Here is a 57,671-nt window from a genome sequence, read left to right as displayed (position 1 = left end):
CCGGGAAATCGTTGAGCTTGGTGAACTCGCGAAAGAACACGCCGGCGGCGACGCCGAGTCCGGCGTAGACGAACGCAGAGACGAGGAGATGCTGCAGAGGTTTCTTCATACCTCCAGCCTCGCCTGCCTTGCGGCGCGGGGCATCAGCCGAATTGATGACATTCGCGCGCAGTAGGCTGGAGGGGTGACTTCTGCTTCCGTTTTGTTGCCCGCGCACGGCGGGATTCTGCTGCTCGACAAGTCCGAGGGGTGGACGAGCCACGACGCGGTGGCGAAGTCGCGCCGCGCGCTCGGCACGCGCAAGGTGGGCCACGCGGGCACGCTTGACCCCATGGCCACCGGGCTTCTGGTGCTCGGCGCGGGCCCCGCGACCCGGCTGCTCACGCACCTCGTGGGGCTCGATAAGACGTACCGCACCACGATCCGCCTGGGCGTCACAACGGTGACCGACGACCGCGAGGGCGACACGACCGCGGTCGCGGACGCCGCTGACGTGGCAGCCGTACTTGCGGATCCCGATCGAATTGCGGCAGCCGTGCGCGAGCTCACGGGCGACATTTTGCAGTCGCCGAGTGCGGTGAGCGCGATCAAGGTGGACGGACAGCGCGCGTATGACCGTGTGCGCGCGGGCGAGACGGTCGAGCTGAAGCAGCGCCCCGTGACGATCCACGCCTTTGACATTGGCGAGCCACGCGCGGCGGAGACCGCCGAGGGCGCTCCGGTGATCGATATCGATGCGACCGTGCGCTGCTCGACGGGGACGTACATTCGTGCGCTCGCTCGGGATCTGGGCGCAGCGCTTGGGCTCGGCGGGCACCTGACCGCCCTGCGCCGTGACGCGGTTGGCCCCTTCGACGTCGCCGACGCCGGCACAATCGAGCAGCTGGTTGCCGGGGAGAACGTGCGGATCCTCGATCCCGCGACGGTTGCCACGACACTCTTCCCGACGCTGCAGCTCGACGCGCAGCAGGCTGTCGATCTGGGGCACGGAAAGCGCGTGACGGTGGGTGAGGAGCACGACGCGAAGCTCGCTGCTGCGCTCGCCCCGGACGGGCGGCTCATCGGGCTCGTCGTGGTGAAGGGTGGCCGCACGTTCGTGGCCACGAACTTCCCCACCCCGGACGGGGTGAAGGGCGGGAGCGGCGAATGATTCTCGGGTACGCGATCGCGCTGATCGCTGTTGCGCTGGTGGGCGCAGGGCTGTGCCTCGTTGAGGCGCTCCGCAAACGGGGTCCCAACGACTTCACGATGGGAGCCACCCTCGTCGTGGCGCTCATGCTCCTCGTGCAGATCATCATCTCGATCGCGGCGCCGTTCTCGGGGAACACCGCGGCGGGGGACCCGCTTGAGTTTTGGATGTACCTGATTGTCGCATTCCTTTTGCCGCTCGGGGCGGGGTTCTGGGCGCTCGTGGATCGGACTCGCTGGGCCAACCTCGTGCTTGCGGTGGTGCACCTCTCGGCGGCGGTTATGACGTACCGCATGCTCGTGATTTGGGGCTGAGGCAGCGCGCATCGTGCAGGCTCCGGCGCCCTGGACACGCCCGGTGAGATCGCGACTGAGACACGCTCGCGTGTCAATGAACTTCAAGTTGGACTTGAGGGTTTACACTTTCCGGCTTGACTTGCGCGAATCACAACGGTGTAATTAATGCATTGTCCCGGCGTTCCCGCCGCGACACGCGGTACTGGCAGGAAAGGGGCGACAAGTGAACGAAACACCGCAGACTCCGGTCCCCGGTAATTGGTTCGTCGATCCCGTATTCCTCGGAGTGCCGGGTGTGCGCGAGGAAGACGAGGCCCTCGCCTGGCAGAGCGACGCGCTCTGCGCGCAGACGGACCCTGAGGCCTTCTTCCCCGAGAAGGGCGGCTCGACGCGCGAGGCGAAGCGTATCTGTGAGAGCTGCGAGGTGCGCTCTGAGTGCCTCGACTACGCGCTGCAGAACGACGAACGTTTCGGTATCTGGGGTGGCCTCTCTGAGCGCGAGCGCCGTCGCCTCCGCCGCGAGGCGATCTAACACTCGGATGCCGGGCCACGCGGTGCGGCTCCATCTTTCACGCCGCGGAGCAGCCTAGACTGGGCGCGATATGCGCACGAGAGTAACGGCCATTCTCGTCGCCCAGCAGGGTGGCGAATGGCTCGACCAGACCATCGCCGGCATCGCGGCTCAATCGGTCGCGCCCGCGGCCATCATCGCCGTGAACAACGGCGGCTCGGATGGGGTGGGGTCACAGCTCATGGCGAGCGGCGCGGAACGCGTCATCGGCATTGGCAACCGCGTCTCCTTCGGACAGGCCGTCGCGCACGGCGCGCAGGCCGTGGAGTCCGTGGACGACCCCGAAGTGAGCGAGTGGCTCTGGTTGCTCAGCGAGGACTCGTGCCCTGAGCCTGAGGCGCTCGCACTCATTCTCCGCGCCGTGCAGCGCGCACCCTCGGTCGCCGTTGCTGGCCCCAAGCTTGTGGACTGGGATCGACCCGAGCGCATCATCGAGCTGGGGCAGAGTCTCACTCGCTACGGCTCCCGCTGGACGCTCCGGCGGCAGGAGCTCGATCAGCAGCAGTACGACCACCTGCAGGACGTGCTGGGCGTGGGCCCGGTCGGGATGCTCGTGCGTCGCGACGTGTGGGAGCAGCTCGGCGGGTTCGATCCCGCGCTGCCGGTGTATGACGACGGTCTCGATTTCTGTGTACGTGCCCGCCTCGCGGGTCACCGTGTCGAGGTGGCGCCCGAGTCTCGCGTGCGCTTCGCGCAGAGCGGCGTCGCGGGCCCCCGCATCGATCGGAAGCGATCGGTGCTGCGCCAGGCGCACCGCCAGGCCCGCACCGCACACCTGCACCGCCGGATCGCCTACGCCCGCGCGCCGCTCGCGTTCCTCGCCTGGCTCGGCCTGCCCGTGCTCGCGGTGCTGCGCGTCGTGTGGTCCCTCATTCGGGAGCAGCCCGGCAACATGCTGGGCGAGTTCGTTGCCGCCTTCAGTGTGTTCTTCAGGCCGCACGCGATCATTGCGTCGCGACGGCGCATCAAGCGGAACAACACCGCGGGGTGGGCTGCGATCCGGCCCCTGCGCATCGACCCGAAGAGTGTGCGCACCGCGCGCATGATCGACCGCGAGGCGATTCTCGCGAGTACGGGGATGCAGCGCCGCGAACTGCATTTCATTTCCTCCGGTGGACTCGCGGTGCTCGTCGCTGCGTTGGTTGCGACGGCTGCGCTTGCCTGGTGGGCGTTCCCGCAGACGAGCCTCGCCGGTGGGGGACTCGCGCCACTCAGCTCACTCGATCAGCTGTGGTGGAACACTCGTTCGCTCGACGGCGTGCCCGCCGATCCGTTCACGTGGGTGCTCGCGCTGCTCGGCACGCTGACGTTCTGGAACCCCTCGCACGCGATCGTGCTGCTGGTCATTGCGGCGGTTCCGCTCACCGCGCTTGGCGCCTGGATCTGGGCGGCGCAGCTCACCGAGTCGAAGGCCGGCCGCGCGCTCACCGCGCTCGGCTTCGCGCTCAGCCCGGTGCTGCTCGGATCGCTCGATTCGGGCCGACTGCCCACGCTCGTGCTCACGATCACGCTGCCGTGGCTGCTGCTCGCCGCCACGCGCTGCCGCGAGTCCTGGAGCTGGGCTGGAACCGCGTCGCTGCTCGCCGGCGTCGCACTTGCCGCGGCTCCCGTGCTGATCCCGGCCGCGGTGCTGCTGCTCATCATTGGGCTCTTCACGACGTTGCGCGGTGCCGCGCGAGTCCTCACGACCGCGCTTGTGCCGCTCGTGCTCTTTGCGCCAAAGATCGTCGTGGGCATCACGAGTGGGCGACCGCTCGACATTCTGCTCGATCCCGGCATCGTGCTGCCGTTTGAGCCGGGTACGCCGTGGCACATGCTGCTCGGCTTCCCGGAGTTCGGGCTTGCGGGTTGGGCGGGCATCCTCGACGCGATCGGCCTCGGCGGCCCGCCGGCGACGCTGCTCGTTGGTGTGCTCATGCTGCCGATCGCGCTGCTCGCGGTACTCGGCCTCTTCACCGGTCGCGTCGCGGTGACGCTCTTCAGCTCGCTGCTCGGCGGGCTGGGCATGCTCACCGCCATTGGCGCGGCGCAGCTGCAGCTCACCGTTGTAGGCGACACCAGCGTTGCGCTCTGGACCGGGTCCGGTCTCGCCGTGTACTGGCTCGCCGTGCTGAGCCTCGCATCGGTGGGGGCGTCGACACTCCGCAAGGGCGCGGCCCCCGTGGTTGCGGTCGCACTCGTCACCGCGATCCTTGCGGTGGTGCCGGTGAGCGCGCAGCTCTTCCTCGGACGCGTGCCGTTCGGCCCCGCAACCACGCAGATGCCCGCGCTTGTGCAGGCCGCCGGGGAGACGCAGCCGGGCGTGCGCACCCTCGTGATCACCGCCGAGGCCTCGCACGCCGTGCGTGCGCAGGTGGTAACTGGAGCGGGAGAGCGGCTTGACCGCGTGCGCAGCGTCGAGCGCATTCCCGAGGTGAACAACACTGACCGGCAGATCGCGGAGCTCGTGGGGGGACTCGCGAGCGTGGGTGGCCCCGACCTCACCGGGTCGCTGCGCGACGCCGGTGTGGGTTTCGTGCTGCTGCCCAGCTCAGGAAGCGATGTTGAGCGCGCCGAGCTGCAGCGGCTGTTCGATCAGCACCCCGCGCTCGTGAACGCAGGACAGACGGAGCAGGGTCTGCTGTGGCGCGTGGCGGAGCCGGAGACCGAGGATGCGGATCCTGGCGATGCCGCAAAGCGCGTGGACGGCACGACGCTGACGGGCAGCACCATCTGGGTGGTGCAGCTGGTCGTCTTGCTGGGTGTCTTGCTGCTCGCTCTGCCCACCGGTGAGGTGACGTACCGCCCCGAGCGTCGGAAGCGGCCGAAGCGTCGGAAGCGCGGGAGTCAGGTGACGGTGACCCCGGTCGCTCCCGCGGAGCCGGTGGCTGAGTCGGCCGAGCCGGTTGCCGAGCCCGAAGCGTCAGCGGAATCGGAAGTGGAACCAGTAGCGGAGAGCTCCGCGGCGGCGCCGGAAGAGCCGGAGGCTGCGCCGGAAGCGCCTGAAGAGCCTGAAGAGCCTGAAGAGCCTGAGACTGCGCAGGAAGCGCCAGAAGCGGAGGACGTCGAGAACGTCGAGATCGTCGACACGGACGTCGACACGAGTTCCGACGCCGGCGCGGTTTCTGGCACCGACACGGATGCGGCGACTCCAAGCGAGGCCGCGACCGATACCGACACAGACGCCGCGACGAACGGAGACGCACGATGAGTGACCGCACCCGCATGCTGCGTGGCGGCGCACGCGCGCTCACCGGTCTGCTCGTGGCCGCTGCCGCGGGCGCCGCGGTGGTCGCCCTCGGGAGCGTGACGCTTCCCGAAGTGACGCGCGCCCCGCAGCCCCTCGTTGTCGACACGACCCAGAACACGAACCGCACGCTCGTGTGCGCCGGCGCGTTCTCCGTGCTGGGCGCCGACGAGGCGCGTCCTGGGGCCGCGATCCCCATCGGCTCGCCCTCGGTGACGGTCTCCGGCGAGGCTGCTGGCACCGCGAGCCTGCAGCGCAGCGAGGGCGGCCAGGGCCTCCCCTCGGTGATCACGGCCCCCATCGCGCAGCCGCTCGCGGCAGCGCAGGTGCAGGCCGTGAACGGTGAGCAGCTTCGTGGCGCCACAGCGAGCGCGTGCGCCGAACCGCTGAACGAGCAGTGGCTGCTTGGCGGCGGCAGCAGCCTGGGCGTCTCTACGACGCTCAGCCTGGGCAACCCGGGCGGCGTGCCCGCGACCGTCGAGATTTCCGTGCACGACGAGAACGGCGCCGTCGATGCGGTGCAGACCGCGGGCGTGCTCATCGCTCCGGGAACCGAGCAGACCATCTCGCTGAACGGCTACGCTCCAGATCGGGATCGCTTCGCGGTGCGCGTGGTGAGCACCGGTGCACCGGTGACAGCGAGCCTCGGCATTGCACACCGGCTGGGCCTTGACGCGTACGGGGTGTCCTCCGTGGGCCGCCAGGTGGAGCCCGCCAAGCGGCTGGTGATCCCCGGTGTGGCGAACGAGAGCGATCATGAGCGCGGGCCGAGCGACTCCGGCGAGGGCGACGACTACCCCGTGCTCATTCGTGCGCTCGCACCCGGGGGCACGGAGACGACGCTCCGCGCACGCGCCATCGACGCGAAGGGTGGCAGCACCGACCTGGGTGAGCTGAAGCTCCTGCCGAGCGCAGTGGGCGAGCTGAGCATCACGACGTGGCCAACGAACGCGAACGCCGTGGTCATCGAGGCAGACGCGCCGGTGCTCGCGAGCGTGCTCGGTTCTGCGACGAAGGGCCGCGAACACGACTACGAGTGGTTCGTCCCCGCCACAGAAATGGCAGCGGGCGAGCCGGTGGCCGCGCCCGTCGTGTCCGGGGGCAAACTGGTGCTCGTCAACTCCGGCACGGAGGCTGCGACGGTGCAGATCACGGCAGCGAGTGGGAAGGGGAAGCCGAGCACCGAGACGGTTCCCGCGGGCGCCGCGGTTGCTGTTTCGGCTCCGTCTGACGCGATGCTCGAATCCTCGGCGCCCATCGCCGCTGGCGTGCGCTACCTGAAGGACGCCGACATCGCGGGATACCCGGTGCTTGCGCCAGACCCGCGCGAAGGTGAGCTGACCGTCTACACCCGGTAGCGGGGGCCTAGACTGGGGGCATGTTCGGTCGTCAGCGTGCCCAGCGCAGCAGGGTTTCTCGTCGGCACGGGCGACGACCGATCCGGTCGGCGCTCGTGGGGCCGCACCTGCCGGATGTCTCGGGCAGGGTTCCGCGATTTGAAGCCGATGCCCGCGGTGCGGTGCAGCTCCTGCAGCAGCACTTCCCCGCAGAGCTCGACGGGGTGCGTATTGGGTTTCAGACCGCTCCGAGCGGCCGCGGCGAGAGCCGCCATCCGCTGCTCTATGCCATCGACCGGAAGGCCCGCACCATCATGCTCTTCCGGATGCCGATCCAGCGCGCACGTGGTCTCCACGTGAACGACGACGAGCACCGCCGGTACTTTGTTGAGCACTGCGTGCATCTTGCGGTGTCTGAGTATCTGGGCCGCGAGCCGTGGGAAGTACTGCCCGGCCGCTTCGACCACTACTGAGTTGCGCGGCGTTTGAGGGCGCTGGCAGCAGGGCCGGCCTCCCGGAGAGTGTCCAAGCTTTGCCTGATCCGACGCGGAATGGCCCGCGTCACACGTATTCCTCGCCCGAGCCAGTCATAATGGGACCATGAGTGCGCGCATCTTGGTGGTAGACGACGACCGGGCGCTTGCCGAAATGCTGGGCATGGTGCTGCAGGGCGAGGGCTTCGAGACGGAGTTCTCGGTGGACGGGGCTGAAGCGGTCGAGAAGTTCCGTGAGATGCGCCCCGATCTGGTGCTGCTCGACGTCATGCTCCCGGGCCTCGACGGCATCGAGGTGGCAGAGAAGATCCGCACGGAGTCGGGCACCCCGATCATCATGCTGACCGCGCGCACGGACACCCGCGACGTGGTGCGCGGCCTCGAAGCCGGCGCCGACGACTACGTGGTGAAACCGTTCAACCCCGTCGAGCTCATCGCGCGGATTCGCGCACGCCTGCGCGAGCCGCAGCAGGAGGCAACGGAGACGCTGCGCATCGGCGACCTGACGATTGACGTTGCCGCCCACGAGGTGCGCCGCGGCAGCCAGGTGATTCCGCTCACCCCGCTCGAGTTTGACCTGCTCGCCATCCTCGCGCGGAAGCCGCAGCAGGTGTTCACGCGTGAGGTGCTGCTCGAGAAAGTGTGGGGGTACCAGTACAAGGCTGACACCCGCCTCGTGAACGTGCATGTGCAGCGGCTGCGGGCAAAGATTGAGCAGGATCCCGATCACCCGACCATCGTGACCACGGTGCGTGGCGTCGGGTATCGCGCCGGCTCCTCCCCGGAGTAGCCGCGTGGCAGCCCGCCGCTCTCGGCTTGGGATCGCGCTGCGGCGCCTCCACCTGCGCTGGGTGCGATTCACGCAGCCGGTGTTCGGGCCGTTCCGTGCGCGCTGGCGGCGGTCGCTCATGGTGCGCACCATGACGATCACGGGCCTCGTGACGGGCTTCATGGTGCTCGTAGCCGGAGTTTTTCTCCTCACGAGCATCAGCGGCGACCTCTACTCCTCGCGTCGAGATCAGGCGCTGCAGGACTCTGCGCGCGCCACGCTTGCGGCGCAGCGGCTCATCGACGCCTCCGACGCCTCCGACGGCGGATCGCTGTCGCTGCTTGCCGGCTCAGTGCGCCGCACGGTGCAGGACGCCTCGTCGAGCCAGCTCGTCTACCTGCGGCGAGAACCGGGCCAAGCGCCGAACCCGGACGCGCCGCCCGCGATCACCTCGAAGAACCTGCTCATCGAATCCGTGAGCGCCGAGCTGTCGGAAGCCGTCGCTTCGGGCACCGAGCCGCAGTACTACCAGCCGGTTACGTTTGTGGAGGAGGACGGCTCGAGTGCGCCGGGCATTCTCGTCGCCTCGCGACTGGTCTTTCCCGCGGGGGCCGGCACCTACGACCTGTTCATCGGCTACAACCTCGGCGATACGCAGAACACGCTGAGTTTTGTGCTGCGCACGCTGCTCATCACCGCTGCGGCGATGATGGCGTTCATCGGCATCCTGGTGTGGATCATGTCGCGCATCGTGTTCCGTCCGCTGCGGGCGGCGGCCGACACGAGCAGGCGGCTGGCCGCGGGTGAGAGCGATGCGCGCATGCCGCTCCAGAATGATGAGCACTTCGATGTGCTCTCCGAAGGCTTCAACGACATGGCCGACACGCTGCAGGCCCGCATCCGCGAGCTTGATCATCTCTCGGAGATGCAGCAGCGCTTCGTCTCGGATGTGTCGCACGAGCTGCGCACCCCGCTCACCACGATTCGGCTCGCGAGCCAGGTGATCCAGGGGAACGCCGAAGGCCTCGAGCCCGGGCAGCAGCGCGCGGTCGAGGTGCTCGGCACGCAGGTGGAGCGCTTCGAACTGTTGCTCGGCGATCTCCTTGAAATCTCGCGCTACGACGCCGGCAGAGTGACGCTCGAGACCGAGCCCACCAACCTCGTTGCGCTGGTCGGTGAGGTGGTCGATGGGCTGCAGACGCTGTCCGACAGCCAGATCGAGGTGCGCGCGCTCGGTGGATACGCTCCGGTCGAGGTTGACCCGCGCCGGATCCGACGCATCGTCTCGAACCTGGTGGGCAACGCCATTGAGCATGGTGAGGGCCAGCCGATCCTCGTGACGATTGACTCGAACGCATCGGCGATCTCCGTGGCGGTGCGTGACTGGGGCATCGGCATGACGGCGGACGCGACCGAGCACGTGTTCGATCGGTTCTGGCGCGCCGACCCCTCACGCAAGCGGACGCTCGGCGGCACTGGCCTGGGGCTCGCGATCGCCCAGGAAGACGCCGCTGTGCACGGCGGCTTGCTCGACGCATGGTCGCAGCCGGGGGAGGGATCGAACTTCCGCCTGACGCTCCCGCGCGGCGAGCACGTGACCAGTTTCGTCTCGCCGCTGCCGCTCGTGCCGGAGGGTGCCACTGCGGCGGAGGGCGATATCGGGACGACAGGTGGCTGGCTACGGAGGCCCGGCCGCCGAATCAGGAAGGACAAGCGCCGATGAGCGGGAATCGGAAACTGCGCGGCGCGGCGCGGCGCACACGCGCGGGCCGCGGGGCGCGCGGTGTGCTCGTCACCGCGGCGGCGCTCGCGCTCGCCGGGTGCGTGGCGATTCCCACAGCCGGCCCCGTTGAGGTCGGGCTCACCGACCTCAAGCAGGCGGACCAGGTGTACCAGTACAAGCCGCCGGGGCCCGTGACCGGGGCGAGTCAGGAGGACCTGGTGCGCGGCTTTGTGCTCGCGGCGACCTCTTCCGCGGATGAGTACGCGACAGCGCGTGAGTTCCTCACCACGAAGTACGCGGGCCAGTGGGATCCCAATTCGGGCGTACTGATCGACGGGGGGAGCCGCCCCTACCGCGCAGATGGCGACACCGCGGGCGTGCTGTCGCTTGCCGTGTCCGCGAAGGTCGACGCCGCTGGCGAGATGCTGCCCGTCGGCCCGGGGCCGAGCCTCGAGATGCGGTTCGAGTTCGAGCGAGTCGGCGCCGAGTGGCGCATCTCTTCGGCCCCGAACGGGATCATTCTCGACTCCACGATGTTCTCGACTATTTGGTCGCCGCACCAGCTCTACTACATCGGCGCCGGTAACCTGTTGGTGCCCGAGACGCGCTGGTTCCTCACCCGCAGCTCGCTCACCACCGAGATCGTTGGGGCGCTGCTCGAGGGGCCGAGTGAGGGAATGCGCGAGGTGCTGCGCAGCGGCTTCCCATCCGGGACCGCGCTGGCGAAGAGCTCGGTGCCGGTGGTCGACGGATCCGCGCGCATTGATCTCACGAACCAGCTCATGGAGGCGCAGCCGGCCGCACTTGCTGAGCTGCGCCAGCAGCTCAAGTCGAGTCTGCAGACGGTGCCGGGCGTCACCGGGTTTGAGCTGCTCGTCGACGGCACCCCGCTCCGCTCGAATGTCGGTGACGAAGCGAACGCGCCACGCATGGTGAGCGTGCCGAGCACTCCCGCCGTGATGATCGACGACCAGTTCGGTGCACTAGTTGCCGGCGAACTGACGGAGACGCCACAGTTCGGCCCGTTGATTCACGAACTCGACCCGAGCGCAGTGACCCTTGCGCTCGACGAGCGGGCTGCCGCGGTGCGACATCCGGGTGGGGTGAGTCGTGTCGACGAGAACGGGGCGACGCTGATCGACACCCGACCGAAGCTCCTCGAACCCAGCTTCGATCCGCTCGGGTACATCTGGACGGCGTCTGCGGCGCACCCGGAGCAGTTGCTCGCGACGAACGCCGAGGGTGTCGCGGTGGGCATCGCGGCTCCCTGGCTCGCTGGGCGCACCGTTGTTGCGGTCCGTGTGTCCCCCGACGGCAGCAGGATCGCGGCGCTCGTTGAGGACGGCGACGAGAGCGCCGTGTTGATGGGCGGGATCGTGCGTGACGCGGCTGGTGTGCCGGTGCGCACCACTGCGGAGGCCGAGACGACGCTGTGGGTGTCTGGTGCACCGCTTGATCTCGATTGGGTGGGGCAGCTCCGCTTTGCGGCGCTCACCCGTGTCGGCACCGCGGGGAAGATTAGCCTCGGTGGAATTGGCGCGATCAGCTCCGAGCAGACTTCGGTGCAGAACGGGGTCAAGGTGAGCGGTGGCGGCGGGAAGAACTATCTCCGTGTGTTGAGTGCTGACGGCTCGCTGTATGCACCGCAGGGGAGCGGCTGGCAGCGGGTTGACGACGACATCGAGATCCTCGCGAAGCGGGGGTGAGCCCCGCTCACAGGGTTGGCGACGCAGGAGCGCAGCGTCACGGATCCCCAGTTCGATAGCGAGACTCGTGAGCGCGCGGTGCTCATGGAGACTGGAGCCATGCCCCTGCATCCCCTGCTCCGCGAGCTCGCCTTGGATCTGCTGGCTCTTGTGTGGCCGACCGAGTGCCTCGCATGCGGGGCTCCCGACCGCGAGTTCTGTGACGACTGTGTGGCTGAGATCCACGTGCCCACCCCGCCGCTACGTGTCGAGATCGGGATCCCGGCGTATGCGCGCGGACTCTACGCCGGGCCGCTCCGCGCGCTCCTTCTCGCCTACAAGAACGGCGGCAGTGCCCGAGGCGCCGCTCTTCTGGGCGCACAGCTGCGTGAACCGCTCGCGCGAGCCGTCGCTGAGTGCACGGACACTGCGCCGCCCGTGCTCGTGCCGGTGCCCTCCACGCCGGCGCGCTTCCGCGAGCGAGGGTACCGACCCGTCGAACTTCTCCTCGCACACGCGCGCCGTGGGCAGGCGATGCGAGGGCAGGTAAGGCGAGCGCTCCGCACGACGCGGGGGCGCCGCGGCCAGGTCGGTTTGTCACCGCGTGAGCGGGCGCGAAATGCGCGGATGATCGCGGTTCGGCATGCGGCACGCCCGGGCCTCGGCGGGCGTGAGGTGGTGCTCGTTGACGACGTCATGACCACCGGCGCGACGCTCCTTGCGGCCCGCGATGCCTGTGAATCAGCGGGCTCCCGGGTCGTCGCGATCGCCGTGCTGTGTGTTGCTGAATCGCGTGCTGAACAGGTACTGGGAGCGCAAATCAGATGAGGGTGGCAGCGGCGCTGGCGAGTGGAGTAGAGTTCGAGAAAGGCGTAGCGGTGCGCCGCACTGGCCCACCCGCCTGAGTCACCTGGGAGGTCACCATGGACGTGAACATCCGCGGCAAGAATGTTGGGATTACCGATCGATTCGAGCAGTATGTCGAGTCGAAGACTGACAAGGTGGCTGGGCTGCTGCCCAAGGCTCAATCGTTCGAAGTGCGTGTCTCGCGACAGAGCGACCGCAGCCCCCAGAACGGCGATCAGGTGGAGCTCACGCTGATCGGCCCGGGGCCGGTGATCCGTGCGGAGTCGGCCGGCGCCGACAAGTACACCGCCTTCGATATCGCCTACGGTCGGATCCTGGAACGCATTCGGCGGATGAAGGATCGTCGCCACGACCGTCGTGGTCGCGGCCGCACCTCGCTCGGGGATGCCGCGGCGAACGACTTCGGCATGATCGACGTCACGCCCGCCCCGCTCGAGGTGCTCGAGTCGGTAGCGACGGGCGAGATCCCCGTGGCCTCGGACTCGGGCGAGGAGCAGTACACGCCCGTAGTGATCCGCAGCAAGGAGTTCCCCGCGGAGCGTCTGTCGGTCGAGGATGCAGTCGACCAGATGGAGCTTGTCGGCCACGACTTTTTCCTGTTCGTGGAGCACGGTTCGGGCCGCCCGAGCGTGGTCTACCGGCGCAAGGGATGGAACTACGGCGTGATTAGCCTCGCGGAGGCATAGCCGGGCATCCCGGGAGGCCGGGATCGAGATGAAAGCCCCGAGGATTCAGGGAGTCCTCGGGGCTTTCGTATGTCTTCGGCATGAAGGATTGCTGTATCCCCTGTAGTTTTTTGTTTTTTCTTGGTAGCTTGCTATGTATCTAGCTTGCTGCGCGAGAATGGTGTGTTCTCATGGGGGCGCTGTAGCGGGCCTTGGGGAGGACACCAGGTGCGCAAGAAATCAGTTCGAAGCGGTGTGAATCGCGGCAGAGGAACACTGGCCGCGCTGCTCGTCGGAGCGTTGATCGCGGGGCTCGGGGCGCTTGGTGCACCCGCTGCCGTCGCGGCCCCGCCGGTGACGTTCGCGCTATCGACCGTGGATCTGGCGAGTGGCGCACCGGTCACCGAGGTGAACGCGGGAGACGACTTCACATACGTGGCGAGCGTCGGTTGTCCTGACCCGGACGGCTGTGGCCCGGTGGCGTTGACCGTCACCTTCCCCGCGCCGGTGAACTTCGTTGAAGGGGGATTCAACGCCCCCACGGGCTCCCGCGTCGAGAGCGTGGTGCCTGGCCCGAACGGGAGCACGGTGCTCACGCTCGTGTGGGACAAGCTCGGCAGCACCGCCATCGCGTTCCTGCCCGCACAGATCGACACGATGGTGGACGCCGGGCTTGACGGAACACGACTCACGGCGACCGGCACGCTCATCCCGGGCGGGGTTGCAGAGGACGCCATCACGAGCGATGTGACTGTCACACTGCGCGCGTACGAGCGCGCCGGGCTGGAGAACGCGAGCGCGAGCTGGAACCGAAGTGCTGTGACCGAGGAGACCACGGGGAACGACGCCCGCGCGATCGCGACGTTCAGCGGCACTGCCGAGGCGAATGCGCCCAGCACGCTGCGGTTCCGGGTTCCAGGCACGCAGCCGCCCGCGGGCACGTCCCTTCCTGTTTCGGAGGCCTTTGATCTCGCTGCATTGAGCCTCAGTGCGAATCCCGGGGGTGCCAAGGTCGATTTCACACACGCGGACGGCAGCACCAGCGAAACCACGATCCCTCAGGGCGAGCTCGTCGTGCCTGTTGCCGCGAACGTCGTCGGCTACGACGTGGCGCTGCGCGGCGTTCCCGGGCGTGACATGGCTGATGCCGGCGGGCGCACTGTGTCGCTCACGGCCGAGTACACGCTCAGGTCGACGGACCGCTCCGGCAACCGGATCGTCCTCGAGGGGACGAACTCGCGTGCCATTCACCTCGCAGCTGATGTGACGGACTCGGTCGACCGTCCGGCTGCGGGCGGTGTCCCATCGGTCACGAAGGAGCTCGCTGCGGCGATTACGGTTGAGGCCGTGCTGCCCTCGATTCAGCACGATGTCAGCTGGAAGACGGATTCCGGTGAATCGACGAGCGTCTACGGATCGGCAGAGCCCTCGACGCTCACGGTGGAGTCGTGGAACTCGGGCATCCCTGGCCTCAAGAACCTCTCGATCTCACTGCCAGCGCTGAACAGCCGCTACTTCGACTACCAGGAACTCACGAGTGCGCCGCGGCTGCGCTTCCCCGCGGGCGCGACCGCGGCAACGATCCAGTATCTCTACGGGAACGACAAGACTCCGGGCGCGGTGCAGAATGTGACTGGCTCCGCGGGTGCATGGACGCCCGCTCCCGGACCCGAGACGGATGCGCCCGTGCCCGATGACGAGCTTCCCGCGCTCGCGCAGGTGAGCGGCATCATCGTCGTGTTCACCGCGGCCGACGGGTCGGTCATCTCGGGCGCCTGCGAGGAGACCGCACGCTGCGCAGGCGGCATCGAGCTCTCGAGCACGCTCCGCACCCACCTGCGCAACACGGGCGCCGAGATCGTGCCCCCCGCGAGCGGGAGCGGGGAGACCACGGTCGGTGCGATTGCCAATATCGTTGCGGAGACCGCGACCGGCGCGAAGATCTCCGAGACCACAATTCAGGCCACGCTCCGGCTCGTGAAGCCGCAGATCACCGTGAAGCTCGGCAAGCGGTTCGGCAACGAGGACGGCAGCGATCAAACGGTGTACCCGCTCACGGGTATTGCACACGCGGGGGATCTGTACGATCCCGAGCGAGACCCGCAGGACTTCGCGGACCACAAGCTGCGCTTCGTCGCGTCGACGAGCGCGAAGGAAGACGCCAGCGAAGCAACGGGCGCACGCGAACTGCGGATTCAGGATCCGCAGCAGGAGCCCAAGCTCTCCGGGCTCAAGAGCAGCCCCTTCAACACTATTCGTGTGACCTCGTTCTCGGACGATCCTGCGGTGTGCACCACCGGAAAGGCTCCTGACGAGAAGCCAGTCGCAAGCGAAACGAGCCACAACGTGTGGGTTGTTGACCGCGCAAACGACCCCACCAAGGTCACGAAGGTGGCGTACGAGGAGAGCATCGATCCCGAGCTGATTGTGGGCATCGAGACGGTGATCACCCCCGAGGGAGCGGCGACATTCCCGACCAACGTGCGCTGCGCGAGCGCGGACGGCTCGACGGTGAAGTTCCGTGACACGCAAATGGTGGGCGGCGCCAAGGTGTCGCCGGACACCATCGGCGCCCCAGAAACCCCGGGTCTGCTCGCGGTGGGCAACGTTGCCCGAGTGACGACCGGCAAGAACGGCGACTTTGCGGATGGCGCTGACTCCCTCTTCCTGGTGGACCTGCTCCGCGCGGCGATGTACAAGCACTACACGGCGGACGCCGCACGCTCAGGCATCGCCGGCCAGCAGCCGAAGACCGCGTTCGTGCTCTCCGGTGTGCCCGGCTCCGCGGACACCGTGCGGACCGTGTTGACGGACCGCGGCGGCGCGAAGGAAGCCCTCGACGTATTCGCCCTCACCGGGGTGCGGGGTGCCCGCCTGGGGCCCGACCAGCAGCTCACCTTCCGCTTTGTCGACGTCTCCGGTGCCGCGATCGGCCCCGTGGGCACGGTGGCGCCCAGTACGGAGCTGACGCTTGAGGGCGGGGCGACGAGGACCCTGACAGCGGACGAGATCAGCGACTCGCAGAGCGAAGGCTACCTCGCGTTCCAGAGGATTGAGCGCGAGATTGATTGGGATCGCGACTGGGCGACCGGCGAAATGGCCCGCGTCGGTGGCGTCGAAATCGCCGTCACACGCGCGGATACGGACGAGCCGCTGCAGCGCTTCGGTGCGTTCTCCGCCACCCTCGACATGTCGCTGCGCGATACCTTCCTCTCCGATCCGAGTGAGCGGGTGACCGGCTCGAACAGCGGCACGACATACCGCAACACCGCCTCCATCCTGTCGAAGGACGCGGCGGGAACCACCACGCACACGACGTCGAGCTCGGTCCCGTTTGGCGTGTTTGAGGCGACCGAATTGTTCACCGATGTTGCGGTCTCCTGGCGCGGTCTCAACCAGGCAGGGAAGCCGGTGGATGGGTACCTCGTGGCACAGAACGAGACCCCGTCGCGGATCACGCTCGACGCGCAGAACCGCACGGCGCTCGGCGTTGAGAAAGTCGACGCCTGGAACCAGTGGGAGCAGCCCGGCAGCATCGGGGTTGGCCTCGACCAGCTCTCCGCAAGCGTGGGAGGGTCCCGGCCCGCGCCGGCGCCTGGTGTTGACGAGTGCGTTGCTGAACGAGATCGCAATCCCTTCGCAATCAACGACTTCGCGGGAGTGAGCGACTTCGACTGGCCAACCGAGAACGCCGCAAAGATCAAGCCTGGTGAGAAGGGTCCTCGGATCGACGGTCGTATCGTGTACACCGACGCGAATGGTGCCACCGAGAGCGTGGTCGCACCGGTGGACACGCCGTTCGAGGATCTCAACCCGAGTGAGCTCGAGTGGGCGGACATCGTCAGTGTCTCAGTCGAGTGGGCGGAAGCCGGCAAGTTCATCGGCGTACACCGCACGAGCGGCGGGACAAGCGGCTCCATCAGCTTCGACCTGACGCTCCGCGACACGCTGCGCACCGGGTTCAACTATCAGTTTGACGCGGGTGTGCCCCAGTGCCTGTCTGGCGCGACCGAGAGCAACACCGTGCAGATCGATGGTGCGGTACAGGTCGAGGGCGCGACAGTTGATCAGATGGCGCAGATCGCGCCCACGGTCTCCGGCCGCTTCGAGGCACTCACGGCTCGTCAGGCGACGGCAGCCGAACTGGGGAAGCAGCCCGCGTGGCGCTTCGCCGAGATCATGGTGGACGTTGAAAAGAGTGCGGTTGAGATCGGCGTGACCGCGCCGAGTACCGCGATCTATCGCGATACCGCGCAGGCAACGAGCCCGCAGAAGCGGTGGACCGCAACGATCAGAAACACGGGCAACCTCGATGTCAGCGCGTTGCGCTTGGCAACGGACTCCGCGTTGCTGGGCGGAACATGGCCGGACGGAGATCCCGCGGGCTTTGAGATCGCTCCGGGCTCCGCGTTCGATGCGTTCGACGCAGTGGGGGCGAACCTGAGCTTCCCCATGGGAGCGCTCAGCGCAGAGGTGTGGGTGCGCGATGAGGCGGGCGTCTGGGGAGCGGCGAGCCTCGGCGCGCAGAACCGGATTGTGTTGCCGCAGAGTGGCGCCGGACCGCACGCCTGGAACGAGGTGACGGGGTTCCGTGTGCAGTTCGTTGGCGCGGATGGCCTGAACCAGCGCATCATCCGTGGCGCGCAGGGAGCCCTTAACATTGACACCGTTCTGCGAACGCACTTGCGCAGTGACCCGCAGGAGCTCGCTCCCGCGACCCAGCTGCCCGAGAACGCGCAGAGCTGGCAGTCGGGGCTCACCGCTGCCGGGGTCTCGTTTATTGGGAGCTTCGACGCACCCCGCTCGAAGGTGGACAACGCGAACGCGAACGCCACAATTCAGCCGGGTGTGCCCCAGCCGCTGGTGAAGAAGTACACCAGCTACGACGCCGATCGCAACACCGGGGTGACGACAACCACCGCCAACCCGGGCAGTTGGGTGAACTTCACCGTTGTGCTCGAAAACCGCGCGGCCGCAACGAGCAACCTGTACGGAGTCTCGGGGACGGACGTACTGCCCGACACGCTCGCGTACAACGCCGTCAACGACGGTGCGAAGTGGGCTGCTCAGATCTATCGTCTGGGCGCGAGCCCAGAAGATGTAACTGATGACCTGAAGTTCGTCGTAGAGACGGTGAATGATGAGCAGCAGATACGCTGGACGGCCCCTGAGGATTGGGTGCTCCGGCCAGGCGAGCGCATCGTGATCCAGGTGCCGCTCCAGATGGGCGACGGCGTCGCGGCGGGCGCGAGCGTACGCAACGTCGCACGGATTGTCGGCGCTGGGATTGCAGGAGCGGCAGTGCCATCCGCCTGTGCTGCTCCCGACGCAAGCGCCCGAGAGTGTGTCTCGGAGGCCTTTGCGACGACACTGCGCAATGACTCTGTGCGTGCAGAGTCGTACATCGACGCGACGCACGGCGGATGGGACACGATCGACCGAAAGGGCTGCGACGCCAGCACGATCTCCGACTGGAGCGACGGCACCTGGGTGCGCAACCCCTGCGTCGCGAAGACCACGGTGGGGAGCACGCTCACTTACCGGTTGAAGCTCATCAACTCGGGCAACATGGATCTGAGCGAGCTGCGTTTCGTCGACAAGATTCCTGGCATTGGTGACACCGGGACGGTGCTGGACAGCGCACGAGGATCGGCGTGGCAGCCGAGCTACGTTCCCGGTTCGGCCAGGCTTCTGACTGGCGACACCGCGACCGAGCTGGGCGCTCGAGGCGATGCAGCGATCAGCGGAGGCGAATTCCGTTATTCCGCGAACGCTGACCCGTGCGTCTTGAAGCCGGACGCATATTCTGGCCCAGACACGCTGGGCTGCGAGAACGGCTCGTCCTCCGTCTGGTCGAACACGGGTGACGCACGAAGCCGCGCGCTGGGCGCTGACATTGCGTTCACCGGCGACAAGCTTCGCGGCGGCGAGTACGTGATTGTCGAGTTCCAGGTCAACGTGCCGGAGGAACGCGACGAGGCGCTCGAAGGCACCCCGCTGATGGCGTGGAACACGGTTGCTGTGAGCGCGCGCCCCAGCGCGGTGAGCCATTGGCTGCCGGCAGCGGAGTCGCCGAGGTCAGGCGCTCGCTGGGAAGACACCGCGCTGACCGTCACGCTTGCGCTCGAAGATGGGCCCGCGACGAGCTGGCACATCACGGACAAGGAATATACCGCGACCGTGAGCTGCACGGTGCCAGGGAGAGATCCAGCGACGGCGCTCGTGAGGGACGTTACATTCCCCGGGGAGAACATTGCTCCGATCACGCTTTCCTCGATGCCAGTCGGTGGAAACTGTGTTGTGACGGATATGCGGTACGAGCCGCAGCCCGCCACCGCACCAGGGCAGTACGGTTCGGCGTTCTCGACGCCAGCGCCCACGGGCTACAGCACGGTGGTCGCCCCGGCCGACGGAGTGGAACTCGTGCTCGACGCTGCGGACAACACGCTCGCGATCACGAACAGCTTCGCCGAGGCGGAGGTTGAGCTGGGGGTCGACGTGACCGGCAACGCCGCGAGCCTGCTCCCGGACGCCGCGACCTTCGATGTGGCGCTCAGTTGCTCCTTCGGCGGGGAGACCCGCTCGATGGGAACGGTCTCGCTGCGGGCAACCGAGCGCACCGTTGTGGGCGGTATCCCCGTCGGCGCGAATTGCACCGCAACCGAAACTGAGCACCGTGGTGCCACACAGGTGAGCGCCGAAGTTGACGGCGAGGCAGTGGAGCTCTCCGCTGATCGTGCCGCCGACGTTCCCACCGTGCGGGCTGGCATCACCCCCGTCCACTTTATGAACGAGTTTGTGGCGGGCGGCGCGTTGACGATCCTCAAGACGGTCGAGGCGCCGAGCGCGAGCACCGTGTCAGGTGATGTGGCGTTCGGCATCGAGTGCACGCTCGGCGGACACGCAATCTCGCTGGGCGAGCAGAGCACCCTCGGGCTGAGCTTCGCGCCTGGGGCGCACCAGACCTCGGGAAGTGTCACCGGGATCCCGAGCGGTGCAGAGTGCACCGTGCGCGAGACGGAATCGGGCGGCGCGCATGTGGCGGCGCCCGACCGAACCGTCACGATCCTGCCGAATGAGGAAGTGATCGTCGAGATGATCAACGTCTTCGAGCCGGGAACGCTCGAGCTCGAGAAGCGGGTCACGGGCGCCGGAGCTGGTGAATCGCGGGTCCCCGCAACCTTCGACATTCGCGCAAGCTGCACGCGCGAGCTGACGATCGGTGGGGAACAGAAGACCGTGACTGATCACGACGCCCTCACGAGCGTCGCGCCGGGAACGCCAGCGCAGATCACGGAGCTTCCCGCGGGCAGCCGCTGCGCCGTGACCGAGCCGGATCCTGCGGGAGCCAAGCGCACCACCGTGGACCTGGCCACCTCCGCGCTCAGCGATGAGGATCCGGCCGACGATGCGGTGTTGGTGGCTCTCCGCGGCCCGGACGGCGACGGCACGGCGCTCCCCACGACTGTGCGGGTGACGAACGAGTACGCACAGACCGGAGGCGGGCTGGTGGTCACGGGCGCAGGCTCAGGCCTGCTGGGTGGCGCGGCCGTGCTCCTGCTGCTGGGGGCAGGGGCGCTGATCCTCCGCCGACGAAAGCGCACCGTGGGGTAATGCGCCGCCGCTGAAACGCGAGATGCGGGCGGGGCGACGGCCTAGAGCCGACGCCCCGCCCGTGCTCGTCGCTCGTCCGCGCGAAGCCGCCAGCCCCAACGGAGCACGTTGCGAAGCGCCTCCCAGACAATTGCTGGGCTCATTTTCGATGAGCCGGCGGTGCGCTCAACGAAGGTGATGGGCACCTCCGCGATGGGGCAGCCCATCCGCTCAAGCGTCCATGCTGTTTCCACCTGGAAGGCATAGCCCTGCGAGTCGAGCTTGCTGAAGTCGAGGCGGGCGAGCCATTCGGTGTCGAGCACGCGGAAGCCGCTGGTCAGGTCGTGCAGCTGTGAGCGGAGCGAAGTGCGCGCCACACGGGTCCCGGTGCGCGAGATCGCGCGCCTGGCCCACGGCCAGTTCACGATGCGGCCACCACGGATCCAGCGTGCGCCGATGACGAGGCCGTACCCCTTGCGCGCGGTCTCGAGCAGGCGAGGCAGCTCGACCGGGAGGTGGGAACCGTCGGAGTCCATCTCGGCCACGAAGCGGTAGCCGCGCTCGAGCGCCATCTGGAAGCCCAGCGCATACGCGGTGCCGAGCCCCTGCTTGCCTTTGCGATGCCGCACGGTGACGCGCGGGTCCACCGACAGCTCGGCTGCGAGCCGGCCCGTGCCGTCTGGGCTGCCGTCGTCGATGATCAGGATGTTCGCGGCCGGCAGGTGGGCGAGGATGCCCGCCACCGTCGCCGGAAGTGTTGCCCGCTCGTTGTACGTGGGAAGAACAACAAGCAACTCGCGGGTGACGCGGGGGCGCTCCGGAGTGGTCATGGTGTTCATCCTGGCAGAAACGACGGTGGGAGGCCGCCCCATTCGGGGCGACCTCCCACCTGTTCTCTCGCAGCGTGATTTACGCGAGGTACGCGACTGCGAGTGCGTGCGGCGTGTGCTTACGCAGCGAAGCGATCCCGCAGGATCTGGCCGAGCTCGGCGTCAACGTTCGTCCAGTACTGGAAGAAACGCTCACGGATCTCGGGCACGGTGATGGCGTGGGCCTGGCCGTTCAGCACATCGTGGAAGGTGGCCTTCGACTCTGCCGAGAACACGTCACGGTAGAGCGTGCCGGCCTGGCCGAAGTCGTCGTCCTCGGAACGGAGCGCGTACGCGCTGCGCACGAGCTCGCCGTCCGACTCCCAGCTGCCCTCGACGCCCGCCAGCGGATCCGCCACGGGGCCGCCTGCTGCGCCGTAGGAGTTCGGCGTGTAGGTGCGGTGCTGTGCGCTGTTGAAGTGGTAGCGCATGTTGCCCTCGTGCATGTAGTTGTTCACCTCAGCCGCGTGCGGCTGGTTCACGGGGAGCTCGTTGAAGTTCGTGCCGATCCGGTAGCGGTGTGCGTCCGCGTACGAGAACACGCGCGCCATGAGCATCTTGTCGGGCGAGATGCCGGTGCCGGGAACCTGGTTGCCGGGCGAGAACGCAGCCTGCTCGATCTGCGCGAAGAAGTTCTCGGGGTTGCGGTTCAGCGTGAAGGTGCCGACCTTGATGCGGGGGTAGTCCGCCTTGGGCCAGGTCTTCGTGAGATCGAAGGGGTTGAAACGGTACGTCTTCGCGTCCTCGTACGGCATGATCTGCACGTGCACGTCCCACGACGGGTACTCCTCGCGCGCAATCGCGTCGAAGAGATCGCGGCGGTAGAAGTCTGCATCGCTGCCGGCGATCTTCTCAGCTTCGTCAGCCGACATGTGCTCCACGCCCTGCTGGGAAATGAAGTGGTACTTCACCCAGAAACGCTCACCCTCAGCGTTGATCCACTGGTAGGTGTGCGAGCCGTAGCCGTTCAGGTGGCGCCAGCTCTTCGAGAGGCCGCGGTCGCCCATGAGGTAGGTGACCTGGTGTGCAGACTCAGGCGACAGCGTCCAGAAATCCCACTGCATGTCTGCGTCGCGCAGTCCCGAATCGCCGAGGCGCTTCTGCGAGTGGATGAAGTCGGGGAACTTGATGCCGTCGCGGATGAAGAAGGTGGGGGTGTTGTTGCCCACGATGTCGAGGTTGCCCTCGGTCGTGTAGAAGCGCAGCGAGAAGCCGCGCACATCGCGCCAGGTGTCGGGGGAGCCCTGCTCGCCGGCAACGGAGGAGAAGCGGATCAGCGTCTCCGACTTCGCGCCGGGCTGGAACACCGCGGCACGGGTGTACTTCGAAACGTCCTCGGTGACGACGAACTCGCCGAACGCGCCGCCGCCCTTTGCGTGAGGGTTGCGCTCCGGCACGCGCTCACGGTTGAACGAAGCGAGCTTCTCAACCAGGTAGCGGTCGTGCAGCACCGTGGGGCCGTCGGTGCCAACGGTCAGCGAGAACTCATCGCTCGCAACCGGAGTACCCGTCTGGGTGGTAGTGGGCTTGATGTCAGACATAGCGCCTCTTTCTTCGGATGGGTGGTGGGGTGGCTTGTGAGGTGTCGGTACCGTGCGCCGGGGGTTAGGCAGCGTCAGACTGCGCGGCTGAGCATGCGGCGCAGCGCCCGCGGAACACGACCTCGGCGACGTCGATGGTGAAACCGAGATGATCGGCTGGCTCGAGGCACGGCGCGGAGCCGACGACGCACGGCACATCCTCGATGACGCCGCAGTCGCGGCAAATGAGGTGGTGGTGGTTATCTCCCACGCGAGCTTCGTAGCGGGCCGGGCCGCCGTCGGGGGTGATCTTGCGCACCAGATCCGCGTCAGTGAGCGCGCTGAGTACGCCGTATACCGCCTGCAGTGAGGTGCCGGGCAGTGTTTCCCGCAGCTGCTCGTAGACCGCACTGGCGTCCATGTGGCCGCCAGTGGCGAGCATGTCGAGGACAGCGCGACGAGGGGCGGTCGAACGGAGCCCAGCAGCGCTCAGTCGCTCGGCGACGGAGGGGTGCACCGGGTGGTGCGGGGCTGCTGCGGTCATGATCCCAGTCTACTACTTATTTTGAGTCGTTCAAAAGACGGCATTCCCAGCGCTGGAACTCCTTGCGTTGCTAAGCTGAGGCGTTGTCACAATTTGGCAACGACGGTGGCTCCGCATGGCGGGTCGGCAAGCCGTGCAAACTAACAGGAGAGACAACGTGGCGACAGTTCTCGAAAAGCTCCTTCGCGTCGGCGAGGGTCGCACTCTGAAGAAGCTCGAGCGGCAGGCGAAACTGGTCGCCGACCTTGAGGAGTCCTTCGCAGAGCTCAGCGACGAGGAGCTGCGAGGCGAGACCGAGGAATTCCGCGGCCGCCTGGAGAAGGGCGAGACGCTCGACGATCTGCTCCCCGAGGCGTTTGCGGCGGTTCGCGAAGCGGCGAAGCGCACGATCGGTCTGCGCCCCTTCGAGGTGCAGGTCATGGGTGGCGCAAATCTCCACCTCGGCAACATCTCCGAGATGAAGACCGGTGAGGGCAAGACCCTTGTTGCGACCATGCCTGCGTACCTCAATGCGCTCGCCGGCAAGGGCGTGCACGTTGTGACGGTGAACGACTACCTCGCGAGCTACCAGTCGGAGCTCATGGGACGCGTCTTCCGTGCGCTCGGTATGACGACCGGCTGCATCGTTGCTGGCCAGGATCCGACGGTGCGCCGCGAGCAGTACAACGCTGACATTACGTACGGCACGAACAACGAGTTCGGCTTCGACTACCTGCGCGACAACATGGCCTCGTCGGCTGAGGAGCGCGTGCAGCGCGAGCACTTCTTCGCCATCATCGATGAGGTCGACTCGATCCTGATCGATGAGGCCCGTACTCCGCTCATCATCTCCGGCCCCGCTTCCGGCGAAGCGAACCGCTGGTTCGCAGAGTTCGCCCGCATCGCGCGCAAGCTCAAGGCTGGCGTCGACTACGAGGTCGACGAGAAGAAGCGCACCATTGGTGTCCTCGAGCCCGGTATCGAGAAGGTCGAGGATCACCTCGGCATCACGAACCTCTACGAGTCGGTGAACACGCCGTTGATCTCGTTCCTCAACAACTCGATCAAGGCGAACGCGCTCTTCACGCGCGATAAGGATTACGTCGTGCTGAACGGCGAAGTGCTCATCGTTGACGAGCACACCGGCCGTATCCTTGCCGGGCGTCGCTACAACGAGGGTATGCACCAGGCCATCGAGGCGAAGGAAGGCGTGCAGGTCAAGGCTGAGAACCAGATGCTCGCCACCGTCACCCTGCAGAACTACTTCCGCCTCTACAAGAAGCTCTCCGGCATGACCGGTACGGCCGAGACCGAGGCCGGCGAGTTTATGTCGACCTACCAGCTCGGTGTGGTGCCGATCCCCACCAACAAGCCGATGCAGCGCAAGGATCAGCCCGACCTCGTCTACAAGAACGAGCAGGCGAAGTTCGCTCAGGTGGTCATCGACATCGCCGAGCGCTACGAGAAGGGCCAGCCCGTCCTCGTCGGCACGACGAGCGTTGAGAAGAGCGAGTACCTTTCGCGTCTCCTCGCGAAGGCGGGTGTGCGCCACGAGGTGCTCAACGCAAAGAACCACGCGCGCGAGGCCGCGATCATCGCGCAGGCCGGCCGCCTCGGTGCGGTCACGGTCGCGACCAACATGGCTGGCCGTGGTACTGACATCATGCTCGGTGGCAACGCCGAGTTCCTCGCCGTGCAGGAGATGACCGCACGCGGACTGTCGACCGAGGAAGATCCGGATGCCTACGAGGCTGCGTGGGACGATGTCTTCGCTGCGGTGAAGGAGGCCGTCTCCGAGGAAGCCGCGAAGGTGCACGAGGTTGGAGGACTCTACGTCCTGGGAACCGAGCGCCACGAGTCGCGTCGTATCGACAACCAGCTGCGCGGTCGTTCGGGCCGTCAGGGCGACCCCGGCGAGAGCCGCTTCTACCTGTCGCTCGCCGACGATCTGATGCGCCTCTTCAATTCGGGGGCTGCTGCCGCGCTGATGAACCGCGATAGCTTCCCCGACGATCTCGCGATCGAGTCGAAGGTAGTCTCTCGCGCCATCCAGAGCGCCCAGAGCCAGGTCGAGCAGCGCAACGCCGAGATCCGCAAGAACGTGCTGAAGTACGACGACGTTCTGGACCGCCAGCGCAAGGCCATCTATGGCGATCGCCAGCAGATCCTTGACGGCGAAGAAATCCAGTCTCGGATCGAAGCCTTCCGCGAGCAGACGATCGACGCGATCATCGACTCGCACGGTACCGATGGTGAGTGGGACTTTGACGCACTGTGGAGTGACCTGCGCCAGGTCTACCCCGTGGGGCTGACGGTCGACGAGCTCCTCGCCGAGACCGGTGGGGGCCGTGTCGACAAGGACTTCCTCCGCCGCGAGATTCTCTCCGATGCGGTCGTTGCGTACGAGAACCGCGAGCAGGCACTCGGTAGCGAGGCCATGCGCGAGCTCGAGCGCCGCGTGGTGCTCGCCACGATTGACCGCCGCTGGCGCGATCACCTCTACGAGATGGAGTACCTCAAGGAGGGCATCGGCCTGCGCGCGATGGCGCAGCGCGATCCGCTCGTCGAGTACCAGCGCGAGGGCTACACCATGTTCGAGGGCATGATGGGGCAGATCAAGGAGGAGTCCATGGGGCTGCTCTACAACCTTGAGGTCAAGGTTCGCGAAGAGGTCGACGCACAGGGCCACGTGCACCTTGAGGGTGGCGGGCTCGAGGAGCAGACCACGCCGGATCAGTCCAAGCTGTCGTACAGCGCGCCTGACGAGGACGGCGCTCCCGCGGTGAGCGGTGCGCCTGAGCCTGGGGCACAGGGCGGCGCGACCAAGCGTGGCGCCTTCGGCCAGCAGGTGCCCGCTGACGGGGCCGCGGGCAACCGCGCTGAGCGTCGCTCGAATAAGAAGAAGTAGGGCCGGAAGCGCCATACCAATCCGTGATCCGCAGCAGCGGACCGACTGGGAGAAACACTGATGTCTAGCGAGACTAACCACCGTCCTACGAAGAACGAGCGCCGCGCTCAGGCCCGTGAGCAGGCCCGCGTTGCGCGTGAGCAGGAAAAGAAGCGGGAGAAGCGGAATCGCCTCTTCCTGCAGGGCGGCATCGTCCTCGGCGTGCTCGCCATCCTCGGCATTGTCGCGCTCGTGCTCACGCAGACCATGAAGCCGGCGGGCCCCGGTCCGAAGAACATGGCCTCGGGCGCCGCGGTCTTCACTAAGGATCTTGAGGTGCTGAAGACCCCCGCGCTCGAATCGGGTGCGGATCGCGAAGCACGTGAGGTGAACCGTGATGAGCTGCCGCTCGACGTGACGGTCTACGCCGACTACATGTGCCCGGCCTGTGGTGCGTTCGAGCAGCAGTACGGCACCATGCTCGAGAACTACGTGGGCGCTGGCGACATCGAGCTCGGCATCTACCCGCTGAACTTCCTCGACAGCATGTCGAATGGCTCGAAGTACTCGACCCGCGCAGCGAACCTGTTCAGCTGCGTGGTTGAGGAGCAGCCCGAGGTCGCGTTCAGCCTGCACACCCGTCTGCTGAGCCCGGAGGTGCAGCCGAAGGAGCAGACCACCGGCCTGACCGACGATCAGCTGCTTGAGCAGGCTGAGGCTGCCGGCGCAGAGCTCACCACCGAGCTGCGCCAGTGCGTGAAGGATGTCCGCTTCGGCAACTTCATTTCGAGCAACTACAAGTCCGCGAGCGAGACCGGCATCCTCGGCCTTGCGAAGGGCGCGCAGATGCTCAGCTCCGACGGCGTGACCCCGCAGCCGGCTGACGGCCCGCAGCGACTCGTTTCCACCCCGACCGTCATTGTGAACGGCCAGCAGTGGAACCAGGCTCGCGACGGCGATCTCGAGTCCTACCTTCTGAAGGTCAAGGGCGAGTTCGAGCAGAAGCAGGACGCGGACGCCAAGAAGTCCGAGTAGTATGCTCTGGGGCGGTTCTTCGGATCCGCCCCACAGTGCCGCCTTAGCTCATCTGGTAGAGCAGCGCCCTTGTAAAGCGCAGGTGATCGGTTCGAGTCCGATAGGCGGCTCCATGTTTCGCGGCGATGCCATTCGGCGTCCGACACCGCCCACACCCGAGTAGGGTGGTGCGAGTGACTCGCACCCGCTCTTTCCCTGTTTGGGCAGCCCTGCTCGGTTCCGGCCTCGCCGGCGTGCTCGTCGCGCTCCAGTCGCGCATCAATGGCGGCCTGAGTCAGCAGCTCGGCAACGGCTACGTCACCGCGGCCGTCTCATTCGGTATCGGTCTGCTCATCATGTGCGCGGTGCTGCTGCTCTCGCGTCGCGGCAGAGTTGGATTCACCCGGCTCCGTGGAGAACTCCGAGCGTCGCGGATTCCGGCCTGGGCGCTTCTCGGCGGCGCAGGCGGCGCGCTGTTCGTGCTGAGCCAGGGTCTTGTCGCGCCGCTCATGGGGCTCACGCTCTTCACGGTCGGCATCGTCGCCGGTCAGGTGCTGGGAGGCCTCTTCATGGACCGTGTCGGCCTTGGCCCAGGCGGACGCATCGATCCCACGCCCACGCGAATCGCCGGAACGGTGCTCGCCGTGATTGCGGTCGCGCTTTCGGCGGGACTGGGCGGGAGCGCTGACCACGGGCCAGTGTGGCTGATTCTCGTTCCCGTGTTCGTCGGTGCGGGGATTTCCGCGCAGTCCATGGTGAACGGACTGGTGCGCGCGGCATCCCAGAGCGCAGTCACCTCGACATTCATCAATTTCGTCGTGGGGACGGCGCTGCTTGGTGCCGCGGCGCTGGTCTCGATTGGGATCGCGGGTTGGCCCACGAACTGGCCGAGCGAGCCGTACTACTACATCGGTGGATTCGTCGGCACGATCTTCATCGCGGTCGCCGCCATGCTCGTGCGCACCGCGGGTGTGCTGCTCCTCAGCATGTCGAATGTCGCAGGGCAGCTCATCGCTGCGGTCGCATTTGAGCTGGGCGCGCCGCTGACGGGTGGCCTCACACAGGGCATGATCGCGGGCACGGCGGTTGCGCTCCTTGCCGTGGTTGTTGCCGCGCTGCCGTGGCGCGGAGGGCCAACTACAGTGCGCTGAGGTGGCGCGTGAAGTCGAGGGGCTTCCTGGGCTTGGGGCTCTTTTCTGGTCGCCCGCGATCGGGGATCCCCCCGATGTACAGCCAGCCGAGGAGGTGCTCGTCGGCACCCAACTGGTGGGCAGCATGCACAGCATCGGTGCGAGTGAGCTCGCCGGTGCGCCAGATGGAGCCCCAGCCGGCTTCGTGGAGGAGGAGCCCGAGCCCGTGAGCCACACCGCTCGCCACGGCTTCCTGCTCCCACAGCGGAACTTTCTTGCTCGGCTGCGGGGCAACGACGATGGCGAGCACGAGCGGCGCGCGCGTCGCCTTGGCGCGGTACTTCTCGTGCTTTCCTCCCGCTGCGTCGCCCATGGCGTCACCGAGCCGGAGGCGGGCGTCGCCCCGCAGCTCGATCAGCCGCCAGGGGCGTAAGCCGGAGTGATCAGCGACGCTCGCCAATGGGGCGACGAGCTCGCGAAGCTCGTCGCTGCTGGGCGCCTCGGCAGTGACCTTCGAGAAGGATCGGCGCGCGTCGAATGCCGCGCGTGCGGGCATCGATGCGCTCACGCGTCGCGCTCGGGGCGTGCGCCAGGTTCGAAGGTGAGCGCAAGCGAGTTCATGCAGTAGCGATCGCCGGTTGGGGTGCCGAAGCCATCGGGGAAGACGTGGCCGAGGTGTGACCCGCACTCCGCACAGCGGACTTCCGTGCGCGTCATGCCGAGGCTGTGATCCTCGAGCAGCTCAACCGCCTCCGGGCGCACGCTCTCGTAAAAGCTCGGCCAGCCGCACCCCGAGTCAAACTTCGTGCCCGCAACAAAGAGCTCGTTGCCGCAGCCGCGGCAGCGGTAGAGGCCGTCACGTTCTTCGTCGAGGAGTTCGCCGGTGCCCGCACGCTCGGTGCCGGCCTGCCGAAGGATCGTGTACTCGTCGCCGCCGAGCTTCTCACGCCACTCGCTCTCGGAAAGCTGGAAAGGGTACTCGGCCGAATCGATGGGCTTGCTGCTCATGACGGGTCTCCAATCAGGGTCGGCAACAGTGTACGCCGAGCACCCGCGCGCGTGTTCAGCTCAGTGCCCGGGTGAGCAGCACGCGAATCCCGGCGTCTTTGGGATGCCTCATTGCTGAAGATCTCATCCGATCGGGTGATGTGAGACCTCGGGATTCGAAGCCGACTTGCATCATCGGATGATATTCGTCAGACTAAGTGGTGGACTTGAGGTAAGGCGTACCTCAGTTCGATCCGATGTGAGCGTATCGCCACATTCTCGGGCCCGGTCTTGGTGTCACAACAAGGAGCACGCAACGCATGTTTGCACGTCGAAGGGCCCGTGGGGTCCTCTCAGCGACTTTGGTTACCGCGCTTGTCGCGGGAGCCGCATTCCTCGGAACGAGCGCTGCGAGCGCTGAGCCGACTGACCCGGTGGCGAGCGAGGCCGCGGCGACTCAGGTTGTGGCAGCACCGACCATTTCTCGTGCTGCGGTGGACGGGATCGAGCTTTCCGTGGCTGCGACCGGTATCGCGGTCCCGGCGGACAAGCAAGGGGTGTACGCGGGTCTCGTGCCGGCTGGGACCTCTGCTGTGCTCGGCACCGGCGCTTTCCTCCCCACGGCCGCCATTCGCGGGGGCGCAGGAACGTTCAAGTACACCATCCCCGCAGCGTCGCTCGACCGCAATCAGAGCTACGATGCGATTCTCTGGTGGGCTCACGGCAACCCTGACGACGACGCCATTGTCGCTCGCGTTCCTGTAGAGATAGCTGCGGAGCAGTGGGATGCTGTGTTCCCGCCCGTGGTGCCGGCTGTTCAGACCACAACAACGCTGAGCTTCTCGGCACCCACCGTTGAGGAGGGTACGTCAGTAACGCTGACCGCCCAGGTCTCGCCTGCAGCCGCGGGTGACGTTGCTTTCTCTGAGGGTGCCACGCAGCTTGGGGTCTCCGCAGTGGCCGATGGAATCGCAACGCTCACTACTTCAACGCTGTCTGTTGGTGTGCACAACATCACTGCTGCATTCTCGCCGACCGATTCTGCCGCGTTCGTCGCGTCCAGCTCGGCAGCGATGACGCTTGAGGTCGTGGAGGTGCAGCAGCCGGAAGGAGCTACTGGTTCTGCGGTGGTGTCTGCTGCGTCTGAGACTGGTTTGACGGTGCAGGCGAAGGTGGCTGGGGTTGATCCGGCTTCGCAGCCTGCTGGTGTGCATGTTGGTGTGGTGCTTCGTGGGACTGCTGATGGTGCGACGCAGTCGTCGTTCCTGGGTGGTACGCAGTCGGTGAATGTGATTCCTGTGTCGGGTGAGTTCGAGTCGAGTGTGACGGTGCCGGTTGCGCAGTTGGATCGCTCGAAGGAGTACGAGGTTGTGGTGTGGCCGCGGCGGTCGAATCCGACTGCTGCGAACATTGTGAAGGTGTTGCCGTTTGATGTGTCGGCTGCTGAGTGGGACAAGGTGTTCCCGAAGCAGGTAACTGGTTCTGCGGTGGTGTCTGCTGCGTCTGAGACTGGTTTGACGGTGCAGGCGAAGGTGGCTGGGGTTGATCCGGCTTCGCAGCCTGCTGGTGTGCATGTTGGTGTGGTGCTTCGTGGGACTGCTGATGGTGCGACGCAGTCGTCGTTCCTGGGTGGTACGCAGTCGGTGAATGTGATTCCTGCGTCGGGTGAGTTCGAGTCGAGTGTGACGGTGCCGGTTGCGCAGTTGGATCGCTCGAAGGAGTACGAGGTTGTGGTGTGGCCGCGGCGGTCGAATCCGACTGCTGCGAACATTGTGAAGGTGTTGCCGTTTGATGTGTCGGCTGCTGAGTGGGACAAGGTGTTCCCGAAGCAGGTAACTGGTTCTGCGGTGGTGTCTGCTGCGTCTGAGACTGGTTTGACGGTGCAGGCGAAGGTGGCTGGGGTTGATCCGGCTTCGCAGCCTGCTGGTGTGCATGTTGGTGTGGTGCTTCGTGGGACTGCTGATGGTGCGACGCAGTCGTCGTTCCTGGGTGGTACGCAGTCGGTGAATGTGATTCCTGCGTCGGGTGAGTTCGAGTCGAGTGTGACGGTGCCGGTTGCGCAGTTGGATCGCTCGAAGGAGTACGAGGTTGTGGTGTGGCCGCGGCGGTCGAATCCGACTGCTGCGAACATTGTGAAGGTGTTGCCGTTTGATGTGTCGGCTGCTGAGTGGGACAAGGTGTTCCCGAAGGCTGCTGCGTCGGTGAAGCCGAAGGTGTCGGCTGCGTCGGAGACGGGTCTGACGGTGACGACTGAGCTTGCGAACATTGAGTCGAAGACTGGTGCGTATGTTGCGGTGATCGAGGCTGGGAAGCTGTCTGAGGTTTCCGAGTCGAATATGGGTCTCGCGATGGAGTGGGTGCGTCCTGCGTCGTTCACGGGTGGTGCTGCGACGAGCACGCTTGAGGTGCCTGCTGCGAAGCTTGATCGTTCGAAGAGCTACGAGGTTGTTGCGTGGACGGGGCATTCGATGCCGTCCGCGGAGACGACGTACGGGGTGTCGGAGCTGAAGGTGTCGGCTGCTGAGTGGGACAAGGTGTTCCCGAAGCAGGTAACTGGTTCTGCGGTGGTGTCTGCTGCGTCTGAGACTGGTTTGACGGTGCAGGCGAAGGTGGCTGGGGTTGATCCGGCTTCGCAGCCTGCTGGTGTGCATGTTGGTGTGGTGCTTCGTGGGACTGCTGATGGTGCGACGCAGTCGTCGTTCCTGGGTGGTACGCAGTCGGTGAATGTGATTCCTGCGTCGGGTGAGTTCGAGTCGAGTGTGACGGTGCCGGTTGCGCAGTTGGATCGCTCGAAGGAGTACGAGGTTGTGGTGTGGCCGCGGCGGTCGAATCCGACTGCTGCGAACATTGTGAAGGTGTTGCCGTTTGATGTGTCGGCTGCTGAGTGGGACAAGGTGTTCCCGAAGGCTGCTGCGTCGGTGAAGCCGAAGGTGTCGGCTGCGTCGGAGACGGGTCTGACGGTGACGACTGAGCTTGCGAACATTGAGTCGAAGACTGGTGCGTATGTTGCGGTGATCGAGGCTGGGAAGCTGTCTGAGGTTTCCGAGTCGAATATGGGTCTCGCGATGGAGTGGGTGCGTCCTGCGTCGTTCACGGGTGGTGCTGCGACGAGCACGCTTGAGGTGCCTGCTGCGAAGCTTGATCGTTCGAAGAGCTACGAGGTTGTTGCGTGGACGGGGCATTCGATGCCGTCCGCGGAGACGACGTACGGGGTGTCGGAGCTGAAGGTGTCGGCTGCTGAGTGGGACAAGGTGTTCCCGAAGGCTGCTGCGTCGGTGAAGCCGAAGGTGTCGGCTGCGTCGGAGACGGGGCTGACGGTGACGACTGAGCTTGCGAACATTGAGTCGAAGACTGGTGCGTATGTTGCGGTGATCGAGGCTGGGAAGCTGTCTGAGGTTTCCGAGTCGAATATGGGTCTCGCGATGGAGTGGGTGCGTCCTGCGTCGTTCACGGGTGGTGCTGCGACGAGCACGCTTGAGGTGCCTGCTGCGAAGCTTGATCGTTCGAAGAACTACGAGGTTGTTGCGTGGACGGGGCATTCGATGCCGTCTGCGGAGACGACGTACGGGGTCGCGGCGCTCGATGTCTCGCTCGCGCAGTGGAACCAGGTATTCCCCACGGGGGGAGCGAAGGTCCAAGCCGGGGTCTCGCACGCGGGTGCGGACGGGATTTCGGTAACTGCCACCATTTCTGGCATCGCGTTGGATTCGCTGGATGCTGGGGTTTACGCGTCGCTCATTGAGCGAGGCACTGAAGGACTGATCACGCCTGAGAACATGGGGGCGGGATACGCGTTCGTGAAGCGCGATGCCATTCGTGACGGCAAGACAACCGTTGTCCTTGACGCAGGCGCGACGAAGCTCGACCGAACTAAGTCGTACGAGGTCATCGTCTGGCGTGCTCACGCTATGCCGACGCCTGACCGGATGGTGGGGCGCGACACGGTGGACATCACCGAGGCGCAGTGGAACGAGGTGTTCGGGGTCGACTTCACCGCAGGGGGTACTGCTGGGGTGACTGGTGCGGGCGCCGGCAAGCTCGAAGTCACGGCGAAGCTCCGTGGGTTCGATCCTGCACGTTTCTCTTCGGGAGTCAACGTAGCGGTGATTGTTGCGGGAACCTCGGAGAAGCCGAAGCCGATCGGCACGGTCCGGGTGACGGACATCCCCAAGAACGGGGCCTTCGATGCCAAGGTGGTTGCCACGGGGAGCTCCCTCGACCGCACGCGAACGTACGAGGTGCTGGTTTGGGACGGGAAGTCTGCTGGAGGCTCAGCAAACGTCCTTACTTTGCCGGTCGATGTGACGAAGGCGAACTGGGATGCCGTGTTCCCGCCCAAGGTGGAGACCATGGACGGCAGCTTCGAGTGGGGCGTGCGCAAGGAGTTCCGCGACTACGTCACGGGCTCGATCGCCAAGGGCAAGATCACTGTGTCGAACCCGGCATCGGGCTCGTCCGTGTACAAGTTCCCCCAGATTGCGGGTGGCACCTGGGACGCCAAGAAGCAGACCGGATCCGTCAAGTTTGCGGGCAACGTGAACTTCACAGGCCATGACGGCGTGCTGAACCTGAACCTCGCGAACCCTGAGCTGCACGTGCTGTCTGCGTCGAAGGCTGAGCTCCGAGCTGTGCACAAGGGCAAGCTGTTGACGATCGCGACACTTGACCTCTCGAAGGGCAAGAAGTCTGCGCCCGGCGGCAACGCAGTACGCTTCACCGGCGTGCCCGTGCAACTCACTACCGCCGGTGCGGCCGAGTACTTCGACAGCTACTTGGACACCACGGCAGTCATGGATTCGGCGAGCTTCACCATCGGGGCCGCCGCCAACGTGAAGCCGGTGAAGCCGCCGGTATCGCCCGTGGTGAAGCCGAAGCCCAAGCCGAACGTGCCCGTTGCGCCGGTGGCGCCGGGCGCGGGCGGCCAGCAGGCCGGGTCGCTGACGTGGGGCGTGTCGTCGGGCTTCGCGGCCTACACGACGGGCCGCATTGCCAAGGGCAGCATCTCCACGAGCGGTGTGGGCGGGGGAGCCGGGGGCTACGTGTTCCCGCAGTCCTCGAGCTCCTGGAACGCCACGACCCAGACGGGCACCGTGCAGTACTCGGGCGTCGTCACGTTCACTGGACACAAGGGCCTCATGTCGGAGTCGTTCGCGAACCCGGTCATTACGGTGACAGGACCGTCGAGCGGAACCCTGACCGCGGGCGGGCGTAGCTTCGGCCTGAACCTGGCTGCCGGCAGCAAGTCCGTGGGTCAGAACGGTGAGGTCACCTGGAGCGGCGTGCCGCTGTCCGGCGGAATCGCCGGTGGCGGTGGCGGTGGTGGCGGTGCATTTGGCGCCGACCCGATCTCCTTCACTGTGGGTGCGGTCTCGGGTGCGAGCTTTGGATCGACCACGGTCGACGCGAAGAGCACGAAGCGCACCGCGGCAGATGCGCCGCCGGTAACCACCGGCATTCGGATCCTCACCGATGCGAAGAAGCTGGTTCCTGGTGGCGAGATCGAGTTCGAGGCAGCTGGCTTCGAGCCCGGCGAGCGCGATGTGCTCGTGGTGCTGTACTCGGAGCCGACGGTGCTCGATGACGCGGCCGGTGCCGACGCGAACGGAGTGGTCCGCTGGATTGGCTCGCTGCCGAAGGACCTGCCGGTCGGCGAGCACACGATCACGCTCCAGGGCAGCAAGGACGCCGGTGCGGTGTTCACGGTCGTGAAGGCAGAGAAGAAGGCGAAGGCCCCCGCGAAGCAGGAGTCCGCTGACGAGATCACGATCGAGGCGGAGGCCGCGACGCCTGTTGCCGCGGGCGTTGTGCCGAGCGAAGGAACACCGGTGTGGATCTGGTGGACCGGTGCACTCGCGCTCCTCGTGGTTGCCGGCGCGATGGGCGGCCTCGTTGTCGCTCAGCGCCGCAAGGCGACCGCCGGCGCTGAGAACGACGCCTAGCCACAATCCGTATCATGAGGGGGTGCCCGACTGGGTGCCCCCTCGTCAGTGCAAGGAGCTTCACGTGAATACCTCCCCGCGGAACGGCAGCCGTTTCGGCCACCGCACCACCGCAGCGATCGGTGCCGTGCTGATCGGCCTGGGCATGCTCGCCGCCCCCGCCGCGGCGATCGCCGCCCCCCTGCAGGCGACCGCCCCCACAGAGGCCGCCTGCACGGTGGACACGGCGACGCTCACGTGGGGTGTGAAGGAACGTTTCCGTTCGTACGTGAGCGGCTCGATCGCCAACGGCGAGTGGACGGTCTCTGAGGACATGCGCTACGAGACGCCGAGCTTCATCTGGGACAAGGTCACGGGGGCGGTGGGCAGCGAGCTCGAAGCGGGCACGCTCTCGTTCACCGGTGCGGTGCACTTCACCGGCCACGGCGGTGCGATGAAGCTCGACCTCGCGGATCCTGCCATCGAGTTCGTGGGGGATGACACCGCGTACCTCCTGCTGACCATTGGCTCGACCGACACCGCCGATGCGGGCGGCGAAGCCGTGGGTGAGCAGCTGCGCGCGGCGAAGATCGACTTGACCGGCGCGGTCACCGCGGGCGGCAGCGCGTTGAACATCGATGGGGCCGTGCCCCGCCTCACCTCTGAGGGGGCCGCCGCTTTCAATGGCGACTACGGCAGCTACGTTGCGGGAGAGGACCTCGATCCGATTACGCTCGCTGCGACCGTGAGCGGCTGCGAGCTCGGCGAGAGCGTGGCGACCGCGCCCGAGACTCCGAGCCCCGAGGCGACGGCCCAGCCGGGCACCCCCGCACCCGAGCAGCTCGCCCCCGAAGCTGCGCCGCAGGTGCCGTGGGTGCCGATTGTTGTCGGCGGTGTCGCACTGCTCGTGATCGGCGTGACGGGCGGCATGCTGCTCGCGGGCCGCAAGAAGCCGAAGACCACGAGGGCTGCGAGCGAGGACGAGCCCCAGAGCTAGCGACGCGCGGTATCTCCGCAGCAAGACGGCAGTGGCCCCGGATCCTGATTGGGATCCGGGGCCACTGTCATTTCCGGGGGAGCGGCTTGGTGCGCTACGCCCGTTTCGGCATGACGATGCCCTGCCCGGTGATCGGGTGGGGAATCACCTCGACCGGGGTGCGATACACCTCGCTGACGATCTCGGCGGTGAGTACCTGATCCGGGGCGTCGCACGCGGCGATCTGGCCGTCGCGCAGGAGCGCGATGCGATCGGAGTAAGCGGCCGCAAGATTGAGGTCATGGAGCACCACGAGCACGGCGTCTCCGGCGCGAGCACGCTCGCGCGCGAGGGTGAGCACCGCCTCCTGGTGGCCCAGATCGAGCGCGGCCGTGGGCTCATCGAGCATGAGGACTCCGGTACGGCCGGCCATCACCCGCGCAAACGCGGTGCGTGCGCGCTCACCGCCCGAGAGCGAGGGCACACGTCGGTTACCGAGGTGCGCGATATCTGCCGCGGAGATCGCCTCGGCGATGGCCTCGTTGTCTTCGTCCTCGAACGGGGTGCGACGCCACGGCGCGCGCCCCATCTCGACGACCTGGTGCACCGTGAACGGGAAGAGGAGCTGGTTGTCCTGCAGCAGCACGGAACGACGGCGCGAGAGATCGATGAGCGACCAGTCGGAGATCTTGCGACCGCCGAACAGCACGGCACCCTGATCGGGTGCGACATCGCCGGAGAGGAGGCTCAACAAGGTCGATTTGCCCGCGCCGTTCGGCCCGAGCAGGGCAAGCACCTCGCCCGCGCGAACGTCGAGCGAAACCCCGTCGAGGAGGTTGCGGCCGCCACGGGTCAGCACGACCGACTCGGCCGCGCAGACGACCTCGCCGGCCACTGCGTGGGTGGGTAGCGCGATGTGCCGGGCGCTCATCCCCAACCTCCGCTCCGCTTGCGCGTACGTCGCAGCAGCCAGAAGAAGAACGGTCCGCCAACGAGCGCGGTGAGCATACCAATCGGCATGTCCGCCATCGGGATCAGGGTGCGCGCCGCGAGATCCGCGAGCGTCAGCAAGAGCGCGCCGCCGAGCGCGCTCGCGGTGACGAGCGGCAGGTGCGCGGGCCCAAGCACCATGCGCATGAGGTGCGGGATCACGAGGCCCACGAACGAGATGATGCCGGCGAACGCGACGGACGCGCCAACGAGCAGCGCCACGACGAAGATCATGGTGATGCGGAGCGCCTCAACGTTGACGCCGAGGTGCCGCGCATTGCGCTCGCCGAGTGCGAGCAAGTCGAGCTTGTGCGCCGCGAAGTAGGCGGCGAGCAGACCGATCGCGATGATCGGGGCGATGACAAGCACCTGCGACCAGCGGCTGCCGGCCAGGCTGCCGAGCTGCCAGAAGACGATCTGCTCACGCGACTGCGTGTCGCCCAGGAAGGTGAGCAGTGCGATGCCCGCGCCGCCCACGGCGTTCACCGCGATGCCGGTGAGCACGAGCGTGACGACCTCGGTCTTCCCGTCCGCGCGGCTCATCGCGTAGACGATGAGGGTGGCGCCGAGACCAAAGATGAAGGCGAGAATCGCGGTCGTCCACTCGCCGAAGAGGGTGAGACCGAACACGATTGCGATGCCCGCGCCGACCGCCGCACCCGAGGAGATGCCGATTACGCCCGGCTCGGCGAGTGGGTTGCCGAAGATCGCCTGCATGAGGAGACCGGAGACGGCGAGGCCGGCGCCCACGAGGGCTGCCATAGAGACGCGGGGGAAGCGGATGGCCCAGAGTGTCTGATCGCCCGCGGGGTGGGCGGGGAGGGGGAGCCAGTCGATCCCGATCCGATGGAGCAGGGAGCCGAGCACCTCCTGCGGCGGGACCTCGAGTTGCCCGGTGCCAGCCGACACGAGCAGGGATACGATCAGCGCGACCGCGAGCGCGGTGAACAGGATCGTCGACTTCGCGGCGTGCCGCGAGGCAGGTGTTCTGCTGAGAGGAGTCATGCGTGCGTGGGGCAGCTTTCGTCTGAGTTCGGGGAGGAGGTTGCGGGGACGCACGCGCTCCCGGGCACCGCGAAACCGCGGCAACCTCACATCTTCATCATACCTTTCTTGGGATAAGCTAACCGGCGGTAATGCTCGGACTGTTCAGACTCGGCTGATACGCGGACCGCGCATTGAATCGTGATTTCGAGGGGAACCCATGCACACGAATCGTGGCGCTCGTGCCCGACGAGTCCTCACTCTGGCTGCTGTCGCTCTGCTTGGGATCGGGTTGACCGCGTGCCAGACCGGCGGCGGCTCGGATCTGCACGCGGCCGACAGTGTGGAACTGCCCCCGCTCTCCGAGCTCACTCCGGTCGCTGACCCGAGCGCGGTGGAGGGCCCCACGACGGCCGAGATTGGCGGACCGTCGATCTCGCCCCTCGAGAACCCGCCGAAGCCCGAGCTGCCGGTCACGGTGACCTCACACGACCGTTCCGGCGATGCCGAGGTCACGGTCACCGACACGTCACGCGTGCTCGCGCTCTCGCTGAGCGGTTCGCTGGGCGAGCTTGTGCACTCCTACGGGCTGTCCGAGCATCTTGTCGGCCGCGACGTCTCGACGAACTTCCCGGGCGCCGAAGACATCCCGATCGTCACGAAGGATGGGCACTCGATTGACGCGGAGGGCGTGCTCTCGCTGAGCCCCACCCTCATCATCACCGACGGCAGCATCGGCCCGACGGATGTGGTGCTGCAGATGCGTGACGCCGGCATTCCTGTGGTCACCGTTGACCGCGCGGTTGATGCGGCCACCACCTACGTGACCGCACAGCAGGTCGCCGATGCGCTGGGCGTGAGCGCCGCTGCGCCGCCGCTCATCGACACGCTCAAGGCTGCGATCGCGGCGAAGGAAGCAGAGGTTGCGAAGCTGCTGCCCGAGGACCCAGAAAAGCTGCCGCGCGTGGCGTTCCTCTACGTGCGCGGTACGTCTGGCATCTACTACCTCTTTGGTGAGGGGAGTGGGGTCGACAGCATGATCCGCTCGGTCGGCGCGGTGGACGTGGCGAAAGAGATCGGGTGGAAGGGCGAGAAGCCCATGACGGACGAGGCGCTCATCGCTATTGATCCCGATGTGATTCTCGTCATGACCGCGGGACTGAAAAGCGCAGGCGGGGTCGACGGACTGCTTGAAGCGCAGCCCAGCATCGCGCTCACGACCGCGGGGAAGAACCGCCGCATCATCGACGTCGACGACACACTGCTTTTCGCGGGAGGCACCCGCATTCCCGATGTAATCGACGGGCTCGCGCGGGCGCTCTACGCGCCGGACTCGCTCCAGTAGCGCCCGAAGCCGCGCTTGAGCGGCGGTAACGCGCTTCGGGATCCCGATCGATTTCACCGTTCTGGCAGCTGACGCAATGTACTCTAGGGCTGATCACGCGACGGGCGTGTGAGGCAGACTGCCGTGACCAAGAGCTGTGAGGGGACGCACGTGGCGAAACGGACCGAAGGTGCGCGAGAGCACCGTGGGGCCCGCCAGGACTACCCTCAGGATCGCTTCGATCGGATCCAACCCAGCGGTCGCGTGGGCGCCCACCGGGTGACAGCCCGCCCGCGCTACACCTGGCAGTACCTGATCGCCGGCCTGCTCGGGTTCGCGCTGCTGACCACCGCCGGGGTTATCGCGGTGCACAGCATCGGCAACACCGGAAAGCTGCCGCTCACTGGCCGCCCGAGTGGCGGCGGATCCGTGACGCAGACGCCCGATGCCGTGCTGAATCCGGATGCGACCGTGGCCGTGCTGAACGGTACCGAGACGCAGAACCTCGCCGCCGCCCTCGATGGCATCATCACCGAGAGCAAGTGGGGCAAGATCATCTTCTCCGGAAGCGCGAGCGCGTCCGATGTGAAGATCTCCGCCGTGTTCTACTCGGATCCGGCGCAGGCCTCGGCAGCCGCGGGTCTTGCCGCCAAGCTCGGCGGGCTGTCGACCTACACGACCGAGGACTATGCGTCGTACAACGCGGACCTCATTGTGCTCATCGGAGCCGACTACGCGGGCCCCGGGCTCGACGAGGCGAAGGCGATGACCGAACAGGACGCCAAGAACACCGACGCTGAGGGCGAGCCGAGCGGTGTCGACGGGGAGAACTCCGATCCCGAGACCACGCCCGAGATTGACCCTGTGACCGGGTGGGAGATCGATCCCGCGAGCGGATTCCCGATCAACCCGGACACCGGTCTGCCGCAGGATCCTGCGACCATCGCGCCGTAAGTGCGGGTGTCAGGCGGCCTCCCTCCCTGTTCGCTGTGCGCGAGCGGCAGCGCTTGCACTCCCCCCGTGTGAGTGCCAAGATTGATTTAGCAGTCGAATCGACTGAGTGCTAAAGCTCCGCGCATCGATGCTCACCGTCGCTGTGCTGCTCACCACTACGAGAACGTCCGGGAGGGGCGAATTACATGGCAAAGATCATTGCGTTTGATGAGGAAGCACGTCGTGGGCTTGAGCGAGGCCTGAACACTCTCGCTGATGCCGTGAAGGTGACGCTTGGCCCGCGCGGCCGCAACGTCGTCCTGGAGAAGAAGTGGGGCGCGCCCACCATCACGAACGACGGCGTCTCCATCGCCAAGGAGATCGAGCTCGACGACCCCTACGAGAAGATCGGCGCTGAGCTGGTCAAGGAGGTCGCAAAGAAGACCGACGACGTCGCGGGTGACGGCACCACCACCGCAACCGTTCTCGCACAGGCGCTGGTTCGCGAGGGCCTCCGCAACGTTGCTGCCGGCAGCGACCCCATCGCCATCAAGAAGGGCATCGAGAAGGCTGTTGCCGCGATGACCGCGAAGCTTCTTGAGAACGCCAAGGAGATCGAGACCACCGACGAGATCGCGGCAACCGCGTCCATCTCGGCGGCTGACGAGCAGATCGGCAAGCTCATCGCTGAGGCGATCGACAAGGTCGGCAAGGAGGGCGTCGTCACCGTTGAGGAGTCGAACACCTTCGGCACCGAGCTCGAGCTGACCGAGGGCATGCGCTTCGACAAGGGCTACCTGTCGGCCTACTTCGTCACCGATGCAGACCGCCAGGAGGCAGTCTTCGAGGATCCCTACGTCCTCATCGTCAACGGCAAGGTCTCGAACATCAAGGACCTGCTCCCCGTTGTTGATCCCGTGATCCAGTCGGGCAAGCAGCTCCTCATCATTGCTGAGGACGTCGAGGGTGAGGCGCTCGCTACCCTCGTGCTCAACAAGATCCGTGGCATCTTCAAGTCGGCTGCCGTCAAGGCCCCCGGCTTCGGCGACCGCCGCAAGGCCATGCTGCAGGACATCGCAATCCTCACGGGTGGCCAGGTCATCTCCGAGGAGGTCGGCCTCAAGCTCGAGAACGCGACGCTCGACATGCTCGGCACCGCACGCAAGGTCATCATCACCAAGGACGAGACCACCATCGTCCAGGGTGGCGGCGAGGAAGAGGCGATCCAGGGCCGCGTGACCCAGATCCGCCGCGAGATCGAGGCGACCGACAGCGACTACGACCGCGAGAAGCTGCAGGAGCGCCTCGCGAAGCTCGCCGGTGGCGTTGCCGTCATCAAGGCTGGCGCTGCGACCGAGGTTGAGCTCAAGGAGCGCAAGCACCGCATCGAGGACGCAGTCCGCAACGCGAAGGCAGCCGTCGAGGAGGGTGTCCTCCCCGGTGGTGGCGTCGCGCTGATCCAGGCTGGCAAGGACGTCTTCGAGACGCTCGAGCTCAGCGAGAGCGAGGCTGTGGGCGCGAAGATCGTCCAGGCCGCCATTGAGGCGCCGCTGCGTCAGATCGCCCTCAACGCTGGCCTTGAGCCCGGCGTTGTGGTCGACCGCGTTGCGAACCTGCCCCTCGGCCACGGCCTGAACGCCGCGACCGGCGAGTACGGCGACCTCGCCGCTCAGGGCATCCTTGACCCGGCAAAGGTGACCCGCTCGGCGCTGCAGAACGCTGCATCGATCGCTGGTCTCTTCCTCACCACCGAGGCCGTTGTCGCCGACAAGCCCGAGCCGGCTGGCGCCGCGCCGGCCGGTGACCCGACCGGTGGCATGGACTTCTAAGTCCAGCTTTCCTGGCAGGGGCCGCACCTTCGGGTGCGGCCCCTGCTGCGTTTTGGGCGTGGGAAGCGCGGCGCACCCGCCCAGCCTCCGCGTCCTGCCTCTCCCGTGTCTCACAGCCCTCAGGAGAAATCCCAAATCTCGGAGCAAGCCTCCGCGTTGACCCCGTTGTTTCGGAATTCTCCTGCAGATGGGGCGGGGAGGGGGAATCATGATGGGAGAGGGGGCGATGAGCGGCCGTCCACAGACCTGTTTGGCGTGGATTTCTCCACCGGTCCCGATCTCACCGCGTTCCTGAGGCAGGCGCAGCGCACACTCGTCGGTATGAGATTGCACGAGACACTCCGCCGAGCAGGCGGTATTCTGCGAGCCTCCGTGCTCCACGACCTCGGACACTCCGTCCATACGCTCCGGGCGCACGTGCACGCGGGTCAGTTGGTGAGGCCACGACACGGGTGGATTGCACTGCCTAGTGCGGATCCCGATCTCGTCCACGCGGCCGTGCATGGTGTTCTGCTCAGCTGCATGACGGTGATTGAACGCGAATCGCTCTGGGTTCCGGAACTCCTCACGCGCCTGCACGTCGCCGCTCCAACACCGAAGTCGCACGTCCGCCCGGGAGAGCACGTGTGTCACTGGGGCGTTCCCGTCGTCCGGAGACGCCCCTTTCAGCTCATGGATCGGGTGGAAAACGCGCTGGTTCTGGCGTCCCAGTGTCAGTCTGCCGAGGCCGCGCATGCAATCTGGGAGTCGGCGCTGCGCAGTAGGGTCGTCACACGGGATGCGCTCGCACGGTTGCCACTTCGTGGCCCCGAGCGTGCCCTCCTTGCAGAGTGCACAATGTTCTCGGAGTCTGGGTATGAGAGCTACGTGCTGCGTCGCCTGCGCGCCCTACGGCTCCACGTCGTCGCCCAGGCTTGGCTGTTGGGCGCGCGCGTCGACTTTCTCGTCGAAGGATGGCTGGTGGTCCAGGTGGACGGCGGGCACCATGTGGGCAAGCAACGCGACTATGACAACGTCCTCGACACCCGTCTCGCCGCCAACGGGTATGCCACGATTCGGGTGAGCGCGCATCAGATCGAGCATGAGTGGACCGAGGTGCAAGGGCGGATCATGATGGCGATCTCGCAGGGACGTCCGGCGACGGGCGCCGCTGTGCCGGCGCGGCGTCGAAGCTCTGGTGCTCCGAGCAGGCAGGAGAAAAATGGGGGAGCGGGTGCTTCCCGCGGAGAACATCCGAGATTCGAGATTTCTCCGCGGGAAGGGGCGCGGGAAGGGGCAGTGGAGGCGGGCCGGTTCACGGCGGAGGCTGTACGGGGCGCGCTCCGGGCAGGTTAAGCCTGGGAAGTTGTCTCCGCGGGGTCCCCGCCGTTCCCACCATCCGGGTTGGACGGTGAGCTCGGTGACTGCGAAGAGCGCGGTGACTGTGTGGCCGACGCAGGGGCTGCGGGCGCTTGGTCCACGGGCGCCGGCGCAGTCTGGATAGCCGCGGTTTCACCCGTGATGGGAGCCGGGGGCGAACCGGGGAGATCGACCCGGAACGTTGCGCCACCACCCGGGGTGTCATGCACGCTCACGCGACCGTGGTGAGCCTCAACGATCGACTGGACGATCGCGAGCCCGAGGCCGGAGCCCCCAGTCTCGCGGTTTCGCGAAGAATCCGCGCGCCAGAAGCGGCCGAAGATCTTCTCACGAATTTGCTCGGGGACACCCTCGCCGTGGTCCGCGATCTCGAAGCGCGCAACCGGCTGCTCGCCCTCGGAAACCTCGGGCGTCGAGACGATGATCTCGATCGGGCTGCCCTCCGGCGTGTGCCGCATCGCGTTGCCGATGAGGTTGGTGAGGAGCTGCCGGACCTTGTGGTCGTCGCCAATCACCGACGGGTTCGATGGATCCTCGACAACCGTCACCTCACGGTCGGGCGCCTGGGCGCCCGCGTCGAGTGCGGCGTCGCGTGCCAGCTGGTTGAGCGGCAGCGAGGTGAGCGCGAGCGGGCGGCGCTCGTCAAGCCGGGCGAGCGCGAGCAGATCCTCAACGAGCGAGGTCATGCGGATCGCTTCCTTCTCGATGCGCTCCATCGCTTGTCCGACCTGCTCCTCTTCTTGCAGCGCGCCCATGCGGTACAGCTCGGCGTAACCGCGCACGGAAACGAGCGGGGTGCGAAGCTCGTGGCTGGCGTCACCGATAAAGCGGCGCATCCGCTCAATGGTGCGCGCCTGGTCTTCCAGCGAACCGTCGAGGCGGTCGAGCATGACGTTGAGCGATTCGCCGAGATGACCCACCTCGGTGTGCGGGCTCGCCACCATGATGCGCTTCGAGGTATCTCCGCGGGCAATCTCGAGCGCGGTCTGCTCCACCTCCGCGAGCGGCAGGAAAGTCGTCGTGACGAGCAGCCGCGTGAGTGCGGCCCCCAACAAGATGACCGCGATCCCGAAGCCCGAGAACACAATGACGTACCGCGCCACCACTTTGTTGATGGCCGCGGTCGACGACGCGATGAGCAGCATTCCGCTTGGCTGACCGTCAATGAGCACGGGGGCCGCCACCGCGCGCCAGTTGCTGCGATCTGGGCTGGTCATCGGGATGAACTGCCCGGGATCGGCCATCAGGGTTTCGAGCGTGAGCGGCGACAGCAGCTCGGGCACTGCAGACGACTCGCCCAGACTGTGGGTGTTGTCGTACTGCAGTGCACCGGCCGCGTCAAACAGTGCAACGTAGTACTGCTGGTTCGCGTACAGGATGTCAGCGCGACTGAGGTTCGAGGCGTTCGCCCCGGTGCCGAGCGCGGTGGTCGGGTCCTTACGGAGCTGATTCAGCGTGTTCGTCTGATCGGCGAGCAGCATCGGGCGGAGCACAGAGAGCGTCCCGACGCCGGCCACGATGAGCCCCAGGAAGAGGATGAACACCGTGACGCCGGTGATCTTCGCCCGCAGTGAGATGTCGTCCCACCGCTCAGCGAAGCTCAGGCGTGACACGCTACTTGGCTTCAGTCTTGAGCATGTACCCGAAACCGCGCTTCGTCTGGATGAGCGACTCTTCGGTCAGCGGATCGAGCTTGCGCCGCAGGTACGAGATGTACGACTCGACGATGCCGGCATCGCCGTTGAAGTCGTACTCCCACACATGATCGAGGATCTGCGCCTTCGAGAGCACGCGGTTTGCGTTCTGCATGAGGTAGCGCAGCAGCTTGAACTCCGTGGGGGAGAGCTCGACGGAAGAGCCCTCGACGGTCACCTCGTGCGTGTCCTGATCCATCGTGATCGGGCCGACCGTGAGGATCGAGTCCTCGTCCTCCTGGATGGTGCGGCGCAGCACTGCCTTGATGCGGGCAATGATCTCGTCGAGGCTGAACGGCTTCGTGACGTAGTCGTCGCCGCCAACGGTGAGGCCCTCGATCTTGTCCTCAGTGTCGTCCTTCGCGGTGAGGAAGATGATGGGCGCGGTGTAGCCGGCCGAGCGCAGTCGCTTGGTCACGCTAAAGCCGTTCATATCGGGCAGCATGACGTCGAGCACGATCAGGTCGGGCTCCTCCTCAAGCACTGCCGAGATGGTCTGTGCGCCGTTTGCGACAGCGCGCACACCGAACCCTGCGAAACGGAGGCTCGTGCTGAGCAGCTCGCGAATGCTGGGCTCGTCGTCAACGATCAGAATCCGGGGTCCCTTGGGCTGTGTGTTCATGTCCCCAGTCTCTGATTGTTTGCTATGAAGTGGCTGGAAATGACTGGGCGTGTGGGAAACCCGGTTCCCACACGCCCAGCCAGCGGGTGCTCGCTACGCGCCCGTCACCCAGTTCGCCCAGGCGGTGGCCATCGCGTCGTAGTTCTCAACCCAGAAGTCGAAGTTGGGAACGTGTCCCGTCTCGAAGCGCGAGCTCGCGAGCCAGGCGGCGAGCGTATCGTCGACCTGCGGCTTCGCGTTCACATTGACCGGCGACATCGAGTTGAGCTCGGTCATGCCCGCTTGTTGCTTCGCGCCGAGGAAGTAGTTGATCGCGGCGTGCGAGGCTGCGGGATCCTTCGCCCCCTTCGGGATGGCGGTCGAGTCGATCGCAACGAGCCATTCGTCCCAGACCGGAGCAATGGGCGCCCCCGCCTCGGCGGCGCCGTAGCCACGGCCGGACCAGACGTACCCCATCACAGCCTCGCCGCTCTCGAGCTGCTGCTGCGCCTGCGCCCCGGTCGACCACGCAATCATGTCGTCGCCCAGGCTGTCGTACTTCGCGATGGCCTGGTCGATGTGCTCAGGTTTCAGGTTGTCGAGGTCCACCCCGTCAGCGAGCAGCGGAAACTCGAGGTTCTGCGGATCAACGTAGGTTGTCTGCGGCACGGTGCGCTTGCCGGGGAACTTCTTGGTGTCGAAGAAGTCGGCGGCGCTCTTCGGCGGGTTGTCGCCGAAGACCTCGGTGTTGTACGCGATCACAAAGCCGTACATCACGTTCGGGATCATGCAGTCATCCGTAATCGTGCCCTCGGGAAGCTGCGAGGTGTCGATCAGTGAACGGTCGATCTTTTCGTAGAGCGTGCCGCAGCCGCGTGCGGTGTCGACCTGTGAGGTGTCGACGATGTCCCACGAGACGTTGCCGCCATCGACCATCGCCTTCAGCTTGCCGGCGTCGAACGCGTCCATCTGCATGACTGCGCCCGACTCTTTCGCGAAGGGCTGCCAGATCGCTTCATCCTGGCCCTCCTGGAAGATGCCGCCGGGGCCGGCGTAGGTGAGCGTGGTGCCCGCGAGAACGTCGGGCGCGATTTCGCCGACCACGGGGGTGCCGAAGTCGCGATCCTCGGCAGGAGCAGGGGCGCCTCCGGAGCAGGCCGCGAGAAGAAGCCCCGCGGCGCCGACCATCGCGACGGCGGAGATCGATCTCGGGAGTGAACGGTGAGAAGAGCGGGAGAGTGTCATCATTGATTCTTCCGTTTCGGTGGGTGGGCGCCAGCGAACTGACTACCCGAGGGTGGTGGGGGTGCGTCCCCAGAGGGACAGGAACTCGTACGCGATGTGGGCCGCGGCGAGCGAGGTGACGTCGGCGTGATCGTAGGCGGGCGCGACCTCAACCACGTCGGCACCGACGATGTTGAGCGGTGCGAGCCCGCGAAGCAGGTAGAGGAGTTCCCGGCTGGCAAGGCCCCCGGGCTCGGGGGTGCCGGTGCCCGGGGCGAACGCGGGATCGAGCACATCAATGTCGACCGACACGTACACGGGGCGATCGCCCAGCCGGCGGGTGATCTGCTCGAGGATGCCGACGAGCCCGGTGGTAGCGAACTCGCTCGAGTGCACGGTCTGGAACCCGACCGCGCGGTCCTCCGCGAGATCATGTGGGCCATACAGCGGGCCGCGAATGCCGACGTGCATGCACCCTTCGGGATCGAGGAGTCCTTCCTCGGCCGCGCGGCGGAAGGGCGTGCCGTGGTGCATGGCCGCGCCGAAGTACGGACCGAACGTGTCGATGTGCGCATCGAAGTGCAGCACGGAGATGGGGCCGTGGTGTCGGGCGAGCGTTTTGATCGCCGGGTATGCGACCGTGTGATCGCCGCCCAGAATGACAAGTTTTCCCGCGCGCTCGCGCGCTGCGGCAAGCCCGACGAGCATCGCCTCAACCGCGCGGTCGATGCCGAACGGCGTGACGGCAAGGTTGCCAACATCCGCCACCTGGTGCTGCGCGAAGGGGAACGCATCCAGCTCCACGTTGTAGGGACGGATCAGATGGCTCGCCCCACGAATCCCCTCGGGACCGAAACGCGCGCCCGGGCGGAAAGTGACGCCGGAGTCGAACGGAATGCCGATGACCCCGGCTTGGGCCTCGCCCACACTCGCGAGCGACGGCAGCCCCGCGAAAGTGCCGGGCCCCGCGAAGCGCGGAACCTGCGAGAAGTCCACCTGTCCAGTGATGGGCGAACCGTCGGCGCCAACGCTGGTCGTGTACGGGATGTCGAGGCTCATGCGGCCACCTCCGGGTTGAGTGAATCGGCTTCGACGCGGTGCGCGGCGGGGGCCCGCACCACGATGACGGATAGGCCGGCGTGCGCCGTGGCCGCACGCAGCTCGGCCTCCAGTTCGGCTTCGGACGTGGGGCGCGCGACATGTGCCCCAAATCCTTCTGCGATGACCCCAAGGTCGTGCGCTGTGGTGCGCACCCCGGCGGGCTGGATCTCGGCGCGGTCAAACGACACTTCGATCTCCCGATAGCCGCCGTTGTCCCAGATGACCATCGTGACGTTCGCGCCGAGGTCGCGTGCGGTGGCGAGCTCGGGCAGGGTGAAGAGCGAGCTCCCGTCGCCGGCCAGTGCAACGACCGGGCGGTCGGGTGCCGCCACCGCCGCACCGATCGCCATGGGGAGCGCGGGGCCGAGCGTGCCGTAGCCGTACGGCGCGAGCCAGCGCCCCGGCGTATCGAGTGGGAGGAAGTGGTGCGCCTGGTACGCCACCTGGGCGGAGTCGGCGGTAAGAATCGCGTTCTCGGGCAGTGCGCGGGCAATCGCCTCGATCCACGGCGTATGCGGATCCCGCGCTCGCTCCTCGGCGAAGCCAGCGCGCGCGGCGGCTGCACGCCCGGCACCGGCCCGAGCCTGAGCGGGATCTGCGGGGGTGAGTTCCGCAAGCATCGCCGAGGCGAACTCGCCCACGCGCAGAGGAAGCGTGGGGCGGGTCTGGCCCGGATGCGTCACGTCGGGATCGATGTCCACGCGGAGCACGTCTGCCAGCCTCGGCTCTTCCGAACCCGTGAATAGCACCTCGAAGTCCGAGAGCTCGGTGCCGAGGGCGACGACGAGATCGGCGTCCGACACGAGTTCTTGTGTGAGCGGAAACGGCATGCTGATGCCGACGTTCAGCGGGTGCGCCTCGGGAAGCAACCCCTTCGCGTTGCCCGTGAGTGCTACGGGCGCAGCAAGCCGCTCTGCGAGCTCGCGCACCGCCTGCCCATCGTGGCGCGCGCCACCGCCCGCGATGACCACGGGGCGCGAGGCCTGGGCGAGCACCTCACGCGCTGCCGCGAGGTCGAATTCGGGCGTGGGATCGCTGAGCGTCGCCGCGCTCGCCGCAGCGGGGCGGTGCAGCGCTCCCACCTCCTCCTCAAGTAGATCGCGCGGGATGCCGATGTAGACGGGACGTGGTCGCTCGGTCTCCCAACGGCGGAACGCCTCGTCAATGAGCTCGGAGACCCGCGCGGCGTCGGTGACGGTCTCGCTAAAGAGCGTGAACGGCCGGAGCACGGGGGCAAGGTCGGGGGTGTCGTGCAGCGTGCCGCGGTGGGCGCCGAGCTGTGCGCGTGTGACGGTCGAGCCGATGATCAGCATGGGGATCGAGTCGTGCCAGGCCTGCGCGATGGGGGTCAGCGCATTGAGCACGCCGGGCCCCGTGATCAGGTAGCAGACACCCGGCGTGCCCGTCACCCGCGTGTACGCGTCGGCCATGAAGCCGGCTCCCTGCTCGTGGCGCGGGATCGTCACCGACAGCCCGCTCTGGTCGATGTCTCGGAAGAGCTCCAGCGTGTGCACGCCGGGAATTCCGAAGATCTGTGAGACGCCGTACTCCGTCAGCAGCGCACTAATGGCCTGTCCGAGCCGCATTCGACCCATCCCCTCTGCGAACGACACTGTTCGCGATGTTTGCTCAAGCGATACTCTGTGAGGGAATACTAAACACCGGGCTCGGGTTTCGTCAACGGGAAAATCCGGGCAGGATAGACACACGGTGGGGCACACGGCCCCGCACTGCAGGAGTCGGGGAGTCCCATGACCGAACGCACCACCGCGGCGAGGCCGCCGCGGCCAGCGGCCTCGGCGCAGCTCGAACAGATCGGGTTTCGGCTGCGCGTTGCGCGGGAGGAGCGCGGCATGACGCTGAGCAGCGTGGCCGACTTCACCGGGCTGACGAAGGGCTTCATCTCGCAAGTGGAGCGAGGCCTCACCTCGGCCTCTGTCACGTCACTTGCCGCGATCTGCGACGCACTCACGATGCCCATGGGGCGGCTCTTTGACCCGCCGCAGATTTACGTGAACCGCGCGGAAGGGCGCGAGCCCGCGTTGATGATGGGCGACGGCGTTGCCGACACGGTGCTTTCGCCACCCGGTCAGAGCGACACGCAGATCATTGAGACATGGGTAGAACCCGGCGGCGGCTTCGAGCCCGAGCCATACCGCCTGCCCGTCGACCGAGAGTTCGTCGTGGTGCTCGCGGGCACACTCGAAATGCAGATCGAGGCGGAGACCTTTCTGCTCGGCGAGGGCGACGCGATGAGCTTCAACGCGCGCCACGCACACCTGTGGCGCAACCCCTCCGAGACCGAGCGAGCGCGCGTGCTCTGGGTGCTCACCGCGCAGGTGTAGCGCCGGGCGAGCGGCCGCGTGGCGCGTTAGGCCTCGGCCAGCTGCGCCTCATCCATGATCGTGTACGCGTAGCCCTGCTCCGCAAGAAAGCGCTGGCGGTTCTGCGCGAAGTCCTGATCCACGGTGTCGCGAGTGATGAGCGTGTAGAACGACGCGGTGGCACCGTTCGACTTCGGCCGCAGCAGACGACCGAGACGCTGGGCCTCCTCCTGGCGGGAGCCGAACGAGCCCGAGATCTGGATCGCCACGGACGCATCCGGGAGATCTACGGAGAAGTTCGCCACCTTCGACACCACGAGGATCTTCACGGCGCCCGTGCGGAACAGGCCGAACAGCTCCTCGCGCTCGTCGACGGGGGTCTGCCCGGTAATGAGCGGGGCGTTCAATGCCTCCGCCATCGACTCCAACTGGTCGATGTACTGCCCGATGACGAGGATGCTCTCGCCGGGGTGGTTCGCGATGATGCGCTGCGCCACACGCTCCTTCACAGGCGTGCTTGACGCGATGCGGTAGCGATCCTGATCCTCCGCGATCGCGTACTCCATGCGCTCCGCCTCACCGAGATCGACGCGTACCTCGAAGCATGCGGCGGGGGCAATAAAGCCCTGCGCCTCGATGTCCTTCCACGCCGCGTCGTACCGCTTCGGGCCGATGAGGCTAAACACGTCGCCCTCGCGGCCGTCCTCGCGCACGAGCGTCGCGGTGAGCCCGAGTCGGCGGCGCGCCTGCAGGTCAGCGGTGAGCTTGAACACGGGGGCGGGGAGCAAGTGCACCTCGTCGTAGACGATCACGCCCCAATCCTGCGCATCGAGCAGTGAGAGATGGGCGTACTCGCCCTTCCGCTTGCTCGTGAGGATCTGGTACGTGGCGATGGTGATGGGCTTGATCTCCTTGATCTGGCCCGAGTACTCGCCAATCTCGTCCTCAGTGAGTGAGGTGCGTCGCAGCAGCTCGTCGCGCCACTGCCGGGCAGACACCGCATTCGTGACGAGGATCAGCGCTTTCGCGCCGACCGCAGCCATCGAGGCGGCGCCCACAATCGTCTTGCCCGCGCCACATGGCAGCACGACCACACCGGAGCCGCCCTTCTGGAACGCCTCGACGGCCTTCGCCTGGTAATCGCGAAGCTCCCAATCACCCTCGGCGAGCGCGATGTCGTAGGGCTCACCCGGCGTGTAGCCGGCGAGATCCTCGGCAGGCCAGCCGCGCGCCACGAGCTGCTGCTTCAGCTCGCCCCGGGCCCACGGCTCGACAGGGTACGTGCGGTCGTCGAGCTTGTTGCCGAGCAGCGGCGCAATCTTCTTTGCGCTCGTGACCTCCCGCAGCACCGCGGGATCCTCCGAGCGCAGCACCAGCGCGCCCTCGTCGTCGCGCTCAATGGTCAGCCGACCGTAGCGCCGCATGGTGTCGGAGATCTCGCTCGCCACCCCGCTCGGCACGGGGAACTTCGCGTGCCGGTTCAGCGTGTCGAGAATCTCTTCGGTGGTGTGACCTGCGGCGCGCGCGTTCCACAGCCCGAGCCGCGTCACGCGGTAGGTGTGGATGTGCTCGGGAGCGCGTTCAAGCTCCGCGAACACGGCGAGCTCGTGCCGCGCATCCTCGGCGTCGGGGTGCGCAACTTCGAGGAGGACAGTGTGGTCGCTCTGCACGATAAGTGGGCCGAGAGTCATAAGGATCTATTCTACCCGCGTTGCTCGTGAAGGCGGTGGGGAGGCTCGGCTACACGGCCTCGACAGCGGTGATCATGCTGACGGGCAGTGTGCGCTCAACCCCGGCGATCTGGTCGGTGGCGCGGAGCCTGCCGCCGGACACCGAGACGGGGAGGAGCGTGAACTCGTGGGTCTGCCCGCGTGCCTCTGCGGTGACCCGAACCGCTCGCTTGTCGCGCATGGCCAGCTCGAGCCGACGCGTGAACTCGCTGGCGCCGGGCTCGGCGCGGGCCGCGGTGTGCACTCGGTCAACGAGGGCCGTGAGCGCCTCGGTGAGCGGAGCAACCGCTTCCTCGCTCGCGGCGATGGGCGCGGTTTCCGAGGTGGGCAGCGCGATCGCTTCGGTGCCCGTGCCACCGCTGGCCGTGGCGGCCGGTGTTGCCGAGACGAGGGCCGAGCTCGGCTGATAGCGCGCGTCGGCGAGTGCCGAGAGCACGTGTTCCGGCCGCAGTCGCGAGAACAACTGGGCAGCGCCGTCGGCGGTTGGGAGGCCACGCATCAGCTGCAGGTGCTGCAGCGCGCGGTCGACGAGCAGCGTCTCCGCGAGCTCGGGTCGCGCCACCGCGAGCCGAGTTCGGCCCTCGTCGCCGTGGTGATCGTGGACGATGAGGTCTCCGACGCGCTCGGCGCGATGCGTGAGCAGGTATTCGAGCGGCTGCGGTACCCCGGTGAGCGAGAGCCGCGACACCACCGCGCGCACATCCTCCGGGGTGATGCCCTGCTCGAGTGCTTCGCCGAGACTGGTGTCCGAGATACGCCGAGTGGATGCGACGCCGATTTGCTCAGGTGCCGAGAACGCCGCGAGCAGCGCTTCGTCACGCGGGGAGAGCGGGCCGGGGATCACGACGCTCAGATCGGGCTGCACATAGACGCCGGGAGCGGTGTCGGGGGTGTCCCGCGCGATCAACTCAGCCGCTGCCGCGTGGTCGCCCGCGAGCAGTGCCAGCGCTGGCGCCGAGAGCGCGCCGTGCACGGTGCAGCCGAAGTGTTCGGCGACCTCGGTGTAGTTCTTGGCCGCCGTGCGCTCCGCCGCAGGCAGAAGCGGGAAGCGGTGCGAGATCCGAGTGTGGGCACCCGTGAGCGAGCCGGGCGTCTCCGCGAGCGTGCGACGCAGCGCCGGCGGCATCCCGGCGAGGAGCGCCTCGGCGAGCTGCTGCCAGCGCGCGCGGTGATCCCGATCGAGCCACTCCGGGGCCGCGGCGGCCGCAACGAGGAGCTGCGCGTCCGTGTGCGCGGCGGTGAGCCCTGCGGTGGCGAGGGCGCTGAGCACGTGTGTGACCACGGACACATCGATTCCGGTGGCTTCTGCGAGCTGTCGCACAGATGCCACTGCGACGGTGCCGTTGCGATTGAGCTTCGCGGGGCGCGCAGTGAGCGCGCGGAGCGCCTCGGCCGACTGACCCACCGCGGTGAGCGCGGGGGAGTACCAGGTTGCGGTGCTCGCGCTGGGCTCGGCCGAAGACGCAGCTGCTGACCTAGCCGCAGTCACGCCCACGGCCGCCGTCTCTGTCTCCGGGGCGGTCAGCTCGGCCGCCGTGACTCCGGCCTCCGCGAGGGCCGACACCAGTGCATCCGTCACCTCGGGAATGGCAACGGGTGCGCCCTGCTGCAGCCCGGTAAGCCCCAGCGCGGTGAGGTCGGACAGCGCGGTGGGGGAGAGCGCTTCGGGATCCCGATCGAGATGCAGCAGCGTCGCAAGATCCGCGCGCTCGAGATGCAGGATCGAGCGCAGGATCGAATCCGCGCGCAAGAGCTCAGCGGCGAGCCCGATCGGATCGGTGATCCCGGCGGCCGCGTACGGGCGCCGCGCCGCAACGAGTGCGTGCAGGGCGTCGCGATCCATCTCCGCGAGGGCGGAGGCGAGCGCGAGGGTGCCACTCATGAGGCGCGAGTCCGGTCTCAGCCCTGGGCGTTCCGGCGGAACTCGCGGCGGCGGCGAGCCTGGCTGACGATCAGCAGCACAACCAGCAGGACGAAACCGATCGGCAGTGCGATGAGCGAAATGCCGTACACGATGGGCCACAGCCCCTCGGCCATCGCCTCGCGGTTGTTCAGGCCGACGATCAGCGTCGCGAAGAATGAGAGCAACGCGGCTGCAATGATCGTCAGCGAGCTGTACGCAAGAATCCGCTCGAGAATCGACGGGGTGCTGGGTTCAGTGGACATCCGCACCATTTTACCGCGTTCAACCTCATCGTGGGGAAGAAGCTGGGGCGGTAGACTTGCGTGGATATGCGGGCGCGCACCGCCCAGCACGTGTGTGCGGGGGCGGGGAACGAGCGCCCGCCGAGACGGAAAGGAACGAGGCATGCCGAACGGCAAGGTCAGGTTCTACGACGAAGACAAGGGCTTCGGGTTCATCCAGGGCGAGGATGGCGCGCAGGTGTACCTGCACGCGTCCGTGCTGCCCGCTGGCGTCGAGGTGCAGCAGGGCACCCGCGTGGAGTACAGCGTTGCTGATGGGCGGCGCGGGCCGCAGGCACTGTCGGTGCGCGTGCTCGATACCCCCAAGCTTGCGAAGCGCAACCGGAAGTCGGCTGACGAGATGGCGATCATCATCGAGGACCTCGTGAAGCTGCTTGACGGCCTGGGCGGACGACTGAAGAACGGGCAGTACCCGGAGCGCGCTCAGTCGCGTCAGGTCGCCACCATGCTGCGTCGCGTTGCGGATGACTTCGATGTCTGAGGCCGGGGCAGCGCCGGTGAGCGCAGAGGTTGAGGCCCCGGTCGAGGTCGTCGCTGATCCCGTGCTGCTTGGATCGCGTGAGCAGGCGCGTGCCGCACTGCTCGAGATCACCGATGCGGCGACGATCGGCGCGGATGAGGGGTACGAGGCGCATGAGTCGCACGTGCTCACCCTGTTCTTCGAGTGCCGCCTGCCCGGGTACCCCGGGTGGCGCTGGGCTGCGACCCTGGCGCGGGTGGACGAGGAAGCGCCGGTGACGGTTCTTGAGGTCGAGCTGCTCCCCGGCGCCGGTGCCGTCGTGGCGCCCGAGTGGGTGCCCTGGTCGGAGCGTCTGGCGCAGTATCGCGAGACGCAGGCGCGTCAGGCCGCGGAGGAGGCTGCCGCTGCGGAAGCGGCCGCTGATGAGCTGCGCGACGAAGACGAGATCGCGGGCGACGAGGACCTGCTCGAGAACGACTTCAGCGATTTTGACGACGATCTTGACGGTGCGGACATCGACGATCTCGACGGTGGCGATTCGAGTGCCGATTCGGGCGACGCGGACGACGACGATGACGATGACGATGAGGATCGGGCTGACGAGTCCGACGACACCGAACTCTTTGCGGACGATGAGTCGGATGACGATGACGCGGACGACGACGAGTCGGATGGTGACGATGATCATGACGATGACGAGCGGGCGGACCGCTCGTACTGAGCAGCCCCACCGCTGAGCGCGGCGGCCCGGAATTCCGGGCCGCCGCGCTCTTTTTTGTCGCCCGACACGCAAAATACGTAATTTTCCCGGATCCCCTGTTTCTCGACTTTCCTTAACGTTTCCCGTGGGTGGGGACTCGCAATGCGATCGCTGTGATCGCTTGCGCACTCAGCACTGTCTGAGGGGGAAAGGGAAAACGATGGGGTACACGGACCTGCACCGCGCAGGGCGCCGGGGGGCGCACCGCGCGACGCGCACGTCGAATCGACGACGCCAGCGCACGACGCTGCTCGCGTCCGCGGCGGCGCTCGCAACGGCGCTGCTTGGAGCAGCACCAGCACTCGCAACTGACGGGAGTGCGAATCAGGTGTCCGCGGCCGCTCCCGCCCTGCGGTGGCAGGCCGTCGACGCGGCACAGCAGCCGGTGACTGGTGCGACCTTCGAGGTGCAGCGCGCAGACGCACGCGACGGTGACATCGTCGCCAGCGTGGTCGATAACACCGGGCAGGCTGACTACACGGGCCTCGATCGGGATCCCGCCCCGGGCGTCTTTTCGCTCGGCGAACTGCGCGACGCGAAGGATTCCTCCCGCACGGAGAGTCTTGCCGCCGGTGACGCGCTGCTCGTGCGTCTCGCGCCAGGAGGCGCAGATGAGCCCGCCGGTGCTTGGCAAGAGGTGACCGCGGGCAGCGCCGATGCCGCCACGGAGCCCGTTCCCGTGCAGGCGGTGCGCGTGGATCCCGCGACGCCGGCCCAGCCGGCCACCCCTGAGGCGCCCACCACCCCTGATGGGGAGGCAACGACTGCTCCCGAGGCAACGCAGCCGAAGACAACGAAGGCCGCGCCGAAGGACGCAGCCGCGGCGTTGACGCCGCTGGCCGCTGGTCCGGACGCTCCCGGTGTGAGCGCGCCGTACGTGTACTGGCGTGCGGTGGATCCGTCGGGTGCACCGCTCGCAGGTGCCACCTTCGAGTTGCAGGGGCCGCGGCAGAGCAATAACAACTGGACGAGCACCTACACGATCACCGATTGCACCTCGGCGCCCTGCACGGGGCTCGACCGGGATCCCGATGCGGGTGAGTTCCAGGTGAAGTTCCTGACGCCCGCGACGAACCCCACAAGCACGTCCGTGTCGACGAGCTCGGTGTATCGCGTTCGGCAGACCGCCGCTCCCGCTGGCTACTCAATAGCTTCAACCGCGTGGCAGGAGATCCCGCGATCCGGCAACACCGGGAACTGGGGCGGCCAGACCTTCAACTTTGGCGATTTCACCAGCACCCCGATCCCCCCGGCAAAGATCATCGTGTCGGTGGGTGGTGACCGCACCAGCACGGGTGGTGTCTCGAAGCTTGCTGGAGTGACTCTGATGCTGAACACCGGCAACACGAGCCCGAGCGGTACTCGCCCTGACGGGGTGAGCGGATCCGGTGCGGGCTGGGCACGCTGCGTCTCCGACGCAAACGGTGAGTGCACGTTCGACGTGCCGAACACCCAAAGCGGTGGCGCCAATCGCGATCAGCGCTACTGGGTGGTGCAGCCGAGTACCGGCGCGCCAACCGGCTGGTTCACGAACGCGTCACTCGGCACGGGAAGCAACGGTGCAGCGACACTCAACAGCTACGTCTTCCGGACCGGCAGCAACCTGCGCTCCGGCAGCAGCTACCTCTCCACGAGCGACTTCATGTACAACTCGGCAATCGCGTCCAGCAACAACTACACCGAAAATGCCTCGGCTGGCGTATGGCAGAACTCCCGGACGAACCCGGCACTCACGCAGAGCTGTGGCATTGACGTTGCGCTCATCATGGACTTCTCCGGCTCGGTGGAGGGCTCCGTGCCCGCGCTGAAGTCGGCAGCCGGTGCGTTCGCGGACGCGCTCGTGGGCACGCCCTCGCGAATGTCCCTGTTCTCCTTCTCGACGAGTTCCCCGGCCGAGACGGCCAGCTCAAACTA

At 66.8% G+C, this 57,671-nt stretch carries 41 protein-coding genes and 1 tRNA gene (2 of these 42 cut by a window edge); 26 read left to right on the top strand and 16 right to left on the bottom strand.

The features are described from left to right. A protein-coding gene (locus ACR81A_RS12390) for a DUF2871 domain-containing protein (protein ID WP_440311972.1) crosses the window boundary here: on the bottom strand, nt 1-109 show its 5' portion. Its footprint begins 335 nt before the window's first position; the window shows 109 of its 444 coding nt (coding positions 1-109); its start codon is at nt 107-109; its stop codon lies off the left edge, out of view. A 75-nt stretch (nt 110-184) separates the two neighbouring features. Between ACR81A_RS12390 and truB the strand changes: the two genes are divergently transcribed. The 12 genes from truB (at nt 185) to ACR81A_RS12330 (ending at nt 20,436) form a co-directional block, all read left to right on the top strand. After that, complete coding sequence (gene truB / locus ACR81A_RS12385; RefSeq protein ID WP_440311971.1) at nt 185-1,150, top strand: tRNA pseudouridine(55) synthase TruB; 966 nt, start codon at nt 185-187, stop codon at nt 1,148-1,150. Continuing rightward, nucleotides 1,147-1,503: a hypothetical protein gene (locus ACR81A_RS12380; RefSeq protein ID WP_202380834.1), complete on the top strand. Its 357-nt coding sequence runs from the start codon at nt 1,147-1,149 to the stop codon at nt 1,501-1,503. The genes truB and ACR81A_RS12380 overlap by 4 nt, the downstream gene beginning before the upstream one ends. Nucleotides 1,504-1,708: 205 nt before the next feature. Further along, nucleotides 1,709-2,017: a WhiB family transcriptional regulator gene (locus tag ACR81A_RS12375; RefSeq protein WP_025134760.1), complete on the top strand. Its 309-nt coding sequence runs from the start codon at nt 1,709-1,711 to the stop codon at nt 2,015-2,017. Between the two features lie 70 nt (nt 2,018-2,087). Further along, nucleotides 2,088-5,246, top strand: coding sequence for a glycosyltransferase (locus ACR81A_RS12370; protein WP_440311970.1), 3,159 nt, complete (start codon nt 2,088-2,090; stop codon nt 5,244-5,246). After that, nucleotides 5,243-6,640 carry a DUF5719 family protein gene (locus ACR81A_RS12365; RefSeq protein WP_202380836.1) on the top strand — a complete coding sequence of 466 codons (1,398 nt, stop codon included), beginning with the start codon at nt 5,243-5,245 and terminating at the stop codon, nt 6,638-6,640. The genes ACR81A_RS12370 and ACR81A_RS12365 overlap by 4 nt, the downstream gene beginning before the upstream one ends. A gap of 20 nt (nt 6,641-6,660) precedes the next feature. Next, a complete protein-coding gene (locus ACR81A_RS12360) occupies nt 6,661-7,092 on the top strand; it encodes a hypothetical protein (protein WP_202380837.1) in 432 nt (143 codons plus the stop codon). Nucleotides 7,093-7,219: 127 nt separating this feature from the next. Continuing rightward, a complete protein-coding gene (gene mtrA, locus ACR81A_RS12355) occupies nt 7,220-7,903 on the top strand; it encodes an MtrAB system response regulator MtrA (protein ID WP_440311969.1) in 684 nt (227 codons plus the stop codon). A gap of 4 nt (nt 7,904-7,907) precedes the next feature. Next, a complete protein-coding gene (gene mtrB, locus ACR81A_RS12350) occupies nt 7,908-9,605 on the top strand; it encodes an MtrAB system histidine kinase MtrB (RefSeq protein ID WP_202380839.1) in 1,698 nt (565 codons plus the stop codon). Further along, complete coding sequence (locus tag ACR81A_RS12345) at nt 9,602-11,311, top strand: LpqB family beta-propeller domain-containing protein (RefSeq protein WP_440311968.1); 1,710 nt, start codon at nt 9,602-9,604, stop codon at nt 11,309-11,311. The genes mtrB and ACR81A_RS12345 overlap by 4 nt, the downstream gene beginning before the upstream one ends. A 99-nt stretch (nt 11,312-11,410) precedes the next feature. Next, the gene (locus ACR81A_RS12340) at nt 11,411-12,118 is read left to right on the top strand and encodes a ComF family protein (RefSeq protein WP_440311967.1); all 708 of its coding nucleotides are present in this window, start codon (nt 11,411-11,413) and stop codon (nt 12,116-12,118) included. A gap of 95 nt (nt 12,119-12,213) precedes the next feature. Next, nucleotides 12,214-12,843: a ribosome hibernation-promoting factor, HPF/YfiA family gene (hpf, locus tag ACR81A_RS12335; protein WP_202380842.1), complete on the top strand. Its 630-nt coding sequence runs from the start codon at nt 12,214-12,216 to the stop codon at nt 12,841-12,843. 207 nt (nt 12,844-13,050) lie between these two features. Then, nucleotides 13,051-20,436 carry a DUF5979 domain-containing protein gene (locus ACR81A_RS12330; protein WP_440311966.1) on the top strand — a complete coding sequence of 2,462 codons (7,386 nt, stop codon included), beginning with the start codon at nt 13,051-13,053 and terminating at the stop codon, nt 20,434-20,436. Between the two features lie 41 nt (nt 20,437-20,477). On the opposite strand, the gene ACR81A_RS12325 is transcribed toward ACR81A_RS12330, so the two are convergent. From ACR81A_RS12325 to ACR81A_RS12315, 3 genes are all read right to left on the bottom strand, one after another. After that, complete coding sequence (locus ACR81A_RS12325; protein WP_202380844.1) at nt 20,478-21,245, bottom strand: polyprenol monophosphomannose synthase; 768 nt, start codon at nt 21,243-21,245, stop codon at nt 20,478-20,480. 119 nt (nt 21,246-21,364) lie between these two features. Beyond that, nucleotides 21,365-22,825: a catalase gene (locus tag ACR81A_RS12320; protein ID WP_202380845.1), complete on the bottom strand. Its 1,461-nt coding sequence runs from the start codon at nt 22,823-22,825 to the stop codon at nt 21,365-21,367. Between the two features lie 64 nt (nt 22,826-22,889). Continuing rightward, entirely contained in the window at nt 22,890-23,348 is a 459-nt protein-coding gene (locus ACR81A_RS12315) for a Fur family transcriptional regulator (RefSeq protein WP_202380846.1), read from the bottom strand. Between the two features lie 157 nt (nt 23,349-23,505). On the opposite strand from ACR81A_RS12315, the gene secA reads away from it, so the two are divergent. The 4 genes from secA to ACR81A_RS12295 all read left to right on the top strand — a co-directional run bounded on the left by secA (nt 23,506) and on the right by ACR81A_RS12295 (nt 28,379). Further along, the gene (secA, locus tag ACR81A_RS12310) at nt 23,506-26,235 is read left to right on the top strand and encodes a preprotein translocase subunit SecA (protein WP_440311965.1); all 2,730 of its coding nucleotides are present in this window, start codon (nt 23,506-23,508) and stop codon (nt 26,233-26,235) included. A gap of 60 nt (nt 26,236-26,295) precedes the next feature. Continuing rightward, nucleotides 26,296-27,249: a DsbA family protein gene (locus ACR81A_RS12305; protein WP_202380848.1), complete on the top strand. Its 954-nt coding sequence runs from the start codon at nt 26,296-26,298 to the stop codon at nt 27,247-27,249. Between the two features lie 37 nt (nt 27,250-27,286). Continuing rightward, nucleotides 27,287-27,362 (top strand) — tRNA-Thr (locus ACR81A_RS12300). 60 nt (nt 27,363-27,422) lie between these two features. Continuing rightward, nucleotides 27,423-28,379, top strand: a complete 957-nt coding sequence (locus ACR81A_RS12295; protein ID WP_440311964.1) for a DMT family transporter — start codon at nt 27,423-27,425, stop codon at nt 28,377-28,379. Here ACR81A_RS12295 and ACR81A_RS12290 read toward each other — a convergent pair. Together ACR81A_RS12290 and msrB are read right to left on the bottom strand one after the other, a co-directional pair. Continuing rightward, the gene (locus tag ACR81A_RS12290; protein ID WP_440311963.1) at nt 28,366-28,926 is read right to left on the bottom strand and encodes a nitroreductase family protein; all 561 of its coding nucleotides are present in this window, start codon (nt 28,924-28,926) and stop codon (nt 28,366-28,368) included. The genes ACR81A_RS12295 and ACR81A_RS12290 overlap by 14 nt on opposite strands. Continuing rightward, nucleotides 28,923-29,366 carry a peptide-methionine (R)-S-oxide reductase MsrB gene (gene msrB / locus ACR81A_RS12285; RefSeq protein ID WP_202380850.1) on the bottom strand — a complete coding sequence of 148 codons (444 nt, stop codon included), beginning with the start codon at nt 29,364-29,366 and terminating at the stop codon, nt 28,923-28,925. The genes ACR81A_RS12290 and msrB overlap by 4 nt, the downstream gene beginning before the upstream one ends. A 341-nt stretch (nt 29,367-29,707) precedes the next feature. On the opposite strand from msrB, the gene ACR81A_RS12280 reads away from it, so the two are divergent. Continuing rightward, nucleotides 29,708-35,284 carry an HtaA domain-containing protein gene (locus tag ACR81A_RS12280; protein WP_440311962.1) on the top strand — a complete coding sequence of 1,859 codons (5,577 nt, stop codon included), beginning with the start codon at nt 29,708-29,710 and terminating at the stop codon, nt 35,282-35,284. A gap of 64 nt (nt 35,285-35,348) precedes the next feature. Then, the gene (locus ACR81A_RS12275) at nt 35,349-36,260 is read left to right on the top strand and encodes an HtaA domain-containing protein (RefSeq protein WP_440311961.1); all 912 of its coding nucleotides are present in this window, start codon (nt 35,349-35,351) and stop codon (nt 36,258-36,260) included. A gap of 94 nt (nt 36,261-36,354) precedes the next feature. On the opposite strand, the gene ACR81A_RS12270 is transcribed toward ACR81A_RS12275, so the two are convergent. Continuing rightward, complete coding sequence (locus ACR81A_RS12270; RefSeq protein WP_202380852.1) at nt 36,355-37,170, bottom strand: heme ABC transporter ATP-binding protein; 816 nt, start codon at nt 37,168-37,170, stop codon at nt 36,355-36,357. Continuing rightward, the gene (locus ACR81A_RS12265) at nt 37,167-38,234 is read right to left on the bottom strand and encodes a FecCD family ABC transporter permease (protein ID WP_202380853.1); all 1,068 of its coding nucleotides are present in this window, start codon (nt 38,232-38,234) and stop codon (nt 37,167-37,169) included. Before ACR81A_RS12265 ends, ACR81A_RS12270 begins: the two co-directional genes overlap by 4 nt. Before the next feature lie 199 nt (nt 38,235-38,433). Here ACR81A_RS12265 and ACR81A_RS12260 point away from each other — a divergent pair, with 199 nt between their 5' ends. The 4 genes from ACR81A_RS12260 (at nt 38,434) to ACR81A_RS12245 (ending at nt 43,634) form a co-directional block, all read left to right on the top strand. Continuing rightward, complete coding sequence (locus ACR81A_RS12260) at nt 38,434-39,558, top strand: heme/hemin ABC transporter substrate-binding protein (protein ID WP_440311960.1); 1,125 nt, start codon at nt 38,434-38,436, stop codon at nt 39,556-39,558. A gap of 150 nt (nt 39,559-39,708) precedes the next feature. Continuing rightward, on the top strand, nt 39,709-40,491 hold the full coding sequence (locus tag ACR81A_RS12255; protein WP_202380855.1) for a LytR C-terminal domain-containing protein: 783 nt from the start codon (nt 39,709-39,711) through the stop codon (nt 40,489-40,491). Between the two features lie 185 nt (nt 40,492-40,676). Then, complete coding sequence (groL, locus tag ACR81A_RS12250; RefSeq protein ID WP_025133554.1) at nt 40,677-42,299, top strand: chaperonin GroEL; 1,623 nt, start codon at nt 40,677-40,679, stop codon at nt 42,297-42,299. A gap of 522 nt (nt 42,300-42,821) precedes the next feature. Continuing rightward, nucleotides 42,822-43,634, top strand: a complete 813-nt coding sequence (locus ACR81A_RS12245; protein WP_440311959.1) for an endonuclease domain-containing protein — start codon at nt 42,822-42,824, stop codon at nt 43,632-43,634. On the opposite strand, the gene ACR81A_RS12240 is transcribed toward ACR81A_RS12245, so the two are convergent. The 5 genes from ACR81A_RS12240 to ACR81A_RS12220 form a co-directional block, all read right to left on the bottom strand. Beyond that, nucleotides 43,631-45,271 (bottom strand): ATP-binding protein, encoded by a 1,641-nt coding sequence (locus ACR81A_RS12240; protein WP_202380857.1) that lies wholly within the window; start codon nt 45,269-45,271, stop codon nt 43,631-43,633. The two genes, ACR81A_RS12245 and ACR81A_RS12240, sit on opposite strands and share 4 nt — an antisense overlap. A 1-nt stretch (nt 45,272) precedes the next feature. Beyond that, complete coding sequence (locus ACR81A_RS12235; protein WP_202380858.1) at nt 45,273-45,974, bottom strand: response regulator transcription factor; 702 nt, start codon at nt 45,972-45,974, stop codon at nt 45,273-45,275. A gap of 93 nt (nt 45,975-46,067) precedes the next feature. Beyond that, nucleotides 46,068-47,198 carry an ABC transporter substrate-binding protein gene (locus ACR81A_RS12230; RefSeq protein ID WP_440311958.1) on the bottom strand — a complete coding sequence of 377 codons (1,131 nt, stop codon included), beginning with the start codon at nt 47,196-47,198 and terminating at the stop codon, nt 46,068-46,070. A gap of 42 nt (nt 47,199-47,240) precedes the next feature. Then, entirely contained in the window at nt 47,241-48,236 is a 996-nt protein-coding gene (gene speB / locus ACR81A_RS12225) for an agmatinase (RefSeq protein ID WP_440311957.1), read from the bottom strand. Then, nucleotides 48,233-49,864: a 5-guanidino-2-oxopentanoate decarboxylase gene (locus ACR81A_RS12220; protein WP_440311956.1), complete on the bottom strand. Its 1,632-nt coding sequence runs from the start codon at nt 49,862-49,864 to the stop codon at nt 48,233-48,235. Before ACR81A_RS12220 ends, speB begins: the two co-directional genes overlap by 4 nt. 165 nt (nt 49,865-50,029) lie before the next feature. Between ACR81A_RS12220 and ACR81A_RS12215 the strand changes: the two genes are divergently transcribed. Beyond that, nucleotides 50,030-50,623: a helix-turn-helix domain-containing protein gene (locus ACR81A_RS12215; protein WP_202380861.1), complete on the top strand. Its 594-nt coding sequence runs from the start codon at nt 50,030-50,032 to the stop codon at nt 50,621-50,623. Nucleotides 50,624-50,649: 26 nt separating this feature from the next. On the opposite strand, the gene ACR81A_RS12210 is transcribed toward ACR81A_RS12215, so the two are convergent. From ACR81A_RS12210 to ACR81A_RS12200, 3 genes are read right to left on the bottom strand one after another with little or no spacing between them, the layout of a single operon-like run. Next, entirely contained in the window at nt 50,650-52,293 is a 1,644-nt protein-coding gene (locus ACR81A_RS12210) for a DNA repair helicase XPB (protein WP_440311955.1), read from the bottom strand. 49 nt (nt 52,294-52,342) lie between these two features. Further along, on the bottom strand, nt 52,343-54,214 hold the full coding sequence (locus tag ACR81A_RS12205) for a helicase-associated domain-containing protein (protein WP_440311954.1): 1,872 nt from the start codon (nt 54,212-54,214) through the stop codon (nt 52,343-52,345). Between the two features lie 17 nt (nt 54,215-54,231). Then, entirely contained in the window at nt 54,232-54,498 is a 267-nt protein-coding gene (locus ACR81A_RS12200) for a hypothetical protein (protein WP_237462203.1), read from the bottom strand. A gap of 142 nt (nt 54,499-54,640) precedes the next feature. Here ACR81A_RS12200 and ACR81A_RS12195 point away from each other — a divergent pair, with 142 nt between their 5' ends. The 3 genes from ACR81A_RS12195 to ACR81A_RS12185 all read left to right on the top strand — a co-directional run. Continuing rightward, nucleotides 54,641-55,018: a cold-shock protein gene (locus ACR81A_RS12195; RefSeq protein WP_202380865.1), complete on the top strand. Its 378-nt coding sequence runs from the start codon at nt 54,641-54,643 to the stop codon at nt 55,016-55,018. Beyond that, on the top strand, nt 55,011-55,718 hold the full coding sequence (locus tag ACR81A_RS12190) for a DUF3027 domain-containing protein (protein ID WP_440311953.1): 708 nt from the start codon (nt 55,011-55,013) through the stop codon (nt 55,716-55,718). Before ACR81A_RS12195 ends, ACR81A_RS12190 begins: the two co-directional genes overlap by 8 nt. Nucleotides 55,719-55,917: 199 nt before the next feature. Beyond that, nucleotides 55,918-57,671 carry the 5' portion of a VWA domain-containing protein gene (locus tag ACR81A_RS12185; RefSeq protein WP_440311952.1) on the top strand. The gene runs 1,699 nt beyond the window's last position, so the window shows 1,754 of its 3,453 coding nt (coding positions 1-1,754); its start codon is at nt 55,918-55,920; its stop codon lies beyond the right edge, outside the window.

Origin of the sequence: Leucobacter chromiireducens (genome assembly GCF_051993095.1) — a bacterium.
Lineage (GTDB): Bacteria > Actinomycetota > Actinomycetes > Actinomycetales > Microbacteriaceae > Leucobacter > Leucobacter chromiireducens.
This window is presented reverse-complemented; position numbering and strand designations above follow the sequence as displayed.

Bases quoted from the DNA above. Each gene is read 5' to 3' on its own strand.
- ACR81A_RS12380 (WP_202380834.1), top strand. From the start codon at position 1,147: ATGATTCTCGGGTACGCGATCGCGCTGATCGCTGTTGCGCTGGTGGGC.
- ACR81A_RS12370 (WP_440311970.1), top strand. From the start codon at position 2,088: ATGCGCACGAGAGTAACGGCCATTCTCGTCGCCCAGCAGGGTGGCGAA.
- ACR81A_RS12365 (WP_202380836.1), top strand. From the start codon at position 5,243: ATGAGTGACCGCACCCGCATGCTGCGTGGCGGCGCACGCGCGCTCACC.
- ACR81A_RS12360 (WP_202380837.1), top strand. From the start codon at position 6,661: ATGTTCGGTCGTCAGCGTGCCCAGCGCAGCAGGGTTTCTCGTCGGCAC.
- mtrA (WP_440311969.1), top strand. From the start codon at position 7,220: ATGAGTGCGCGCATCTTGGTGGTAGACGACGACCGGGCGCTTGCCGAA.
- ACR81A_RS12345 (WP_440311968.1), top strand. From the start codon at position 9,602: ATGAGCGGGAATCGGAAACTGCGCGGCGCGGCGCGGCGCACACGCGCG.
- ACR81A_RS12340 (WP_440311967.1), top strand. From the start codon at position 11,411: ATGCCCCTGCATCCCCTGCTCCGCGAGCTCGCCTTGGATCTGCTGGCT.
- hpf (WP_202380842.1), top strand. From the start codon at position 12,214: ATGGACGTGAACATCCGCGGCAAGAATGTTGGGATTACCGATCGATTC.
- ACR81A_RS12325 (WP_202380844.1), bottom strand. From the start codon at position 21,245: ATGACCACTCCGGAGCGCCCCCGCGTCACCCGCGAGTTGCTTGTTGTT.
- ACR81A_RS12320 (WP_202380845.1), bottom strand. From the start codon at position 22,825: ATGTCTGACATCAAGCCCACTACCACCCAGACGGGTACTCCGGTTGCG.
- ACR81A_RS12315 (WP_202380846.1), bottom strand. From the start codon at position 23,348: ATGACCGCAGCAGCCCCGCACCACCCGGTGCACCCCTCCGTCGCCGAG.
- ACR81A_RS12305 (WP_202380848.1), top strand. From the start codon at position 26,296: ATGTCTAGCGAGACTAACCACCGTCCTACGAAGAACGAGCGCCGCGCT.
- msrB (WP_202380850.1), bottom strand. From the start codon at position 29,366: ATGAGCAGCAAGCCCATCGATTCGGCCGAGTACCCTTTCCAGCTTTCC.
- ACR81A_RS12270 (WP_202380852.1), bottom strand. From the start codon at position 37,170: ATGAGCGCCCGGCACATCGCGCTACCCACCCACGCAGTGGCCGGCGAG.
- ACR81A_RS12265 (WP_202380853.1), bottom strand. From the start codon at position 38,234: ATGACTCCTCTCAGCAGAACACCTGCCTCGCGGCACGCCGCGAAGTCG.
- ACR81A_RS12260 (WP_440311960.1), top strand. From the start codon at position 38,434: ATGCACACGAATCGTGGCGCTCGTGCCCGACGAGTCCTCACTCTGGCT.
- groL (WP_025133554.1), top strand. From the start codon at position 40,677: ATGGCAAAGATCATTGCGTTTGATGAGGAAGCACGTCGTGGGCTTGAG.
- ACR81A_RS12245 (WP_440311959.1), top strand. From the start codon at position 42,822: ATGACGGTGATTGAACGCGAATCGCTCTGGGTTCCGGAACTCCTCACG.
- ACR81A_RS12235 (WP_202380858.1), bottom strand. From the start codon at position 45,974: ATGAACACACAGCCCAAGGGACCCCGGATTCTGATCGTTGACGACGAG.
- ACR81A_RS12230 (WP_440311958.1), bottom strand. From the start codon at position 47,198: ATGACACTCTCCCGCTCTTCTCACCGTTCACTCCCGAGATCGATCTCC.
- speB (WP_440311957.1), bottom strand. From the start codon at position 48,236: ATGAGCCTCGACATCCCGTACACGACCAGCGTTGGCGCCGACGGTTCG.
- ACR81A_RS12220 (WP_440311956.1), bottom strand. From the start codon at position 49,864: ATGCGGCTCGGACAGGCCATTAGTGCGCTGCTGACGGAGTACGGCGTC.
- ACR81A_RS12215 (WP_202380861.1), top strand. From the start codon at position 50,030: ATGACCGAACGCACCACCGCGGCGAGGCCGCCGCGGCCAGCGGCCTCG.
- ACR81A_RS12210 (WP_440311955.1), bottom strand. From the start codon at position 52,293: ATGACTCTCGGCCCACTTATCGTGCAGAGCGACCACACTGTCCTCCTC.
- ACR81A_RS12205 (WP_440311954.1), bottom strand. From the start codon at position 54,214: ATGAGTGGCACCCTCGCGCTCGCCTCCGCCCTCGCGGAGATGGATCGC.
- ACR81A_RS12200 (WP_237462203.1), bottom strand. From the start codon at position 54,498: ATGTCCACTGAACCCAGCACCCCGTCGATTCTCGAGCGGATTCTTGCG.
- ACR81A_RS12195 (WP_202380865.1), top strand. From the start codon at position 54,641: ATGCCGAACGGCAAGGTCAGGTTCTACGACGAAGACAAGGGCTTCGGG.
- ACR81A_RS12190 (WP_440311953.1), top strand. From the start codon at position 55,011: ATGTCTGAGGCCGGGGCAGCGCCGGTGAGCGCAGAGGTTGAGGCCCCG.